General features: G+C 38.8%; 44 protein-coding genes and 1 pseudogene (2 of these 45 cut by a window edge). 11 read left to right on the top strand and 34 right to left on the bottom strand.

Annotation, left to right across the window (positions count from 1 at the left end; translation table 11 throughout):
* A protein-coding gene (locus tag R3F25_10720; GenBank protein ID MEZ5497277.1) for a cytochrome c crosses the window boundary here: on the bottom strand, positions 1-187 show its 5' portion. 125 nt of this gene lie to the left of the window's left edge; only the first 187 of its 312 coding nucleotides appear in the window; the start codon lies at positions 185-187; the stop codon falls past the left edge of the window.
* Positions 188-362: 175 nt separating this feature from the next.
* Between R3F25_10720 and R3F25_10715 the strand changes: the two genes are divergently transcribed.
* Both R3F25_10715 and R3F25_10710 read left to right on the top strand, forming a co-directional pair.
* Complete coding sequence (locus R3F25_10715) at positions 363-1268, top strand: hypothetical protein (protein MEZ5497276.1); 906 nt, start codon at positions 363-365, stop codon at positions 1266-1268.
* A 4-nt stretch (positions 1269-1272) separates the two neighbouring features.
* Complete coding sequence (locus R3F25_10710; GenBank protein ID MEZ5497275.1) at positions 1273-2103, top strand: ABC transporter substrate-binding protein; 831 nt, start codon at positions 1273-1275, stop codon at positions 2101-2103.
* Positions 2104-2193: 90 nt separating this feature from the next.
* Here R3F25_10710 and R3F25_10705 read toward each other — a convergent pair whose 3' ends face one another.
* The 3 genes from R3F25_10705 to R3F25_10695 form a co-directional block, all read right to left on the bottom strand.
* Positions 2194-4029 (bottom strand): SpoIID/LytB domain-containing protein, encoded by a 1836-nt coding sequence (locus tag R3F25_10705; protein ID MEZ5497274.1) that lies wholly within the window; start codon positions 4027-4029, stop codon positions 2194-2196.
* 284 nt (positions 4030-4313) lie between these two features.
* Positions 4314-6029 carry a hypothetical protein gene (locus tag R3F25_10700; GenBank protein ID MEZ5497273.1) on the bottom strand — a complete coding sequence of 572 codons (1716 nt, stop codon included), beginning with the start codon at positions 6027-6029 and terminating at the stop codon, positions 4314-4316.
* A 27-nt stretch (positions 6030-6056) separates the two neighbouring features.
* Positions 6057-6821, bottom strand: a complete 765-nt coding sequence (locus tag R3F25_10695) for an isoprenylcysteine carboxylmethyltransferase family protein (protein MEZ5497272.1) — start codon at positions 6819-6821, stop codon at positions 6057-6059.
* Positions 6822-6976: 155 nt separating this feature from the next.
* Between R3F25_10695 and R3F25_10690 the strand changes: the two genes are divergently transcribed.
* Positions 6977-9310, top strand: coding sequence for a tetratricopeptide repeat protein (locus R3F25_10690; GenBank protein MEZ5497271.1), 2334 nt, complete (start codon positions 6977-6979; stop codon positions 9308-9310).
* Between the two features lie 2 nt (positions 9311-9312).
* On the opposite strand, the gene msrA is transcribed toward R3F25_10690, so the two are convergent.
* From msrA to R3F25_10675, 3 genes are all read right to left on the bottom strand, one after another.
* On the bottom strand, positions 9313-9819 hold the full coding sequence (gene msrA, locus R3F25_10685; GenBank protein ID MEZ5497270.1) for a peptide-methionine (S)-S-oxide reductase MsrA: 507 nt from the start codon (positions 9817-9819) through the stop codon (positions 9313-9315).
* A complete protein-coding gene (gene msrB, locus R3F25_10680; GenBank protein ID MEZ5497269.1) occupies positions 9816-10262 on the bottom strand; it encodes a peptide-methionine (R)-S-oxide reductase MsrB in 447 nt (148 codons plus the stop codon). Before msrB ends, msrA begins: the two co-directional genes overlap by 4 nt.
* A 62-nt stretch (positions 10263-10324) precedes the next feature.
* Positions 10325-13042, bottom strand: coding sequence for an Rne/Rng family ribonuclease (locus tag R3F25_10675; protein ID MEZ5497268.1), 2718 nt, complete (start codon positions 13040-13042; stop codon positions 10325-10327).
* Positions 13043-13575: 533 nt separating this feature from the next.
* Between R3F25_10675 and R3F25_10670 the strand changes: the two genes are divergently transcribed.
* Positions 13576-14505 carry an RluA family pseudouridine synthase gene (locus tag R3F25_10670; GenBank protein ID MEZ5497267.1) on the top strand — a complete coding sequence of 310 codons (930 nt, stop codon included), beginning with the start codon at positions 13576-13578 and terminating at the stop codon, positions 14503-14505.
* Here R3F25_10670 and R3F25_10665 read toward each other — a convergent pair whose 3' ends face one another.
* Positions 14506-15627: a DUF1887 family CARF protein gene (locus R3F25_10665; GenBank protein MEZ5497266.1), complete on the bottom strand. Its 1122-nt coding sequence runs from the start codon at positions 15625-15627 to the stop codon at positions 14506-14508.
* Complete coding sequence (proC, locus tag R3F25_10660) at positions 15627-16457, bottom strand: pyrroline-5-carboxylate reductase (protein ID MEZ5497265.1); 831 nt, start codon at positions 16455-16457, stop codon at positions 15627-15629. The genes R3F25_10665 and proC overlap by 1 nt, the downstream gene beginning before the upstream one ends.
* Before the next feature lie 437 nt (positions 16458-16894).
* Here proC and R3F25_10655 point away from each other — a divergent pair, with 437 nt between their 5' ends.
* Positions 16895-18607 (top strand): AIPR family protein, encoded by a 1713-nt coding sequence (locus R3F25_10655; GenBank protein MEZ5497264.1) that lies wholly within the window; start codon positions 16895-16897, stop codon positions 18605-18607.
* A 592-nt stretch (positions 18608-19199) separates the two neighbouring features.
* On the opposite strand, the gene R3F25_10650 is transcribed toward R3F25_10655, so the two are convergent.
* The 13 genes from R3F25_10650 to R3F25_10590 all read right to left on the bottom strand — a co-directional run bounded on the left by R3F25_10650 (position 19200) and on the right by R3F25_10590 (position 31678).
* Positions 19200-20114, bottom strand: a complete 915-nt coding sequence (locus R3F25_10650) for a prohibitin family protein (GenBank protein ID MEZ5497263.1) — start codon at positions 20112-20114, stop codon at positions 19200-19202.
* Positions 20115-20148: 34 nt separating this feature from the next.
* The gene (gene thrC, locus R3F25_10645; GenBank protein ID MEZ5497262.1) at positions 20149-21417 is read right to left on the bottom strand and encodes a threonine synthase; all 1269 of its coding nucleotides are present in this window, start codon (positions 21415-21417) and stop codon (positions 20149-20151) included.
* Positions 21418-21494: 77 nt separating this feature from the next.
* Positions 21495-22451: a homoserine kinase gene (gene thrB, locus R3F25_10640; GenBank protein MEZ5497261.1), complete on the bottom strand. Its 957-nt coding sequence runs from the start codon at positions 22449-22451 to the stop codon at positions 21495-21497.
* Positions 22452-22465: 14 nt separating this feature from the next.
* The gene (locus R3F25_10635; protein MEZ5497260.1) at positions 22466-23275 is read right to left on the bottom strand and encodes a symmetrical bis(5'-nucleosyl)-tetraphosphatase; all 810 of its coding nucleotides are present in this window, start codon (positions 23273-23275) and stop codon (positions 22466-22468) included.
* Positions 23275-24030 carry a helix-turn-helix transcriptional regulator gene (locus R3F25_10630; protein MEZ5497259.1) on the bottom strand — a complete coding sequence of 252 codons (756 nt, stop codon included), beginning with the start codon at positions 24028-24030 and terminating at the stop codon, positions 23275-23277. The genes R3F25_10635 and R3F25_10630 overlap by 1 nt, the downstream gene beginning before the upstream one ends.
* A gap of 20 nt (positions 24031-24050) precedes the next feature.
* Positions 24051-25142, bottom strand: a complete 1092-nt coding sequence (locus R3F25_10625) for a primosomal protein N' (replication factor Y) - superfamily II helicase (protein ID MEZ5497258.1) — start codon at positions 25140-25142, stop codon at positions 24051-24053.
* A 3-nt stretch (positions 25143-25145) separates the two neighbouring features.
* The gene (locus R3F25_10620) at positions 25146-26252 is read right to left on the bottom strand and encodes an SPFH domain-containing protein (GenBank protein ID MEZ5497257.1); all 1107 of its coding nucleotides are present in this window, start codon (positions 26250-26252) and stop codon (positions 25146-25148) included.
* 102 nt (positions 26253-26354) lie between these two features.
* Positions 26355-28235, bottom strand: a complete 1881-nt coding sequence (locus R3F25_10615; protein MEZ5497256.1) for an ATP-binding protein — start codon at positions 28233-28235, stop codon at positions 26355-26357.
* Between the two features lie 8 nt (positions 28236-28243).
* Positions 28244-28933: a proteobacterial dedicated sortase system response regulator gene (gene pdsR / locus R3F25_10610; GenBank protein ID MEZ5497255.1), complete on the bottom strand. Its 690-nt coding sequence runs from the start codon at positions 28931-28933 to the stop codon at positions 28244-28246.
* 2 nt (positions 28934-28935) lie between these two features.
* Positions 28936-29985, bottom strand: a complete 1050-nt coding sequence (locus R3F25_10605) for an FG-GAP repeat protein (protein ID MEZ5497254.1) — start codon at positions 29983-29985, stop codon at positions 28936-28938.
* 5 nt (positions 29986-29990) lie between these two features.
* Positions 29991-30326 (bottom strand): hypothetical protein, encoded by a 336-nt coding sequence (locus R3F25_10600; GenBank protein ID MEZ5497253.1) that lies wholly within the window; start codon positions 30324-30326, stop codon positions 29991-29993.
* Positions 30287-30613: an FG-GAP repeat protein gene (locus R3F25_10595; GenBank protein MEZ5497252.1), complete on the bottom strand. Its 327-nt coding sequence runs from the start codon at positions 30611-30613 to the stop codon at positions 30287-30289. The genes R3F25_10600 and R3F25_10595 overlap by 40 nt, the downstream gene beginning before the upstream one ends.
* A gap of 21 nt (positions 30614-30634) precedes the next feature.
* Positions 30635-31678: an alkene reductase gene (locus tag R3F25_10590; protein MEZ5497251.1), complete on the bottom strand. Its 1044-nt coding sequence runs from the start codon at positions 31676-31678 to the stop codon at positions 30635-30637.
* Positions 31679-31873: 195 nt separating this feature from the next.
* Between R3F25_10590 and R3F25_10585 the strand changes: the two genes are divergently transcribed.
* Both R3F25_10585 and R3F25_10580 read left to right on the top strand, forming a co-directional pair.
* Positions 31874-32989, top strand: coding sequence for a hypothetical protein (locus R3F25_10585; protein MEZ5497250.1), 1116 nt, complete (start codon positions 31874-31876; stop codon positions 32987-32989).
* A 12-nt stretch (positions 32990-33001) separates the two neighbouring features.
* Complete coding sequence (locus R3F25_10580; GenBank protein MEZ5497249.1) at positions 33002-34177, top strand: hypothetical protein; 1176 nt, start codon at positions 33002-33004, stop codon at positions 34175-34177.
* 28 nt (positions 34178-34205) lie between these two features.
* Here R3F25_10580 and R3F25_10575 read toward each other — a convergent pair whose 3' ends face one another.
* From R3F25_10575 to R3F25_10555, 5 genes and pseudogenes are all read right to left on the bottom strand, one after another.
* Positions 34206-35141 (bottom strand): hypothetical protein, encoded by a 936-nt coding sequence (locus tag R3F25_10575; GenBank protein MEZ5497248.1) that lies wholly within the window; start codon positions 35139-35141, stop codon positions 34206-34208.
* 100 nt (positions 35142-35241) lie between these two features.
* Entirely contained in the window at positions 35242-36996 is a 1755-nt protein-coding gene (lpdA, locus tag R3F25_10570; protein ID MEZ5497247.1) for a dihydrolipoyl dehydrogenase, read from the bottom strand.
* A gap of 10 nt (positions 36997-37006) precedes the next feature.
* On the bottom strand, positions 37007-38308 hold the full coding sequence (locus tag R3F25_10565; GenBank protein ID MEZ5497246.1) for a 2-oxo acid dehydrogenase subunit E2: 1302 nt from the start codon (positions 38306-38308) through the stop codon (positions 37007-37009).
* Positions 38295-40962: pseudogene (aceE, locus tag R3F25_10560) on the bottom strand (pyruvate dehydrogenase (acetyl-transferring), homodimeric type). The gene R3F25_10565 and the pseudogene aceE overlap by 14 nt, the downstream one beginning before the upstream one ends.
* Positions 40963-40968: 6 nt before the next feature.
* On the bottom strand, positions 40969-43251 hold the full coding sequence (locus tag R3F25_10555; protein ID MEZ5497245.1) for an NADP-dependent malic enzyme: 2283 nt from the start codon (positions 43249-43251) through the stop codon (positions 40969-40971).
* Between the two features lie 286 nt (positions 43252-43537).
* On the opposite strand from R3F25_10555, the gene R3F25_10550 reads away from it, so the two are divergent.
* On the top strand, positions 43538-44317 hold the full coding sequence (locus R3F25_10550; protein MEZ5497244.1) for a hypothetical protein: 780 nt from the start codon (positions 43538-43540) through the stop codon (positions 44315-44317).
* 253 nt (positions 44318-44570) lie between these two features.
* The gene (locus R3F25_10545) at positions 44571-46808 is read left to right on the top strand and encodes a zinc-dependent metalloprotease (GenBank protein MEZ5497243.1); all 2238 of its coding nucleotides are present in this window, start codon (positions 44571-44573) and stop codon (positions 46806-46808) included.
* A gap of 634 nt (positions 46809-47442) precedes the next feature.
* Here R3F25_10545 and R3F25_10540 read toward each other — a convergent pair.
* The 3 genes from R3F25_10540 to R3F25_10530 all read right to left on the bottom strand — a co-directional run bounded on the left by R3F25_10540 (position 47443) and on the right by R3F25_10530 (position 48940).
* Complete coding sequence (locus tag R3F25_10540) at positions 47443-47712, bottom strand: hypothetical protein (GenBank protein MEZ5497242.1); 270 nt, start codon at positions 47710-47712, stop codon at positions 47443-47445.
* A 271-nt stretch (positions 47713-47983) separates the two neighbouring features.
* Positions 47984-48220 (bottom strand): hypothetical protein, encoded by a 237-nt coding sequence (locus R3F25_10535; protein ID MEZ5497241.1) that lies wholly within the window; start codon positions 48218-48220, stop codon positions 47984-47986.
* Between the two features lie 486 nt (positions 48221-48706).
* Entirely contained in the window at positions 48707-48940 is a 234-nt protein-coding gene (locus tag R3F25_10530) for a sulfurtransferase TusA family protein (GenBank protein ID MEZ5497240.1), read from the bottom strand.
* Between R3F25_10530 and mpl the strand changes: the two genes are divergently transcribed.
* Complete coding sequence (mpl, locus tag R3F25_10525; GenBank protein MEZ5497239.1) at positions 48939-50345, top strand: UDP-N-acetylmuramate:L-alanyl-gamma-D-glutamyl-meso-diaminopimelate ligase; 1407 nt, start codon at positions 48939-48941, stop codon at positions 50343-50345. The genes R3F25_10530 and mpl overlap by 2 nt on opposite strands.
* A 140-nt stretch (positions 50346-50485) precedes the next feature.
* Here the strand turns inward: mpl and R3F25_10520 are convergent, their stop codons facing one another.
* The 3 genes from R3F25_10520 to R3F25_10510 form a co-directional block, all read right to left on the bottom strand.
* Entirely contained in the window at positions 50486-51508 is a 1023-nt protein-coding gene (locus R3F25_10520; GenBank protein MEZ5497238.1) for an efflux RND transporter periplasmic adaptor subunit, read from the bottom strand.
* Positions 51501-54581, bottom strand: coding sequence for an efflux RND transporter permease subunit (locus tag R3F25_10515; protein MEZ5497237.1), 3081 nt, complete (start codon positions 54579-54581; stop codon positions 51501-51503). Before R3F25_10515 ends, R3F25_10520 begins: the two co-directional genes overlap by 8 nt.
* 62 nt (positions 54582-54643) lie before the next feature.
* Entirely contained in the window at positions 54644-55474 is an 831-nt protein-coding gene (locus R3F25_10510) for a DUF2189 domain-containing protein (protein MEZ5497236.1), read from the bottom strand.
* Between the two features lie 117 nt (positions 55475-55591).
* On the opposite strand from R3F25_10510, the gene R3F25_10505 reads away from it, so the two are divergent.
* On the top strand, positions 55592-56110 hold the full coding sequence (locus R3F25_10505; protein MEZ5497235.1) for a DUF4252 domain-containing protein: 519 nt from the start codon (positions 55592-55594) through the stop codon (positions 56108-56110).
* A 76-nt stretch (positions 56111-56186) separates the two neighbouring features.
* On the opposite strand, the gene R3F25_10500 is transcribed toward R3F25_10505, so the two are convergent.
* Positions 56187-57671, bottom strand: the 3' portion of a protein-coding gene (locus R3F25_10500) for a hypothetical protein (GenBank protein MEZ5497234.1). Its footprint extends 405 nt past the window's final position; the window shows 1485 of its 1890 coding nt (coding positions 406-1890); its start codon lies beyond the right edge, outside the window; its stop codon occupies positions 56187-56189.

The raw sequence follows: 57671 nt of genomic DNA, 5'->3' as shown, positions 1-57671 counted from the left end.
CAATATATCCCTCGTTTTGTCCGCCCAATTTAGGAACATGATAGACAGGATATGCATTCATATAATTTTTGATTCCATGACATCCTGTGCAAGTATAAGACAAAGCTTTCCCATTGACTGCATCTCCAGCAGCAAAAACCTGTCCTGCACACATCATTAAAAATGATACTAATAGTAATCTTTTCATTCTACCCTCAGATTTTTAGTTTTGCAGGATTATACATTGATAAAATCAAATTTTCACGATTGAATAACATTTTCTGAACAATTGTATTTATATTAGAAAACATTAATATAATGAAAAAATAGACATTTACCAGCGCTTAAATATAGAATGTCGAAAACCATATTGAGAAATTTTAATGAAATTATTATCAAAACTAATGTTATTGGCTGTTCTTATAGCAACAACAGCTCAGGCTGAACAAACATTCAAACCTTTTGTGTTGGCATCAACTGAACCTGCTGATTTCACAGAAACATTAGAAAAGACCCGCAGCAATCTTGAAAATGCCGGTTTTACTGTGATTGGAGAATATTCTCCATTTGCCGATCATACATTGCTGATTGTCACTAATGATGAAGCTCTCAAAGTCGCATCCATGTCAAAAAGAGGAGCCTACGGAGCTCCGCAAAGAATCTCTGTAAGCAAACACGGAGAAGAAGTTGAAGTTAGTTATGCCAATCCGCTGTATTTTGAAAAAGCCTATTGGTTAAAAGGCTCGCTAGCCGAAGTTGACAACAAACTCAGGGAAACCTTAGGATATATTAAAGAATTTGGTTCAGAAGAAGGATTGACCGCTAAAAAACTGAAAAAATATCATTATATGTTTTCTATGCCCTACTTCGATGACCCTTATGAATATGATGAGTATGATTCGTATGAACAAGCTGTCAGCGAAGTGGAGAAACGTCTGAATACAGAAGGTGATCCATTGTCTTTAGTTTATAAACTGGAAATTCCGGGAACTAATATGACATTGTTTGGCGTGCAGATGAAAGCTACCGGAAAAGACGAAGATGAAGAAGATCTGGATGAAAAATACCAAATGAGCATTGTTGATTTTGAACGTCCGGCTAAAACTGCTTACTTTCCGTATGAAATACTTGTTAACAACAACGAAGTCGAAGCATTGCACATGAAATTCAGAATGGCGCTTTACTTCCCTGACCTACCAATGACAGGAGCACACGGGTTCACTAAATTAATGTCTTCACCCGGTGAAATTGATGATGCTTTTGAAGAATTAATCGAAGATTATCGCTAAACTCATGTTGAAAAACAAAAAATCAAAGCCGGTTCTGTACCGGCTTTCTTTATTACTGTTCATCAGTTTTATGGCATCCTGTTCTGAAACAAGTGATGTTATTGACACTCGATCCAACGTCCGAATGATTGCTCTGGCTCCACACCTTGCGGAACTTGCCGAATCTGCCGGTGCACTCGATTCACTTGTAGGAATCGTGTCATATACTCAACTTGAGTCTGAAAAAATAATCGAAGGTGTCGGCGATGCTTTTAAAGTTGATTACGAAAAAATAATTTCACTCAAACCTGATTATGTATTCGTCTGGAAGGATGGAAATCCTGCCAGTGTGATTCACAAACTAAAATCTCTGGGTTTAAATGTGTTAGAGATAGAAATCCAAAAGTTAGCAGATATACCGCGAACCATTGAGCAAATTGCCAAAATTGCAGGTACTGAATCTATAGCTCAGCAAAATATCAATCTTTTTCATTCAGTCATCAACAAGCACAAAAACCAATTCAAGCCCCAAAGAAATATCTTTATCGAAACTTATCACCAACCTCTTTACACTGTTTCAGGCACTCACTGGTTGAGTGAAGCAGCAATGATATGCGGATATGAAAATACTTTTAGTGAAATGCAACCGTTATCAGCTCCAATTAACATTGAATCAGTCATCGACAAAAATCCGGATGTAATTCTCAATATAGCATTAAAAAAAGATAATCAATGGCAGAAATGGAAAGATATTAATGCCGTTAAAAACAATCGAATTCTGACGATTTCACCTAACTTGATGTCACATCCGAATATGAGGTTACTGGAAGGAATAGAGAAATTGTGTGAGTTTTAATAATTATTTTGAAACATACAATTTCTGCCACAATTTGATTACCTCCGTGATTCTCCGTGTCTCCTCCGCGAAACTCTGTGTTCCTTAAATTCATAACTCGAACCCATCTCTAAAAATCAAATCACCTTCTTCCAAAACTTCCAGAGCACCAGTTTGAGTATATACTTGCAACAACCAATCGGCAGATGAGATTTGATTATTGCCATCAACATCCAAGTAGAGAGCCGTTATTAAATCATATATTCCAGGTAACACGCTCGCATCTAACTGAAAAGGTCTGTCCAGAACCGAAACACCTGCTTGATTAACAGTAGTACTGACATCATTGGCGAGATCTGAAAAATATGCAACGCCGTCATATAGACTAGCACCAAGCAAAACCGGACCGAAAGGTTGGTTGGTATCACTTGAGTTAAAAATATTAAAATAAATCGTCAAGAGTTCATTTTGATTGATAACAGAACCACTGATTGCAATGGAGTTCAGTCGAATCGGGGTGCTGGCGAATTGACTCCGCATGCCTGAGGGATTGTTATTGGCATTATAGTAAAAATCAACAATATCCGCAAAACTGCTACCGTTTAAAGCCTGATATTGAGTTCCCCATTGCGACATTCCCCGACCATGTCCAAAACAACCATGATTGCTGGATAAAGAATCGGATAAACAAGGCCATCCGGCAGATGGAGAACCAACATATCCGTTACCACAAGATAAATCCACATTCGTGCAACTTAATCCGTCATTGGGGTCATCCCAACTGTTATTTTGGGCTGAATATTCAGACCGAGCCAATTCTCCGTTTAAATCGAGCATTATCCCATTGGTAGCAGCAGCTGCATTCATAGTGGACGAATATCCGGTATATCCGAATGCCTGACAACAAGGTCCGGCACAAATATCATATCCGGGATAAGTGCCATTGATGACATGCCATGCACCGTAAGAACGATATGGAATACTGCCAGCCTTTAAACTGTCGGAATCCCACGATGAAATCCACTCATTATCCAGACCTCGCTGAACATAAGTTTCCAGCGAGTAAACCTGACTGGTTGAGCAATTGGAACCGCAACAAGTTCCGCCTGTACTGCTAAAGCCCACCCGAATACTGGCCGGAGGTTCAAGATAAACCGCACCGGATGATCTTTCAAGAATAACGGGTAAGTTATATTCACTTGGTTGATGAGAAAGCTTTGCTCTAACCCATTGAGAGTTTCTATCTTTAAATCCACCTTTTTTCAGAGGGTGTGTCATATCTATTTTTTTAATGCCACTTCCAGCATCGAGTTCAATCACCATTTGCAATGATGAACCCGTACCAACCTCTGTCAATAATTGAGATTGATAACCTTGCTGTTGTATTAAAATCTCAATAGTTTCCGGTAATTTTTCACTAAAATAAAACAAACCATAATCATCTGTATAAGTTTCCGTTTTATCTGAATCATTATTAACACTAATAGCCACATTGCGCAGAGGCATACCGGAATTTTTATCATAAATATAACCACAGAGAGTTGAATCTTCACAGAGATTTCTAGATTTCGGCTCATATACTGATTGATCAAGCATTATTTGCTCAAGCACAACATTCGAGTTTGCATTTATGTAAGTTTGTAAAGTTTTATAACCATCAGCTGAGACTGTAAGCAGACGAAAATCAGAACCGGGTGATAATTGAACGGCAGTTTTTTGTGTATAGATAACTTCTGAATTGAGTATTAAAATATCAGCCAATGGCTTTTTACCAAGTTTGATATTCCTTAAATCTTCAGTAGTTAAATCATTGGCATCAATTGATTGAATCAGAATTTCAGCATCAATCAATGCACCAGTTTGGCTGTCACGGACTTTAAGTGAATCTGCTTGCACTATTGATATTGATAAATATCCAAATAACAGAACCTTTATTACTTTACACATTGATAATCATCTAAATAACACAGATAGTTATCGAATCATTCTAAGCTAAAATTTGAGAGCGTCAATCTATTGCTTGTTATATTGAGGATTGTACAAACAAAAACCCACCAACCTGAAAAAGAGAAAACAGATTAGTGGGTCAAATGCTTTTGTTAAAACCACAAAGTTAGATTTCACCATAAAGTACATGAAGTACATAAAGTTTTTATAAACTGAGATTTTTGTAATTTGTATGATTAATATCCTTCAATAACTTCATGCTCTTCATGGTTAACAATCATTTATCAATCAAACCCGCTTGCAAAGATAGTATCTGAAAGATAGGTTTCATCGGCTCCGGCATCTCTGAAGCCGAATATGTTAACCTGACTCGGATCATCCCATATATTCTGCCCTTCAAAATCCTGATCCAATGAGTTTACTGTACTTGGGCACAAATCAGCTGCTTCTGAATGTCCACGCACATGGTAGTCACGGTTGACAACATCAATAAAGTTAGGAAAAGCAACTAATGATTGAGTAAATTGATTCAAACCGTCGCTTGAATTTACAACCAGACAGTTTTCAATCCCAGTGACGCCAGTCATTGAAGCCGTAACGCCCGGATCAGGATCATAGATAATTGAATTTTCCAAAGTATAGCTACCACCATCAATTCGAAGCGAAGACCCTATTACATCGTTGTAAGCAGAGGTCACATGATTCATAATGAAATCGCTATTGTGAATACTAAAGTTGTAGATATCTTCCCAACCGTCTGCATTTCCTGCACCATTATCATGTACCATTGATGCTCTCACTTTGATGTCTGCACCAAAATCAGCATATAAAACCACTCCATTATCAGCACGGTTGTCTGAAATATCCGTGTAAGAAATATCAATATTTCCGCCTATAGAGTAAATTGCTCCACCAAATCCACCATTTGTAGTTGCCTCATTGGCTACAATCTGATTGCAGTTTTTTTGATTCCAGCAACTTCCGTTGAACTTGCCTACAATTAGTTCTGCTGCATTATTAACAGATATTCCACCACCATGAACCGCTGAATTCTCTTTTATCAAACCACCATAAACTTCCAGCTTTGTTCCAGCACCAGTTAGATACGCGGCCCCACCTTCACCACTCCCATTAAAGTTGGAATCTGCAAAGTTTTCTGTAATGTTAATAAATTCATCTATTAAGTAGCTTTGTAGTTTAACAACAGATCCGCCTTGAGCATAGATTCCACCTCCATGATTACTGGATGAGTTTCCTGCAATGCCTTTGAAATTGAACAAAGAACCACTGGTGCCTGATCGAATTTCCACTTCGCAACCTGATCCGGCATACAATCCACCACCTAGACCGTATGAATTTGATGAATTATATGCACTATTTAATATGATTCCACTATCCTTGCTAAGTCTTACAAATCCTTGATGACAATAGATACCACCACCATTGTAAACTGCTTCATTAGACAAAATCTTTGATTCTTCGAGACTTAGAGAAACACTGGGACCATAGAGAAAAACTCCACCTCCAAAATTTCCATTATTATTACTCACAATACTTCTTCTGAGAACAATTTTTATACCATTATTGTTAGTTTCTCTAACCGAAATACCTCCACCTTGTTGACTACCAAGTCCAACACCATTTTTTAACTTCAAGCTGTCAATAATAACTGTTATAAGGTCATTCCCATCAGAAATACTTATTACCGGAGCCTGATTGTTGCCGTTAATTGTTGTAACACCATTTTTAATACCTAACTGAGCATCATTACAATTTTCATATCCTCCTTGAATAAGAATGCTCCTGTCAATCTGAATATTCTCAACAATTTCAATCTGTTTGGTTACACGAATTTCACCGGCAAAACCATCAACCAAATTTTGAATGCTAGTATTTGCGATGTTGTAAGTGCAATTTGCGTCGTTTCCTAAAGTAACCGGAACAGCCAAACTATGAACAGATGCCAACATTAAACCGATAAATGTAAATACTTTTTTCATGTTATTCTCCTTTTAGAATTTTGATATTTAAGATTTTGAAACCAATTCTTTTTCAGTGAGCTTCCTTGCTTTTAAAGCAGGAATAATCATTGGCACAGCCTCTTTGTACTGTCTGTATTTTTCGCCAAATTCAGCTTCCAAATCTTTTTCTTCAAATTGCACTGCAACCAAAATATAAGCCGTACACATCAATGCAAATACCAGATGAGAAACTGTCATAATCGGAGTCGCCCAGAACACAATCAACCAACCAACATACAATGGATGTCTGACTCTTTTGTACAGCGAAGGCATTACAAATTTTGCAGGAGGAAGTTTTTGACCTTTTAGCTCACACCAAATTTGTTTCAAGCCAAAAAGATGAAAGTGGTCGATTAAGAATGTCGCGATAACAACTAAAGCCCAACCGAACATATAGAATGTCAAAACACTGTTTTTGATAAACTCACTTTCTGTGCTCCAAATCACTCCGCCCATAGGCTCCCAAAACCAGAAAATAGCGACCATCGCCACATTCGACAAAAATACATAAGTTGGTCTTTCAGCAGCATTTGGAATATATTTAGTGAACCACTTTTTGAAAGCAGGTCTTGCCATTACACTATGTTGAATGGCGAATAATGCCAACAATCCCAGATTGATCATCAAAGCCTGACTAAAAGGAATGTTTGGAAGTGCATCCAGTGAGTTACTGACTTTTATATTACCGATAAAACCGATTCCCCAGACACACACGCCTAAGAACATGACATAAGATAAGATACCGTATATAAATATTGTTAATTTTTTCATTTTATTTACCCCTTGTTGTGATAAGATTTATTTCTCAGCGATACTTTTTCGCTGAACCTGGGGACACATTTTCCAGTTTCGCCAAATGAATACTTGACGATTGACTGACGATTTTGTGACGGTTTTATGACGAAGAATAATAACATTTAAAATCAATGAGTTATAAAATTGACAATTTTCAAATAAATACAACTTTACGCGAAATTTATCTCAATAAAGAGCTTTTAGTCATAGAACCTAAGGTCTATGAGGTCATAATTTTCTTCATTGAGAATGCCAATAAGGCTATCAGCAAGGATGAACTTCAGGATGCCATCTGGCCTAATGTGGAGGTTTCAGAAACCGCGATCACAAGAGCGGTGATGAAAGCCCGCAAAGCACTCAATGATGAATCGAACCCACAGAACTACATTCAAACAATCCACGGACATGGATATAAGTTTATCGCTGACATAACAGTCATCGAAAAAGAACCTGAATCTAAAACAACTTCAAAAACAAATATTGATGAAGTTCAAACATCTTTGTTCAGGAGTATTTCTGTTAAAACCACACTATTAATTCTGACATTATTGTCGTTTATCGGAATCGGGCTTGTTTATCTGAATCAGGAAACCCCTGAAGAAATATCTCATCATAGACTTATGGTTCTTCCGGTTTCCAATAAAATTGAAGATGAGTCTTATTCTTGGGTCTCTCTAGGTCTTATGTCTTTGGCAAGCAAAGTTATTGAGTCAGGCACTCATATCAGTCTTCTGGCGGATTCGGAAAGTGCAAAATCTACAGAAATTCTGGAATCCGATACATTCCCAATTTCTCAAGAGCAATTATTAAAACTGAAACAACGATTTAATGCAGATTACATCATCAGTTCTGTACTGACTCAACATAATGAAAAACTTTATGTACTCAGATACAGCGTTTATCATCCAAAAGGGGTTTACTCCGAAGTCAAAATAGAAGGCGATAATCCCAGCGGTTTAGCACAAAAAATGGCGAAACAAATCACTCAATTATTACCCGGTCAAGTCACCACCGCTATTGAAAATGTCGTTTCAGAAGACGATTTTACCAATGAGCTTTATTCACGAGGAATGTCTTACCAAATTCAGGGATATGCTGATAAAGCCGAAAAATACTTTGAGCTCGCAATCGAACAAGACCCGACTCTGATTGCAGCGAAAATTGAATTAGCTATTGTCAAACGCAAACTCAGCAATTATCAGGGCTCGATTGACGATTTGCAGAACTTATTACAAAACTTGGACCAGTTTCCTCAAGATCCTACAAATGAACTTGAAATCAATAACTCTCTGGGTGTTGCCTATTTCCGTCAGAGAGAGTTCAATGAAGCCACTCATTACTATTTGAAAAGTTATGAGCTTGCTAAAAAATTGAACAACCATAAGTTTCTAATTAAAACATCTCTTAATATGGGAATCGTTGAAAAAAACCTAGGTCATTATGATAATGCGCGCAAGTGGGTAACCGAGGCATTAACTATATCCAGAAAACATAATAACACTGATGACCCAACTGCAATCTATCTTCTTGGACAAATTGAAAGAGGGTTACAAAATACCGATAAAGCGATTAGTCTGTTTAGTCAGGCTTATGAACAATTCAATAAAAATCAAGAATACAGAGAAGCCACAAGTGTTATGAATGCACATGCCATGTTACTGGCAAAAAAAGGACGTTATTCTGAAGCTCTTGAGAGACTCAATGAATCACTGGAGTTCAAACTAAAGCTCAATGATGGTATCGGAATTATTGATAGCAAATTAAGCATGACTGACGTCTATTTGGAGACTGAAGATATCCCGGCTCTGGAACGCGTATATGGTGAGTTACAACAATATATTGCCGAAACAAAAATCAATTCCAGAAATTTTGAAATGACCAAACTGGGAATTTATATTGATTTCCTAAAGAATGATTATCAAACAACTTTTGATAAAATTGCAAAACTTCCCGATGATTTTAACAGTCGCAGTATAGATATGGTGCAGATGAAATGTAAACAAAAGCTAGGAGATAAAGATATTATCAAAGTTTGGCTTGATGAATTTTCCTACCTTAAGTCCGGTGAAGACAGCCGTATGCGTATGTACTGGCTGGATTTAGAGAATTTTTATCTGGAGTCTTATGGATCAACACTGGAATTACAAGAATCCTACAAACAAAGGTTAAGATTATCCAGAGCGATGGGGAATGATGCTGCTTCGGCAAATATTTTACTAAAGATTGGACAACAACATATACAAAACGATCAACTCTCGGAAGCCTCTGACACTCTAAATGAATTAAAAATTATGAATCTGGATTGGTGGCAGATTGATTTATTCGAGGCCGAAATCATGAACGCTAATGGGCAAGTCAATCAATCAATTGAACTCGCAAAGTCGGCAAAACAAAAAGCTTCTTCTATCTGGGGAGACAAAGAAGAAGCTCGTTTGCAAAAACTGCTTTCAAATAGTTTAAACTAAAACTAGTCTTGATTGCGTTTGGGCAACACCCAATCCGGTCGGATAAAGTGGCATGTATAACCCTCAGGGAATCTTTGTAAATAATCCTGATGTTCCGGTTCTGCTTCCCAGAAATCACCAACAGATTCAACTTCTGTGACAACTTTTCCAGGCCAGAGACCACTGGCATCTACATCGGCTATGGTGTCCAATGCAATTGATTTTTGTTCATCGTTTTCGTAAAAAATCGCTGAACGATAAGAGCTTCCAAGATCATTTCCCTGACGATCGGATGTTGTCGGATCATGAATTTGGAAGAAAAACTCGAGTATCTTGCGATAGCTGATGACATCAGCATCAAATAATATTTCGATACTCTCTGCATGGCTTCCATGGTTTTTATATGTCGCGTTAACAACATCACCTCCGGAATATCCGACTCTGGTTGATAAAACACCCGGAAAACTTCTAATGAGTTCCTGCATTCCCCAAAAACAACCACCTGCTAAAACTGCTCTTTGCTGATTCATTTTGATTCCTCAATCAAATCTAAAAATTCACCATAACCCTCAGCTTCCATTTCATCCTTTGGGATAAAACGCAATGAAGCCGAATTGATACAATACCTCAAGCCACCGAGTTCTTCCGGTCCATCGTCAAAAACATGTCCCAAATGACTGTCTGCATATTGACTTCTGACCTCAGTCCGAATCATTCCGTGACTGGAGTCCTTTTTCTCAATCACATTATCAGTGATAATTGGCCGACTGAAACTCGGCCAGCCACAACCGGATTCAAATTTATCTGCTGAAGCAAATAAAGGCTCACCGGAAACAATATCGACATAAATCCCAACTTCTTTGTTTGAAACATACTCCCCTGTCCAAGGATGTTCGGTTGCGTCTTCCTGAGTGACACGATATTGTACAGGAGAAAGTTTTGCTAAAGCCTCTTTTGTTTTCTGATAGCGCATAAAAAACCCCAACTTGAATTGAAATAATTAAGTTGGGGTCGTGCGAATAAATTCAAGTGCTTCTATATATCGAAATTAATCCCGCTGGTTGGGTCAGCAACTTTCTTCACAGGTTTTGGTTTTTTGATTTCCTGAGTTTGCTTTTCCTCTTTGGAAGTATTGGGCTTTGCAGTTGTTTCATTTTTTTCTACGGGTTTGCTTTCGTCCTTCTTAACTTCAGTCGAGGACTTCGTGTTTTCAGCTTTTTTATTGGAAACCTTTTTACTGGTTTTCTTCTTTGCTGTTTTCTTTGTCGTTTTCTTAGTTGTTTTTTCGACTGGTTGCTGATTATTTACTTCTAAAGTTTTTTCAGGACCGACTTTTTGATTATCACTCGCTTTTTGACCAGAGTTATCAGTCATTGGCTTATCAGTAGTATTGCTTTGCTCATTATTTTGTTTTGGCATTGCTTTTTCTGAATTTACAACCTTGGTCTCCTCTGTCTGAGTTTTTGGTGCTGCCGACTGATTATCTGTTTTGCCAGCTTGAGTATTAGTCGGTTTATTTCTTCTATTTGGTTTTGTGGACTTTTGTTTTTGATCTTTAGATTGACTCGTTTGTTGTGAACTTTGATCGATTTTGTCAGTAGTTTTTACGGAAGGATTTGTATTCTCCACATCCACTTTATTCGCATTTTGAGAATTTGAACTTTGAGTCTCTTGTTGTTTTTGAGCTGCATAGGATGCCACGCTACCAAGAGGTCTTTTCATGATTTGCTCAGTCGCTTTTGTGGATACTGCTGGCTCAGAAGTTTGTTGCTGAACATCTTGCTGTTTCACATTGGGTTTTTGAGCCGGTTTTGGTTTCCTCTTGTTAGCAGGTGACTTGTTATTCTCAGCCTTATTCTGAGCATCTGCTTGTGTATTTGGCTTATTGGTTTTTGTATCCTTACGATTTCCATTGTTGTAAGGAGTTCTTCTTCCACCTTTAGGTTTATTGTTTTGATGAGTGTTTTGATTGTTATTTGGAGTGGTAGCCGGTTTACGATTCTGGGGAGCTTTTCTATTTTTCGGCTTGGAATTCCTGTTTTTATTATCTTTTTGATATGGTTTTTTCTTTTTGTTTTTTGAGTTATCTTTTGAAAATAAAGATTTCAACCACTTTACAAAGCCATTTTTTGGTTTAGGAGCTTGGGCTTCAGGAATTAAAACGCCGACAGCCGCTTTAGAGACCACTTTGTCAACAGCTTGCATTGATTTGCTTTCAGCACCCTCTTCATTCTCAGGCTTGTTCAACTTAAGATTATTAATATCCACTTTTCCGGCTTCGGATTTTTTCAATCGTGTCACATCAAAATGTGGGGTTTGGTAATATTCGTTTGCAACAATCAATAAAGGAACTTTGTGTCTTTTCTCTAACTCAAAAAGTTCTGTGCGTTTTTCGTTGATGATAAAGTTTGCAACCTTGGAAGGTACTTGTGCAATGACTTTTCCAGTTTCCGGTTTTTGAGCTTCTTCTTCTACAATTCTTAGAATTGAAACTGACAGCGACTCAATATTACGAATGAAACCATGTCCTGAACATCTCGGGCAAACAAATTGACTGGACTCATTAATGGATGACCTCAATCGTTGACGTGACATTTCCAAAAGTCCGAATCGGGAAATTTTACCAACTTGAACTCTTGCACGATCATTTTCAACCGCTTCGTTCAGTTTTTCCTCAACCAAACGCTGGTTTTTGTGATCTCTCATGTCAATGAAGTCAATAACAACCAAACCGCCAAGGTCTCGAATTCGCAATTGTCTGGCAATTTCATCCGCAGCTTCCAGATTTGTCATTGTTGCTGTTTCTTCAATATCCGCTCCACGAGTGGCTTTTGCAGAGTTGATATCAATAGAAATCATTGCTTCGGTGTGATCAATCACAAGTGAGCCACCGGATGGCAATCTCACCTCACGAGCAAAGGCAGACTGAATTTGACCTTCAATCTGATAACGTGAGAATAACGGTGTTGTGTCATTATAATACGATAACTTTTTCAAGTTATGAGGCATAACTTGTTGCATAAAATCTCTGGCTTTTTCATAGATTTCTTTATCGTCAATCAGAATTTCACCCACATCCGGACGCAGATAATCACGCAATGCGCGAATAAAAATATCACTTTCCTGATAAATAAAGAATGGTGCCGGACGACTGGCAGCCATTGTTTTAATTGCTGTCCACACCTGATCCAGATAATTCAAATCCCAATCCAACTCTTCAACAGATCTGCCAATCCCAGCTGTACGAACAATCACTCCGGAGTTTTTTGGCTGGTTAATTTGACTGAGAGTACTCTTTAAATCGGCTCGGGATTTACCTTCAATTCTTCGGGAAATTCCGCCGGATTTTGGATTCTCCGGCATATAAACAAGATAACGACCGGCAAGGCTGATATAGGTACTTAAAGCAGCTCCTTTGTTTCCACGTTCTTCCTTATTAACCTGAATAATGACTTCAGTGCCTTCTTTGACGGCATCTGCAATCGAAGGTCTGTCTTTTGAGTTTTTAGTTTCTGCAGTATAGTAATTACGGCTGATTTCTTTGAATGGTAAAAAACCGTGTCTTTCAGAACCATAATTAACAAAGGCGGCTTCAAGGCTGGGTTCAACCCGAGTGATGATTCCTTTATAAATATTTCCTTTCTTTCTGTCCTGACCGGGGATGTCTATGTCAAGATTGAAGAGTTTTTGTCCATCGGCAAGGGCAACACGAATCTCTTCCGAGTGTGTTGCATTGATAAGCATTCTTTTCATTGTAAATTCCTGTAATTAAGCAACACACAGGAACTTGGAACTTCTCAATATTTTCTTTTATTTTGGTTATTTAAATACGTCCATTCTAATGCCACCACAAATTCCAAAATCCAGTTATATTTAAGATTTATGAGGCTTTTTAAATTTTTCCAGCATTTCCAAAATAGCTTTTTATATTCTTTTTTTCCAATGACCAACAGCATCTATTCTATCTGTTTGGTATTATTTTGTGTGTTTGCAATTTTAAAAAACCGGATTCCAAAGTGTTTCCGTATTTTAAAACACATAAACTTTCTCACTTTGCACTGCATGGGGTTTTATCCTGCCAACCTGTGTCTTTGGGTTGATGACATCCTGTCTTGAAAGTTTAAATATTTTATCGAAATCACTCATCCGGAGTGTTTGGAACTCTCGAACTTGTTGTGAAAATTCCCGTATAATTCTTTTTTAATCTTTTGCTGATATTTCTATTCATCAAGCGCTTGGAATGATAACATTTCTCAACATTTCATTACAAATTAAATATTGCTTTTATGCAACATAAAACGGAAAACAATATCTTTGAAATCAATTCAGACACAGATGGTCAGCGGATTGATAATTTTTTATTAAAAACTTTAAAAGATTTAAGCAAATCAAATATTTACAAATTACTTCGTAAAGGTCAAATCAGAATCAACGGCAAACGCAGCAAACCAACAACCAGATTAACAGTCGGTGATTTGGTGCGAGTACCACCATTCGTTTTAGGAGAAAATCAGGAACTTTTCATCAGTGAAAATCTGCTTAAAGCTGTCAGAGACTCCATCATTTTTTCCAACAATAATTTTCTTGTTGTCAACAAGCCCAGCGGCCTTGCTGTGCATTCCGGAACCGGTGTCAAAGTGGGGCTGATTGAAGTTTGCAAAGAGCTTTTTCCTGAGACTGAAATTCAACTGGCTCACCGTTTGGATCGTGAAACTTCGGGATGTGTGGTGCTGGCAAAAAATCGTCAGGCGTTAAATGATTTTAATCAGCAATCTAAGGATAACAATATTACAAAAAAATATCTGGCATTGGTTAAAGGTGTGATTAAAAACAACTTTGAAGTGGAATTGCCCTTGGATGTCACTACTCGCTCCGGCGGTGAAAGAACCGTAACTGTCAGTGAAGATGGAAAATATGCCAAAACTCTTTTCAGAGTTTCTGAATTTTATCAAAGACAAATTAAATCCACATTGCTGGAGTGTCAATTAGTCACCGGGCGCACTCATCAAATTCGTGTTCACGCTGCGGCAATGGAACATCCATTGGCCGGAGATATCCGCTATGGCGATGAAAAATTCAATCAAAAACTAAGAAAGCTGGGTTTAAAAAGATTATTCCTGCATGCATCCAGCATTGAATTTACAGATAATGATGAAAAAATTATCGTTTCCGCAGAGCTACCGGAAAAATTGCATAAAATTCTGTCTGAATTGTAATCAGTCCTCGGAGTCAATAAAACGATAAAGGTGTTCTTTCAAGTTTTTCAGCTGATTGTGTGAACAGCAATAAACACCCATATCCTGAGCTCGCTCCAAAGTATAGCGACTGAGTTTCTGGTAACTGACAAGCATCGCTTTGCCCGAACTACCACCCAACGATTCTTTCAGAGAATCAAGTCGGTAAACGGCTTCAGAACCCGGAGTGTTGTCATTGTTGCGTTTGGTAAAACGACGGGTTTTACATTCGATAATATGCAAACGATTGTTTGCCATTGCAATCACATCGATTTCATTCTTAACCGTTCCTTTGGCGCGCACCACTTCCAATCCTTTGGCGATATCACTGATGTTGCTTCTGTTCTTTTGAATTTCATGGAGCAACATAAAAACATGGTCCTCCAACCATCCGCCATTGGCATAAAAACGACTGGCTTCATCCTTAAACACAACCTTGTTATGAAACACTTTCAATAAATCCTGTTCCTGAAACCGAGAGAGCATTTCCATTAAATTCGACTTACGGGAATAACCCTTATCAAAGTGAAACTCAAGACTGAGGTCAGCACGCATGGCGATATGGTTTAACGATGCTAAAGCAGAGCCAAAATGATCAATCTTTTCAATCAGCCAGTGTGTCAGTTCCTGCCTGCCATGATTTTCAACAAAATTAGAACCTTTGGATAAAATCTGTGTGGAAAATAATTTCAGAAATTCACTGATTTTTAATCGACTCCCCAAGCCAATTGCATCTCGGTCATTTGGAGAAAGCCAGTGCAAAGTGTTGGTGAATTTATCCACCACAAATGATTCCATGCCATTGTCCATAAACATCTGCAACGCCACCAGAACCATAATTCGGTAACCACAACTGGCGTTAAAAACCAGATTGCTGTCCTTGTTTTCATCAAAAATATGCTGAATAACCGTACGAATTTGCTCCGGTTCAAATGAAACCATGTGGCTTCTGCAAACAATTCCACGAGAGTTTAGAACCGACTTAATACCTTCCACATCATGTCTCTTACCGTGAAGCAAGATAACCTTTTCGGGTTTCAACTCCAATGCTGCGCTGGCAATTCCGGAGCTTTTGGTATCATAAATCGCCAAATGGACATTCATCAGCAAAAATCCTCCGATAACTCTTGTGATCTGTGATTGGCAGCTTTAACTGCCTGATTGATGATTTTTGCAAAATCATTGGCTTGAAAAGATTTCAAAGCTGCCTCAGTTGTACCATTGGGTGAAGTGACTTTCTGACGTAAAACCGTAATATCATCCTGCGATCTCTGCGCCAGTATCGCAGAACCCAGAGCCGTTTGTTCGGTGAGTTTGGCAGCGACTTCTTCACTCAAACCCAACTCAACTGCGGTTTTCTGCAAGTACTCCATAAACAAAAAGAAGTAAGCCGGACCGCTTCCCGATAACGCAGTGACCACATCAATTTTGTACTCTTCATCGACCCAATGCGAAATCCCAACCGAGTCCAGAATCGCTTCAGTGAGATGTTTTTGCTCACGATTAACATTCGCATTCGCAAAAAGTCCGGTGGCTCCCTCTCCAATCAAAGCCGGAGTATTCGGCATGGATCGAACAATTGGAATATCTTTTGAAATCCATTGCTCCAGATGCTCGACTTTAATTCCGGCAGCAATCGAAATCACCAAAGCACCGGTTTCAATCACGCTTTCAGCGACATCCAATGCCACCTGTTTCATAATTTGTGGTTTAACCGCCAAAACCACCACATCCGGAATGCCAAAATGTTCGTTATTATCACTAAAAGTCTTCACTCCGAATTTTTCAGTCACAACCTGCCGTTGATGCCCACCCGAATCACTGGCAGTAATTTGGCTCGGCAAAAACCCACGATTGATTAAACCACCAATCAAACTGGTCGCCATATTCCCTGCCCCGACAAAACGGACTTTTAAATTAGAGAGTTTTTTCATGTGTTTATTTTACCTGAAAGACTTAACAGATATGTTACAGGAAGTTAAAAGAAAAAACCATGAAGGGCATAAAGGTCTTGAAGGAAAATAGTTTAACATATTTTATTGACTCCTTTTGTTCGTGCAAAAGGAGCGTAAAAATTCTTCTGGAAAGGATTGTCATTTCCAACTTGATTGGAAATCCGGTAAAACCTCATCATATTAAACGAAGTGTACATAGCAAGAATAAAATTTCTATAGCCTTTTTCTCAAACTCATACTAAAATAAAGATAAATCCCAACCACGCTTTCAAATTTCAATTCACAAAGTCTGGTTAGGGAAACACGGCGTATATTCTTCTAAATTTCGCAATATATGCATATTTATAAATCCTGATATACGGAGTTACGTATATTTCGGTTTATGGCAAATTTTAAAACGAAAAACAACACAACAAATGAGTAATAATAGAATTATACTAGAAGGCTGTTTAACCCAATTCCAAACTGCTAATGAAATTGATTTAAAAGATAGCGAAATATTTGAATTATTTAGTTTGACTCAAACGACAAAAGTTTACGACTTGAGTTATGAAAACATATTAAACTCAATTGTTGACGGTGGAAATGATGGAGGAATTGATTCAATACTTGTCCTAATCGATGATGAAGTAATTGAGTCAATTGATGAATTGTCTGAATACACATTTTCAAATAAAACCAACAGTCGATTTATTATCTCGCAATGTAAAAAGGAGAACTCCTTTAAGGAAGCTCCATTAGACAAGTTAATTACAACTTTACCGGAATTGTTCGATTTAGAAAAAAATGAAACAGCCTTGTTGACAAGATTTAATGCAGATTTGGTAACACTGGCTTTATTAGTCAACCAGGTTTGGCAAAAAACTGCAATAAGTGGTGGTAAAATTTATATTGACTTCATTTATGCATGCAATGCAACTGAAATTGAAGTTAATGGAGCTTTTAGCAGTAAAGTTGATCAGTTAAAAACACTAACAAAGAGAATTTTTTCTAATGAGAATATAACATATTCAAATTATAGCTGTTCAGAATTACTAAAATTATATCAAGCACATAAGACGAATAGATTGACTTTAGATTTTAAAGAACAGCCACTTTCGACAAGTTATAAGGAGTTCGGAATTGGTTATGTTGGAATGGTGAAACTAGCAGATTATAAAAGTTTCCTAACGTCTGAAAATTTAGAGATTCGTGACGACTTATTCGAAAGCAACATACGACACTTTCAAGGGGAAGTAGATGTAAATAAAAAAATTAAATCTACAATTGAAACTATAGAAGAAAAAGATTTCTGGTGGTTAAATAATGGAATTACAATAATTGCAGAATCACCAAACCAAGTTGGAAAAAAATTAGCAATTGAAAATGTTCAAATAGTTAATGGGCTTCAAACGTCATATTCAATTTTCAATAGTCACAATGGTGACACAACGGACGAAAGATCGGTTTTAGTCAAAGTGATAATTAATAATAATAAAGAAACGATAGACAATATAATTGCATCAACAAATAGTCAAAACCCAGTATCTGCAACTTTATTGCGTGCAACAGAATCAACACAAAGGAACTTAGAAATATTCTTCTATAACAAAGGCTACTTTTATGACAGAAGGAAAAATTATTATAAGAACCAAGGTAAGCCATCATCAAAAATATTTAGCATACAATATACTGCACAAGCAATTCGAGCAATTGTATTCAATGATCCACATTCCGCCAGAGCGAAGCCTACTTCACTTTTAAAAGATGATAAAACATACAATCAAATTTTTGATCCTTCAAAAAATTATGAAGGTTATCTAAATTGTTGTTTAATAAATAAAAAATCAAATGACTATTGGTTGAACATTTCAGATCAAACCAAAAAAGGAATGACATCAAATTTCAAATTACACTTAGCTTGGATAAGTTCAAAATTATCTTTAAGCATAAACAATATAACTTTTGATGAACTGGCAACTTTTAACTTGACAGCATTTGACCAGTCTAAATTCAATGAAAGCCTTGATTTTTTAACACATACAATTAATGAGTTTCAAACAGTAAATACATCTGCGAACTTAATAAATATGGCTAAATCGGGCGACTTTACAAAATATATAATTGAGAAACTTGAAACCAAATATTAAAAAAACTGGCTATAAAGGGCTTTTGCGTCAGGCGCGGTGATGTGCAAACTTGGAGCTTTGTCCTTCTAATGAACTTTAGTAATCAACTGAAACTTTGCATTCCGAAACCCGCCCGAACGCAAAGCCCGAAAACATTACAAATTCCCCAAACGAAGCAATAATTCCCCTTTACTCTCACCGAGATATTTTTGAGAATTTGGAAATACGTTTGCAAGTGTCTGAGCATTGCTTGCAATGTGAGTTTTTGCAAACGCCAAATTTGAATAAATATGGAGGGAAACCGTAGGTTGAGAGTTTGGGGTGTGTTTTGTGTTACTTTTCGCACAAGCAAAAGTAACGAAAAGAAGGGTGCTGAAATAACGGCATGACGAATTTTTGAGATACATTCGACTTCGTGTGCTGTGCACACTTCGCTCAGTATGACAGAGTTCCCCAACGGTTGAGAGTTTGGGGCATGTTTTGAGTTATTTTGAGACGAAAGATTTTGTTAAAGACAAGGCATTATCCCCCGCAGAATGTGAGCATATATCACATATGCGACCATTCGAGGAGGATAATAACGCCGTATTTATCAAAATATATCTCTCAAAGTTTATTTATCAGACAAATGCATCAACGGCAACGGCTGCGACGAATTACTGTCGATAAAATAAACTTTCGATGCCGGATCTTTGGAGATGCTCTTCAGAGCTTCCAAAGATTGCAACTTGATATAACTTGGGTTACTACCAATGGCCTGATTGATTTTTTCAATCTCATAGGCTTGGGCATCTGCCAAAACTCTTTTCTGTTGTGCCAACTCTTCGGCAGCCCGGCGTTGAGCTTCGGCTTGTGCGACCACTTGTTGTTGTTCAGTTTTAAATCTTTCCAATTCCGCTTTTTGTTTTTCAACGGCTTGTTCCCGTTCTTTTTTCGCTTCAATGGCTTTAGAAATAAACGCCGGCAATGTGATGTCTCGAATCAAAACAGCAGAAACCTTTACACCTTTCGGCTCGAGATACTCCTGTAAACCGGATAGAATTGTGGTTTGCAATTTATCCTGAGTTTCTTCCAAAAAGAAATCTTCTGCTCTTTTGATAGTTTTACCCTGTTCTCTCAATAAAGAACGTAATTTCGGAATTAATTGTACATCCAATAACTGCTGCATGCCACCAGTGGATTGTAACATATGAGCCGCTTCAGCACCATTTAGTCTGTATTGAATACTGACATCAATGTTTGTTTGTAATTGGTCCTGCGAGGGGACCTGAGCTTTCTCCAAATGAGTCTTTTCCCTAACATCAAATTCATGCCACTCGAAAAGTGGATTGACTGGAAAATGCAATCCTTCTGGATAGCTTTCATCAACTATTTTTCCGAACAGTGTAGCAACTGCAACATGACCTACAGGAACAGTTTTGTAAAGTTTTGTTCCGAACATTAATAACAACAGTACAATAACAACTAATATCGTTGTCTTGACCGGAAACCCGCCATTGTGAGTTTGAATTTGTCTGACATTATTCATAATTTTCCTCTAATAATTTTAAAAAATAACTTATTTATTCTAACAACATTTGATTGAATTTACCTGTATCATTGGTCATGGTTACTGATAAATTCTGTAAATTTCGTACCTTTTCAAGAGCTTCAGGAACCGGCAATTTGATACTCAAAACCTCTTCCACTGTTTCAATAAATTTTGCCGGATGCGCAGTTGAAACAAACACGCCGTATTCGCCATCTTTTAAAGTATCAACAAGTCCTGCATAGGCAATCGCCGTGTGTGGTTCGGCAATATAATTCAGCTGTTGCAATTGTCTCATCGCTTGGAAAGTTTGTTCATCAGTTTTGATAGAAGCGGTAATCACTGACTTCAAATCTTCCAAGTTGTCATTAAACAATGATATAATTCGTGGCCAATTGCTCGGGTCACTGACATCCATGGCATTAGATGCGGTTTCGACTGTTTTATTCGGTTGCCAGACTTTATTGATTAAAAATCGCGGAACGGTGTCATTGGAATTGGTCGCAGCCACAAAGCGTTTGATTGGTGCTCCAATTGTTTTCGCAATCAATCCGGCGGTGAGATTCCCAAAGTTACCGCTGGGAACGGAAACCACCAGTTCTTTGTCTTTGCATTGGGATGCAATTTCAAAATAGTAACAAACCTGAGCTAACAAACGACTGATGTTGATTGAGTTAGCCGAAGTCAGATTGTGTTTCTGGCGAATTTCATCCGAATCAAAAGCGGCTTTGACCATTCTCTGACAATCATCGAAATCTCCTTCAATAGCATAGGTTTCGATATTCTTTCCCAAAGTACAAAATAATTTTTCCTGTAAGTTTGAAATTTTGCCTTTGGGATAAAGAATTTTAACCTTGATTCCGTCAATGTTATAAAAAGCATGAGCGACTGCTGCTCCGGTATCCCCGGATGTCGCTGTTAGAATGGTGACATGATTTTTATCATTAAATGCAGCGATGCATTGAGCCATAAACCTTGCGCCAAAATCCTTAAACGCTAGAGTTTGTCCGTGAAACAATTCCAGTCCTGCCACATTATTTTCAACTTTGACAATCGGAACTTCAAAATTAAATGCACGCTCAACCATTTGCGAAACTTGCTCCAATGGCAATTCCCCATCAATTAAATGATGAAGAATATGGCTGCTACGAGTGACAAAATCCATCTCCAGCAATTCATCAATATTTGACATTGGTTTGAAATTATCGACAAAAAACAAACCCCTGTCTTTGCCAATTCCTTCAATAACAGCTTGCTTAAAATTAACTTTTTGCTCTGGGTGTTTTAAATTGTGTAATTTCATAATTTTTTTATTTACCATGAAATGCATCGCTAGCTTGAGAATTATTCTTTACTTTCATGTCCTTTATGGTGAATTATTCATTCCTCTGCCATTACATCATCAACAACTCGTACACCGAAGTCATCCACTTTGCAGATATGGCTGAATCCGCCTTTTTGGCAGAAGTGACTTTCAGCGTAATTTTGAACTCTTTTGGAAACAATGCGATTGTCGCAAACTACAAAAACGGTTGAACCGGAACCCGATATTCCGAAACCCAAAGCTCCAACGCTTTTGGCAAAGTCTTTATAATTATCAAATCCGGGAATCAATGATTTCCGATGCGGTTCGGCTATCACATCATACAACATAGCTGCGGCTAATTTGTCGTCCTCATTATTTAAAGCATGAACAAAAACTGATAAATTCTGAGCAAAACGAATCGCGGTTTGCATATCAACCTGTTTAGGCAATATGTCTCTGGCTTTTTCCGTTGAAACTTTAATTCCGGGATAACTAACCACCAGTTCCCAATGCTCGGGAAATGGAACAGAAACACAAGGCAGGATTTCGTTACTTGTCATGAGCTGCAAGCCACCCAAAAAACAAGGAGCCACATTATCATAATGAACCGAACCACTGACTTTTCCTTCCAGTTCGCCTGCCATTTCCAGAAGAAAATCAACCGAAAACTCTTTATCGTAAAACAAATTTAGAGCAAAAAGTGTGGCAACGATTGAAGATGCACTTGAACCCAAACCACTCCCAACTGGCAAGCGTTTTTCCAGATTCAAACGAACCGGTTTGAGTTTTTTTGGTGCAGCCTCTTTAAGTTTGGCGTTAAATAATTCCAAGGCAAAAGAGACCAAATTATCTTGCGGATTTTCCGGCAGGACATTGGCGTAAGGACCACTACAAAGAACTTCATCATGCTCAGCCGCTTCGATACCAACAATATCTCCCAACAACTCTCCATCAACCGGCGTGATTGCAAGACCTAATAAATCAAAGCCAACTGAAAAATTTCCAATTGAAACGGGGGCAAAAACTTTCATAAATCTATCTTAAGCTAAACTTGATAAATATGCTTGGACTTTTTAACCGATTTTGCCAATTTCAAAGCTGTGAGCTTTCCGCCCCAAACCTTACCCGAATCAAGGCATATAAAATCCTTGTCAATATGTAATCCCAGAGCCGACCAATGACCAAAAACGATTTGTGATTTAATTTTCACCCTTTGTCTGTATAGAAACCAGGGAACCAGTTTTTCATGGGTTTTTATTCCGCCTTTGGCACGAAAATTCAGACCACTGTTTTTGAATAAATATCGCATGCGTGTAAAGCTGTTGACAATAAAACGGGCTCGATCCATCCCTTGCAATGATTTTTTCCAATGGTTTGGTTTGGAACCGTACATGTTTTTGAAGAAGTGTAACGGACTGTTCTTTAAAATAGACTCCACATACTTCGCTTCTCTTTTAGCTGTTTTTAAATTCCACTTTGGATAAATCCCCGCATGGACAATGACTTTTTTGAATTTTTTCTTATGAATCAATAATTTTTGATGGGTTAACCAATCCAGTAGTTCTTCACAATCAGTCGCTTTGAAAATTTTATTAAACTCTTTATGTCGTTTATTACGCAATTCAGGAACATAGTACTGCGCCAACAACGCCAAATCGTGATTGCCAAGAACCACCTTGCAACTCTCGCGATGGGCATAAACCCAGCGTAAAACTTCCAGAGATTTTCCCCCGCGATTGACCAAATCACCGCAAAAATACAACTTATCTTTCTCAGGGTCGAAGTTGATTTTTTTGATGAGTTTCAACAAGGACTCGTAACACCCTTGAACATCTCCGATTGCATAAGATGCCATTAACGAAACACCTTGTTGTTTTTTTCACGCCTGAATTTGGCAAACTCCGGCAACTCCCATGGTCTTATCGCCATCACCAATGTGCTGCCGAATCGTTGTTGCAATGGCAGATTCTGATCTTTATAGGCAAAATCACTGAAATTTTTAGAGAGTTGCTGTATTTTTTTATGAATCGAAGCCACAGAATTTCTCGACAACATGCCATTGATAACAATTCGTAATTCTCCGGGCGAAGTGAATTTGCAATCAAAAAAATCATCCTGAATATGAACCTCAAAATAGCTTTGTATCGGTCCGTTTTTTTGCCACTCAAAGGTACGACTGATTAAAGGTTTAATTTTATTCCCCGGACGCAATTCAATCAATCTCAGCTTTTCCAATTCTAGGAGAATTTTTATCAGTTCCGCTTCTTCAAAATTGTAAATGGCATAAATTTCTTCAAATGTCAGATTATTCAAAACCAGAACCGTAACCAGCATTAATTTGGGGTTGGAGATTATTTTCTTTTCTTGCTGTATGGTTAATTGCTCGAGTTTTGTACCTTCCATTTGTACCAATTCGAGTAAATCAGCAATATCAAGCCCTGCAAAGTCACAAATCTTTTCCAATCGATTCAGAGAAATATCTCCTTGTGTGAATTGTCTTTTTACACTCGACTCTGAAACACACAAATGATTGGCAACATCAGCATATTTAATGCCTTTGGCTTTCAGTGTTTTCTTCAACATCAAGATGATTTGTAATGACTGACTCATACGAATTGAACGGATTGAATTTATTTCTGATTGAAATAATAAATAGTCCCACCAATAACAGTCAACAATGTTACGACAAAAGCGGTAATTTTTATCCAGCTATAAGGTCTTTCACCTTTTACCTGACCGGTTTGTCCATTGATAATGAATTGATAGGTTTTTCTATTGTATAAAAAAGCCGAAGCCCACAACGGCATCAACATCAGTTTAAAACCGACATCACTGTAACGCGTGCTCACTGTGCTGATTCTTTGATGATCACCGCCGATATCTCTGCGAATCAGACTGCGAATCACTTGTTCCATGATTTGTTTGGCCTTGCCAAATCCTCGGGGTAAGCCCACCTGATAAAGCTCGGAACGATAGCCACTGAGATATTTGGGGTTATAAACTTTGGATTTTTCCAGATTCCATTTTTTCATTGAAGCCGATAATTTGTTGGAAATCACTTCGCTGGCAGGGACTAACACATTGCTGAAATCATTACTCACTGCACCACTCACAAATCTCCAGCGAATTTTTGTCACTGTTCTGGTTTCCGTTTTACCATTAACAACCACGGTTTGCGTGGTGCGATAATTGTCACCTCTTTGTCCAGTGTAGGTGCTGTAAGTATCCGCATCGAACCCCCAATAAGGAATAAATGTCCCCTGAATCGGATGTTTCTTTATCGCCAGACGTTTTAATGAATTGGGAGCAAACCACAATCCATGCAACCAATCTTTAAAAGATTTATTGGCTTGTTCTTCTTTGATATCAAACGGTAAAACAGCATCAGGTGTTAATTGTCTTTGTAATCCCACCGGAACAATGACATTACTACCACAGAAAGGACATTCATCGGCATGAACATTCTCCGGCAAATCGAATCCCGCTCCACAGGTGTCGCACTGAACGTGGTGATGAACATCAGTGGGTTCATCACCAACAAGCTCCATAACTGTTGATTCATACGGCTTTGAGTGAAACACATTGAATGTTTTTACTTCAATCGGTTCAACCGCTCCGCAGGATTTGCAAACCAGCGAATTTTGACCAATTTCATGATCCAGTTCATAACCACATTGCTTACAGCCGAACTGAAAATGTTCAACAGCCTTTTGTTCAGTCATAATTTACGATTTTGGAATCGGTGGCGGCTCAGAATTTAGCATTGAAGCAATCGAACGAACTTCAGAGGCAGCCTGCCAATCAGCCATTCCTGATTTCCACACCAAAGTATCCGCTGTAATGTTGCCTTTTTTGATGTATTCCGCAATCGCTGCCAAATTAAACGGCCCTGCTCTTTGGCCATCTGAAACAATATAAAAATGCTCAATTTCAGGAACCGGTGGCGGCACATCCTGATTTTGTTTTTGTTTGTTTTGATTGGATAAGGCTTCACCAAATGATTGAGCCATGGCAAATCCCATACCCATTCCAATCCCGGCTCCGGCTCCGCCACCAGGGTTTTGTGCCGCATCACGCATGGATTGAGCTGCTTGAAACTTGGTAAATTTATCCAAATCACCAACCGCACCCATCGAAGAACGCTCGTCTAAGGCTTTCTCCACTGCTTCAGGCAGAGAGATATTTTCAATCAGAAATTTTGTCAGTGTTAATCCAAAACTATTAAATTCGGGATCAAGGTATTCAGTCATAATACCACCGAGTTTATCGTAATTCCCGGCTAAATCCAGAATCGAGATTTTTGATTCTGCAACAATATTCGCAAAACCCGAAACCATTAGGTTACGCAACTGGTCGGAAATTTCTTCCACAGTGAAGTGTCCGTCCGTTCCCACAATTTCAGTTAAAAGCGTTTTTACGTCCGAAATTTTGAAAGCATAAGTCCCGAAAGCACGAAGTCTCACCACTCCAAACTCAGAATCACGCATGATTAAAGGATTTCTTAATCCCCATCTCATATCCGTAAATTGTGTGGTATTGAAGAAATAAACTTCCGCTTTGAAAGGGCTTTCAAAACCATACTTCCAGCCTTGTAATGTGGAAAGTATCGGCATATTGGCAGTTTCCAGTTTATACAAACCGGGTTCATACACATCAGCAACTTCACCTTCATTGACCAGAACCGCAATCTGACCTTCACGCACGGTGAGCATTGCTCCGTTTTTAATTTCATTGCCATAGCGGGGAAAACGATACACTAACGTGTTTGAGGTATCGTCAGTCCATTCAATGATGTCAATTAATTCGGCAAATAGTTTGTCAAAAATTCCCATAGAAAACTCCAATAAATATCTTTCTCAGTATTATACAATGAATTAAAACGATTGAAATAGGCGGTTAGTAATAATTGTCAGAATCGAAAAACGATGCGAAAGCTAGTCTGGTTGATTGACAATGTCCAAACTCAGGCTGAATTTGACCTTGTTTTCATCATCCAAATTTTCAGCAATGATTTTACTATTATGGTATCTGGCAATCAGTTGGGAAATATACAATCCCAAACCCAGATGTGATTTTTTACTTTTCTTGTCTCTATTGCTCACTAATGAATCAAAAATGTTCACCTGACCCTCCGGAAGCTGCGAACCGGAGTTAATAACACTCAAAGTGACTGTCCTATTTTCTCTCTTCAGATTCAATTCAATCGCGCCGTCTTTCGGTGTGAAATCAACAGCATTTTCAATAATTTTATCAATCATTTGTGCTATTAAATCACCAGAACCATCGACGAAAACATCTTCCCGGCAAATATTTAATTGCAGTTGTGGTATAAAACTTTTGTATGATTCTCCAAGCTGATTGCATAGTGAACTGATATTAAAACGCTCTTTCGGTGTGTTTTCCAATGTATATTTCAATTTGCTCAGTTCACTCAATTGATTGAGGATGAATTTCAGACGGTGTGTTCCTGATTTCGCTCTGGCGAGGAAGTCCTCGTTGTACTCCAACTCCAAATTATCCAAAGAGGATTGTACAATCGCCAATGGAGTTTTCATTTCATGAGAAAGCCTTGAACCCAATTCTTTGAGGTATTGAGTGTATTCCCGCATTTCTGAAAGCATGGACTCAATTCCGCGTGACAACTGTCCAATTTCATCGCCGGATTTGTTGGAAGGCATCAAAATATTCAACCTGCCGGAATCATCAAGTACCGTTTGTAAAGCCCGATTCAGTCGTTTAATTCTCCATGCCAAAACTAATGAATAAATCAAATAGGCAATCATTATCACAAATACAACCAGAATCATCAATATAGCCGCTTTCAACAGCGTTTGAATCATATTCTGTTGTCCCTGAGGAAGCATACTCTGTAATTCATAAGTGATTCCATTCTCACTAATACTGTATTTCACTCCCGCCATACCGTCTTCCTGACGATAAAACCAATTGTTCTGACCATTATCTTCTACTATTCCAAACAACCATTGATAAATTGGAGTAATCAACCATTGCCATGCCGAAACTGTGGGATTATCGGGAAGTTTATTGCTTTGATAAATGACGCGGTTTTCTGAATCTTTGATTACAAACATATTGTTATCAGAAGTAATATTATGAATCGTCTCTGCCAGCTCCTGATTAAGAGAAACTAAAGGAATTAGTTTTAAATTTTCACCTGAGGACTCTAGTGTCCCTGCTAAATGTTTTTGCTGTTTATTACGATTCACTGTCACAAAACCCAAGTGATGATAATCAGTTCCTGCCAATTCCATTTCCAAAGCATATCCGTCGGATTTTTCATGCCAATAGGCTTTATAATCGGGACGCTCATTTGAACCTGATGCGGAAAGAACCCAGCCTTCAGCCTGCCTGAAAAAACTGTACTTGTACAAACCTCGATTATTGGCAACGGCAATTATGAGTTCATCGTTATTTGAGTTATCAAGAGAGTGAATATCAACTGTCTTATCATGGCTTTCAAGGTACAAATATAATTTTCCTCCAGAGACAGCAAGTTTTGCTGAGAGTTTGTCAGTTTGTCCATACAAATAAGCCTTGTTATCCAACCAATCGCTATCATCACCGTCAAGGATAATTTTTTCAGCATCGACCGGAATTAAGCCGTGCAGTTCATAATCCTGGTTGTTTTTAATAATTTGCTGAACAGATGCTTTCAGCGATAGCAATGAATTCTTTGCGGTTTGTTCCAATGCCTGGCGAAATTGTGTGTCAACGCTTTTAAGAGCAATCCAACCGCTAAAAGGGAACACCAAACTCAATAAGGCAAGAAGCAAGAGTTGATATTTTAATTTCACCCGAGTCCCTAATTTTTCCAGCGATAACCCATGCCATGCACGGTGTCGATGCAATCAAATTCGGAATCAACAACTATAAATTTCTTACGAATTCGTTTGATGTGTGATGTCACCGTCGAAGTATCAACATAAACATTGGCGTCATTCATCAGCTGATCACGGGTTTTGACATGCCCTTTATGTCTGGCTAAAGAAACAACCATCCAGAATTCGGTCACCGTTAAATCAATAGGTTCATTTTTCCAGAAAATCTGCAAGTTATCCGTCAGAATTCGTAAGTCACCTTGCACAATCACATCATTTTCTTCTTTGTTTTGCACCAAATCCTGACGGCGGAATAATGCTGCAATTCTGGCGAGCAGGTGCGGTAAAGATATATCTTTGGAGAGATAATCATCCGCTCCCAAACGCAAGCCGGAAACCATATCGATTTCATCATCTCTGGCAGTCAGAAACATCAGCGGAATGCTTTCAGATTGAGAGCGAATAAAACGACAAAGTTCAAAGCCGCCATCCGGTTCATCACCCAAACCGATGTCAATAATCACCATTTCGGGCAAATTCTGTGACAAGGCGTTTTTTGCCTGATTGAGCTCCATGTAACCGCTCACATGATAGCCCTGACGGGTTAAAGCCGCTTGGTAGTTAGCCAATATGCTCGGCTCATCTTCAACAATTACGATGTGTTTTTTTGACATAGTTATTTACTCATTATGAGGTTTCTCTCATCATTTTTTTTATCAATATTACTCAAATCAAAAATGTAAGCTGATCCTGAGTCATTCCCATTATCATTATTTCCATATGCACCTATAATCACTTTATCACCAAAAACATCAACTGAGTTGCCAAAAAAATCGAGTCCTCCACCATCACCCGGAAGAAACTTTTTCATCAATTTCCACTCAGAATCAACCAAATTGTAATAATAAACGGCTCCAGAATTGACTCCAAACTCATCTCTCAATCTCGAACCAATTATTACGTTATCATTGATAATCTTGACAGAACTCCCAAAATTATCATTGTTGTGTGGGTCTTGAGCATTTAATACTTTACTCTCTATCCAACTGCTGCCGTTATATTCAAAAATATATGCTGATCCGGCACCATAATACTCAGATACTGTTTTATTTTCAGATCCGATAATTAATTGATTTCCTGATATGTGAACCGAATTTCCAAATTTTCCTCTGGTTTCACCTTTTGATGGTAATAATTTCTTGGATTGAATCCATTGATTTCCATTATATTCAAAAATATATGCCGAACCTGAATTAAACCCTAAATCATCATCTAAATCGTCACCAATCAGTATTCGGTTGTCACTAATGCTTACTGAAACCCCGAAATTCTCGCCACCGGTTCCATCCTGGGCGTACAATTTCTGAACTTGTTGCCACTCACTACCATTAAATTTAAAAACATATACAGCGCCATCCCCATAGACCTCTGTTCTATTAGCACCAACTACAATCGTATCAGCATCAATACCTACGGATATACCAAAATTATCATATTCGTAGTATTCATCCGGAATCAGTTTCTGTATGAAATGCCATTTATAATTTTTCAGTTCATAAACATAAACCGAACCAGAATTACCTCCTTGATTATCGGTAAAGGGATCTCCTACCACAATATAGTTCCCTTGCAAGCTGACTGAATATCCAAACTCATCATACTCTTCCGAATCCGGTGCTGACAGTCTTTGTACATTTCTCCAACCGGTCTCGTCGAAATCAAAAATATTTACTACTCCTGTTCTTTTTTTACTCCATCACTATTCGGAGCACCTACAACCACTCTGTCTTCATCCATACTCACTGCATAACCAAAATAATCGAAAGCTGCACCATCTTCTTGAATACTGTAACGGCAATTTTCTCTCCAATTATTTCCTTCAAGCTTATACATTATTACTGCACCTGATTTATTGGAGCAAGTATCAACAGCACTAATTGCACCAACCAGCAGAAAATCCTCACTTAAATGAACCGTCCAACCAAACTGGGAGTTTTCACCCAGGTCTTCCCTAACTATTCTTTCTGTTAAGCTCCATTCGCCATTGTTGAGGATGTCTGATTCCAATTGCTTCCATCAAACTCAAAGACAAATACACTACCACTACTCTCCAGATTAGGAGCTCCCACAAGAGCACGGTTACCATCAATGCTGATACTATAGCCTAAGCTCACTCCATTACCTCCTGAACCCGATGGGTCTGGCAATAGTTTAGCATCATGTACAAGAGATTTTACCGATTTCTGTTCATTAACGGATTCTAATCGATTAGAAAAATTAATACTTTCAATTGATTGCACCAAAGGTATTACAAGCATCAGTAAAATAAAAGTCAAATAGTGAGTTTGTTTCATAAATTTTTCTCTATAATTAAGTTAAACCAACTCCCTTAACATCTGCATATCATAAGGAACCATCTCCTCACCAGATTTTGCTTTTTTTATAAAATCTGGATTAGCAATAATCGGTCTGCCAATAGCAACCAAGTCCGCTTTATTTTGCTCAATAGCTTGTTTAGCAATTTCCAAAGTGTAACTTCCACAAGCTATAAATGTGCCTTTATAAAACCGGCGGATAAACTCGCTGGCTTTTCTGTTACCCAAGTAATCATAAATTGGGGTATCATCAAAAGCTCCCAAATGCACATAGCAAATATTTCTTTTGTTCAGTCTTTTTAGCAGTCTGCGATAGGTTTTTTCATCACCTTTGGTGTATTGCAAGTGAACATAAGCCTGCGGAGAAAGCCTGATAGCCGTTTTCTCAGCACCGATTGCATTGACAACTCCATCAACAACTCTTAATGCAAATCGGGTTCTTTTTTTGGTGCTCCCACCAAATCGATCATCCCTTTTGTTGGTATCCTGACGTAAAAACTGATCAATCAAATAACCATTGGCTCCGTGAATTTCCACTCCGTCAAATCCGGCTTTCATCGCATTCTTTGCAGCTTTGATATATTTTTTGATAGTTCGTTTCACTTCTTTTGTCGTCAAAGAACGAGGCATTTCGTATTCCAAGTCTTTGCTGCGAGGAACTTTTCCATGCCATGCACAAGCAGAAGGTGCTACCGGTTGTTTACCGGAATAATAAGAATGAGCCGTTCGACCACAATGCCATAACTGACAAAACATCTTGCCTCCACGTTCATGTACCGCTTTTGTCACCTTTCTCCAACCTTTGACTTGAGCTTTAGAAAAAATCCCGGGAGTATTTGGATAACCTTGAGCAATCGGGTCAATAATAGTGGCTTCAGAAACAATCAAACCCACATCGGCTCGTCTGGCATAATAATCAACCATTTGTTGTGTTGGCACTAGTTTTTCATCAGCAAAACATCTGGTCAAAGGTGCCATTACGATTCGGTTTGTTAAAGTCAATTCCGAGTTCAGTTTGTATTCCTGAAATATTTTTTCTGTCATATTTATTAAATCCAAGTTAATCCGGTTAATTATAGCATTTGTTGACTTGAGGTTAGAGGCTCTTCATATTATTCCGTTAAAATTTTCATGAATGATAGTCTAAGATATTCTTGCTCGGCAATTCCATGACTGATGTCCTATTGTTGTTAAATCCTGCAAATGGTAAAATGATACAAAATTGACTTGGAGATACCCATGAAAAAAATTTTATTGTTAATTACTTTATTAATAACGAATTTGACTCTTGCTTATGAAAACAATAGCAGTCCGGAATATCAGGCATTCATGAAAGATTATGAAAATGGCTTAACTGATTTCTTATTGCAACATGAAAGTCCGGATGTCAATATCGAAGCGATTAATAAAGAACTCACTTCATTGGGTATTGCCCCTGAAGAAGAAACGAACTTGCTCGATTATCAAGAACTGGGAGAAATGATTGATTATATTGTTGAAAACAATCAACTTTCTACAAGAAGTTTGATGATTGTTGCAAAGATTTGCGGATTCAATCAAGAAATGTTCAACTACTGCAATTTCAAGGCAATCAATAAGAAGCTCATACAATCCGAACCCAAAAATCTTGCGGTTTATCTTATCTCTCTTAGTAAGTCATTTGACAATAGTGATGAAGAAAAAATAATTGAAATCATCAAAAAAATGTCAAAATCAGAATATACAGACACACATTTTATTTCCTCTCAGGAACTAGAAAAAGCTATCGAACAGTACATTAAAAGCAATCCGATACCGACAAAATTCATTGATGAAGATATCAAACAAATTACAAATTTGACGACCGCGGTATCAAAGGATGTCATAAAATCCATTGGTGACAACTATGATAACTATTTTATTGCTACTAATAATATGATGTTTAGTTTAATAGGACCTTTTCCAAGCCTAAGAGCCATAACACAAATCTGTAAACATTATGAGCAGCTTGCTCCCGAATGTGAAAAAATTGCAAATGTGATGATTAACCAATCAAAAACCATGATTTTCCCAATGCTTGGCCATGCCATTAAATCGGAGATGCTGACACATTACTACTCTCCTGAACAAATTGAGAAAAACACCTCAGCATATCAAAAGCTCAAGTCTCAATCTTCTTGCATGACGGAAATTAGAATGAAAAAAGAGCATTTGTTAGATGAATACCTAGATCCGCAATATTATAACCAATGGAAGAAGTTTGTTCTTGCTGAAGGCGAATTTGAAGCAATGAAGAAAATGGCAAAAATCAATTATCAAAAACAACTCGATATGGGTAATGAAAATGCCATCAACCCACAAACCTGCTTTGAATAATTGGAGAAAATCATGAAAAGTTTAATTCTGGTAATCACTCTTATTTTCACCAATCTTGTCAGTGCTGAAGAAGACAAATCGAATGAAAAAGAAGCCGCTAAGACAATACTTAAAATGTTTGAAGTTATCAATAACATGCCTGACAAAGAAGAAATTGAAGAGCTCAGCAAACAATGGAAAAGTGATTTTGTCGAATATTTGTTAAGCCATAAAGATGCAGACATCAATATTTATGGTTTGCAAAGCCTGTCAGAGCAATACTCTACACATAAAATTCAGTATGATGCCAATCCCGGTGACATGAGTGAAATTGCTAACTTTCTCATGGAGTTAGTCAAATCGAATCGACTCTCCACCCGAAGTCTTTTTATCGCCTCGCATATTTGTTCAGGTGTCAATATAAGAGCTTATTGTGATTCAACTCAAATACATAAAAAACTAATTCATTCAGAGCCTAATAATGTACTTGTTTATATACCCTCTCTTAAAGAAGCTGTTTCAAATAATTCAACCAATGAAATAGTAACTATCCTCGACCAAATGGCTCAATCAGAATTTGCCAACAACTACTCCGCAATTCCTGAGCCCCTCGAATATTTAATTGATGAATACACTCAAAATCACCCTTATCATGAAAAAATGATTAATTCTGAGCTGACTGTCATTGAATCCCTAAAGAAAATATCACCGGAAAAAATTCAGGAGATTAGAGAGAACTTTTTTTATTATCAATCTTATTTTAACAAAATCCACTTCAAACTCATTTCTCCAATCCCTTATATGCGTTCTTTAATGGATGTCTGTAAATCAGATGTAAATTTGGCTCAAACCTGTTTGAAAATTTCCGACATCTTAATTAACAAGAACAAATCAATCATAAGCCCAATGGTTGGTTATACCGTAAAAATTGATACTTTAAAACTTTTAGGTGAAGAAATACTTGCCTCCGAAACTGAAAGCATCAAGGAAAAACTTAAAAAACAATATGAATGTCTGATGCGAATAAAAAGCTCAAACAACGATCAAATTGATTTGTATCTGAGTCCTGAAGACTTCAAAAAACTCGCAACCATTGAACGTAATCACGGAGAATTGGTATTATTCAAAACTATGGCTGAGACCAGTTATCAAAAGCGACTGGAATCCGGAAATACAGATGCGGTGAGTCCCGAGGTTTGTTTGAATTAACTGTAATAGCTTCAGCTTTATTTAGCTGTTACCAATTTTTTCTAAATACACCTTTTGACTGTTCAATAACCAAACCAGAATTAGTTAGTAACCACTTAATTGAAGTTACATTACATGGTTTTGCTTTTGTTGCAATATCTCGTATATCAGAATTAGTAATATCTCTTTTTGTCAAAATTTCAAAAACTTTAATTAATTCACTTTTTGTAACAGCTTTTCTATTTTTTTTACCTATACGGTAATATATATGTCCACTTTCTGTAATATCTAAAATTTCAGTCACTTTAGTAGGTTTTTGAATAAAATCACCAACCTTGATTGAACTGTAAATCGTCTCTAAAAATATTATTTTATTCATGTTCACTACTTCTCCGATTCGAGTTATACCAGCCTCTTCGTAACGTGCATATAAATTAACATTATCATTTCTCCAGTTCCAGTTTTCGGGCATTGAGCTATTTAGGTCGAGTGATTTCAATAAATCGTTTTGTTTCTTTGTAATTCCAATCTGCCCTGCTCTTTCATAAAGTCTTAATAGCATTTCCAAATCAGTAATACTTCTCTTTGCCACCATTGTTATAATTTCATCAACAATGACTTTCACAGGAATTACATGATCCCAAATTTCTTTTCTTGTACCTACTCTTGGAGCAATTTTTCTTAAAGTTTGTGATTGGTTTCTACTTAGAGACCTAATGAGTTGTGTAATAAACTGCTCATCATCACTTTTAAAAAAAATTTTAGTATAAGCAATAAACATTTCTACAAGGGACAATGAAACATTAATCACTTTTGGTCTATCTTTATAAAAAGGCATATTCGTCATTGTGGCTAAGTCCTTTCTTATAGAATATGATACTTGAGGACTGGCAAACTTTAAAAGATCAATAATTTTTCTTTTAAACTCTTGTATTCTGGAGCTTTTTCTTTCTGCTTCCCTTCTTAAACTTGCTTTACTCCTCAATCTATATCTCCTTTATAAAACTCTGTGTTACATTTAAGTATAAATAAAATCACGACTCTCCAGGAGATCCCCGGGTCAAGCCCGAAGATGATTGTATTCTTTATTTCTTCTTCGGAATATACAAATCCGTAATTGTTCCTTCAAACACTTCGGCACTCATGGCAACTGATTCAGCCAGAGTCGGATGCGGATGAATAGTTAATCCAATGTCAGCGGCTTCACAGCCCATTTCGATAGCTAATGCCAGTTCCGAAATCAGTTCTCCGGCGTTTGGGCCGGTGATTCCTGCACCAATGATACGGTCTGTTTCATTGTCGAATAATAACTTGGTGAAACCTTCGGTTCGGTCCAATCCTAAAGCTCGACCACTGGCGGCCCACGGGAATTTGCCGATTCCATAATCAATGCCTTTTTGTTTCGCAGTGATTTCCGTTTCACCCACCCAAGCTACTTCGGGATCGGTGTAAGCAACGGATGGAATCACCATGGCATCGAAGAATACTTTTTCACCAAGTGCGACTTCGGCTGCAATTTTCGCCTCGTGTGTCGCTTTGTGAGCCAACATTGGCTGCCCGACAATATCACCAATAGCAAAAATGTGCCCAACATTGGTCCGCATTTGCTTATCGACTTCGATAAATCCGCGTTCTGTGACATTCACGCCGGCATTTTCCGCTCCAATCTTATTACCATTTGGAACACGACCAACAGCAACTAAAACCTTATCGAATGTTTGTTTGTCTTTGCCGTCAAATTCAACTACCAAACCATCTTTTTTGGCAGTTACATTGGTCACGGCCGTTTTCAGCATAATTTCTTTGTAGCGTTTTTTGCTAATCGTGGTTAATGGTCTTACCAAGTCCTTATCAGCACCCGGAATGATTTGATCCATCATTTCAACGATGGTAATTTCTGTTCCCAATGCCGAATAAACCGTCGCCATTTCCAGTCCGATGATGCCGCCACCAATGATTAACATAGACTTTGGAATATCATCCATGCGTAAGGCATCGGTCGAATCCATCACTCGTTTGTCATCCCATGGAATGTTTGGCAGTTTAAAAACCTGTGAGCCGGCAGCAATAATACATTGAGCAAATGTGATGTTTTTACCATCAACCGACAAAGTGTGACTATCTACAAATTGACCGACTCCATTGACAACTTTGACTTTGCGTTGTTTTGCCATTTGTCCGAGACCGCCTGTGAGTTTTTGCACGACTGAATCTTTCCAGCCCAACAATTTATCTTTATCAATTTTAGGTTTGCCAAAATCCAAACCATGTTGCTGCATGTGTTCGGCTTCACGAATCACTAATGCTGAATGCAACAATGCCTTGGATGGAATACACCCGACATTCAGACACACACCACCTAAAGAATCATATCTTTCCACCAAAGTGACCTGCATTCCCAAGTCTGCTGCTCGGAAAGCTGCTGTATAGCCACCGGGACCACCGCCGAGAACTAATAATTCGGTGTCGTAATCATTTTTGTCAACAGCAGGTGAAACATCTTGAGATTCCTGCCTACGCAGGAATGACGAGTTATTTTTGGAAGGTGATGAAACATCTTTTTTAATTTCAGTTTTTTCTTCACTTTTATCAACAACCGCAGAAATTTCCATTCTGGCAATTACCATGCCTTGATTGACATGCTGACCTTCTTCAACCAGAATCTGAGTGATTTTGCCGGAATGAGGACTGGGGATTTCCATAGTTGCTTTTTCACTTTCCAAAGTGATTAAAGAATCATCAGCTGCAACTTCATCACCTTCGCTGACCAGAATTTCAATAACAGGAACATTATCAAAATCGCCCATATCAGGGACTTTAATTTCAATTTCTTTTGTCATTTCATTCTCCTTACAGCAGCATTTTTTTCAGGTCGGAAAGAACCGTGGACAGATAAACGATAAATCTGGCCGCATCCGCACCATCAATCACCCTATGATCATAGGAAAGTGACAATGGCAGCATCAAACGGGGCTTCACTTCGCCTTTATCATTGAAAACCGGCTTGATCTGTGAGCGACTGACTCCCAGAATGGCGACCTCTGGTGAATTGATAATCGGAGTGAACGCTGTTCCGCCAATTCCACCTAATGATGAAACTGAAAAACAACCGCCTTTCATGTCAGAAGGAGCCAGTTTTCCATCCCTTGCCTTCACCGATAATTCAGACATTTCACGGGCAATTTCCATCACCGTTTTACCCAAAACATCCCTTATCACCGGAACCACCAAACCATTGGGTGTATCGACGGCAATTCCGATGTGGTAATATTTTTTCATTATCAGGTTTTCTTCAGCAGCATCCAGCGATGAATTGAATTTTGGAAACTTCTTCAATGCGACTGCCACTGCTTTCACAATAAATGCTAAAGGTGACAAACCAAATCCCTGAGCTTTTGCCTCATCCTTACTGTCTTGTCTGAATTGCTCTAATTCGGTAATATCAGCTTCATCAAATTGAGTGACATGCGGAATTCGCACCCAATTGCGGTGTAAATATTTACCGGAAATCTTCTGGATTCGTGAAAGAGAAACACTTTCAATATCGCCATATTTTGAGAAATCCTCATTAACGGGTGGCAACACATCAAAATTGGATGCACCGGATTGAACAGTTCCACCGGATTGCATGGCTTGTTTGATGAAAGATTTAACATCATTTTTGGTAATGCGACCTTTTCTGCCTGTTCCGGGAATTAAGTTGATATCTGCACCCAATTCACGAGCAAATTTACGGATTGCCGGTGAGGCATTTTTTCCGCCGATTATTTGCCGGCAAAGGACCGGAGGAGGTTTACGTGTAACCTCTTTGGGCATTTTCTGTTTCTGTTTTTGTCGGTTTTCTACTTTCGCTTGCTCGGTTTTTTCGACTTTGGCCGTCTCATCCACAGCTTTTGGCTCTTTGTCGGTACTTTCGCTAATCTCCAACTCCAACATATCTGTTCCTTGCGAAACACTATCTCCGAGTTTAACCAAGACTTTCTTAATCACACCGGATGCCGGGCTTGGCATCCAAAGTCGCTTTTTCGCTTTCAAAGTGATAATGACATCATCGACGTTGATGCTATCGCCCTCGGCAACAAGAACTTCGATAATTTCAACACTGTCAAAATCACCAATATCAGGAACTTTTATTATTTCAATCTGGCTCATGACTAAACCTCCACCGGATGAGTCGGCTGGTATCAATTTCATAAAGTTTTGGGCTTTAGCAAGTGCAGTTTTTGGTAAATCACCGGATTTGACTAATGCTGTTACTGTTGTATAAGCAATATGATTTCTATCCACTTCAAAGAAAGAACGCAACTCTTCACGAGTGTCCGAGCGACCAAATCCATCAGTTCCCAAAGTGGTATAATCCGCTTTAATCCAAGGTCTGATTTGTTCAACAAAATCGTGAACGTAATCGCTGGCAGCAATCACAGGTCCTTGCGCTTTGTCCAGGCATTTTTCAACGTGAGAAACTTTGGCTTTTTTATCCGGATTTAAGCGATTGTAACGATTGGACTTTTTGCCCATCACGTTTCAATTCGGTAAAGCTGGTACAACTCCAAATATCACAAGCGACTTGTAAAACTTTTGCAACATTTCAGAGGCTGCAATGACTTCACGAAGAATTGCACCACTCCCAAGTAATTGAGCTTTGATTTTTCCTTTGCCGGATTTGAGTTTATACATTCCTTTGAGGATGTCACTTTCTGCTCCTTTAGGCATTTCAGAATGATGATAGTTTTCATTCATCAAGGTGATATAAAAATAAATATCTTCATCATCAGCATACATTCTTTGCAAACCGTTTTGCATGATGACCGCCAGCTCATAAGCATAAGTCGGGTCATAGGAAACGCAATTAGGTACAGTTGATGAAATCAAATGGGAGTGACCGTCTTGATGTTGTAGTCCTTCGCCATTCAATGTGGTTCTCCCTGAAGTCCCGCCGAGTAAAAAGCCTTTGGCACGCATATCACCGGCGGCATAACACAAGTCGGCAATGCGTTGAAAACCAAACATTGAATAGTAAATAAAACGGAATCATTGCTGTTCCATAATTGGCATGCTGTCGCTGCTGCAATCCATGAAGAAACCGCACCGGCTTCGGTGATGCCTTCCTGTAACACCTGACCATTCGTGCTTTTATAAAACATCAATTGATCAGCATCTTCCGGTGTGTATTTCTGTCCTTGGTAAGAATAAATCCCCAACTGACGGAACAGACCTTCCATTCCAAAAGTACGAGCTTCATCAGCAACAATTGGTACAATTCGATCTTTAATATTTTTGTCACGCAATAAAATAGCAAGAATTCTCACAAATGCCATTGTTGTTGAAAATTCTCTGTCACCGGAATCTCCCATGATAGAAGCAAATTTATCCAATGTTGGTATTTCCAGTTTTTGATAATCCACCACTCGTCTAGGGAGTGAACCGCCTAATTCCGCGCGGCGTTGCTTCATGTATTTGATTTCATCGGAATCTTCAGGTGGCTTGTAATAGGGAACATCATCCAAATCTTTATCTGCAATTGGAACATTGAATTGATCCCTGAAATGCCTCACAGCTGAAGTTTTCATTTTTTTCTGTTGATGAGTGATATTCAAGCCCTGACCGGCGTTACCCATACCATAACCTTTAACCGTTTTGGCTAAAATAACCGTCGGTTGCCCTTTATGTTCATTGGCAGCCGCATAAGCAGCATACATTTTATGAGGGTCGTGTCCGCCACGGTTTAATCTCCAAATATCATTGTCGGACATATTGGAAACCATTTCTTTCAGTTCCGGATATTTTCCGAAAAAATGCTCACGAACATAAGCACCGTCTTTGGATTTATAATTTTGATAATCACCGTCAACCGCTTCTTCCATACGTTTGCGGAGTAAACCTTTGTGATCTTTTGCCAGCAATGGGTCCCAATACGAACCCCAAATGACCTTAATCACATTCCAGCCCGCTCCGCGGAACACTCCTTCCAGCTCCTGAATGATTTTACTGTTGCCACGAACAGGACCGTCAAGTCTTTGCAGATTACAATTCACCACAAAAACCAAGTTATCCAGTTTTTCACGCCCTGCCATGGAAATAGCGCCGAGTGATTCCGGCTCATCGGTTTCGCCATCGCCTAAAAAGCAATAGACTTTTTTGTCAGTGACTGGAATCAACCCGCGATTCTGCATGTACTTCATGAATCGTGCCTGATAAATTGCCTGCAAAGGCCCTAAGCCCATTGAAACCGTAGCAAACTGCCAGTAATCGGGCATCAACCATGAGTGTGGGTAGGATGATAGCCCTTTGCCACCAACTTCACGTCGGAAATTATCCAAATCTTCTTCGCTAAATCGCCCTTCCAAAAAAGAACGGGCATAAAAACCCGGTGCACTATGACCTTGAACATAAAGCAAGTCACCGCCGCATTCGTGATCATGACCACGGAAGAAGTGATTGAAGCCGACATCATAAATGGTCGCTGCTGATGCGAAACTGGCAATATGACCGCCAAGTGAACCCGGACGACGATTCGCCCGAACCACCATTGCCATTGCATTCCAGCGAATGATTGCCCGAATTTTCCATTCCAAATCCGCATTGCCCGGTGATTTCTTTTCATTCTCCGGTGGAATGGTATTCAGATAAGCCGTCGTTGCTTCATAAGGTAAATGTCCGCCGGAACGACGATTCAAATCAATCAATTGTTCAATTAAAAAGTGAGCTCGTTCGGGGCCTTCTTCGTTAATGACTGCAGTTAAGGCATCCAGCCATTCCTGTGTTTCCTGAGCATCAATATCAATTTTGTTGGTAATATCTGTCATTTGTCTTTACTTCTCGTTTTTCTGTGCATCAATAACTGCCATCGCAGTCATGTTTATGATTCGGCGGACGGATGATGTGGGAACTAATACATGAGCGGCTTGTTTGCTTCCCAATAGAATGGGACCAATGGTCACTCCTTTGGTGAAACATTTAAGCATATTTATCACTGCATTCGCTGTATCAAGGTTTGGCATTATGAATAAATTAGCTCGACCACTTAGTTTTGAATTCGGGAATACAGCTTCTCTCAATTCTGGCATCAAAGCGATATCCGCTTCCATTTCTCCTTCAATTTCAAGCTCTGGAGCTTTCTTTCTCAAAATCTCCAAAACTTCACGCATTTTTTTCGGGCTTCTACCACCACGGGAACCAAAGCTGGAATAAGATAACAATGCCAATCGTGGAATTTTACCAAAATCTCTGAGCTTTTCTGCTGCCATTAACGCGGTTTCTGCAATTTCATCAGCATTCGGATCGGCATTCACATGGGTATCACAAAAGAAAAAGTTGCCATACTCGGTGGAAATTCCACTCACCGCCGAAGGTTGCTGAACATCCTCTTTGAGTCCTAAAACCTCAATAATATGTTTCAATACTTTTGAAAATCTTCCAGTAAGACCGGCCAACATGGCATCAGCTTCACCTCGTTTCACCATCAATGCAGCTATGACTGACGAACGAGTTCGCACTATGGCTTTGGCAATTTCAGGTGTAACTCCATTTCGTTGCATAATCTCAAAATAGAGATTCCAGTATTCACGAAAACGATTATCTTGTTGTGGATTAACCAACTCAAAATCTTTACCAATTACTAAATCCAAACCAATTCGATCAATTCGGCTTTGCACAACTTCAGGTCGTCCAATCAAAATTGGTTTTGCCAAATTATCATCCAGAACTGTTCTTACAGCCCGCAAAACTCTTTCATCTTCGCCTTCAGCATAGACGACTGTTTTCGGATTTTGTCTGGCTTTATCAAACACCGGCTTCATCATCAAACCGCTCTTGAAAACAAAATAACTGAGTTTATCCTTGTAATCCTGCATGTTTTCAATCGGACGAGTCGCCACTCCCGAGTCCATAGCTGCTTGTGCCACAGCCGGAGCCACATACAATAAAATTCTCGGATCAAAGGGTTGTGGAATCAAATAGTCACGCCCAAAACTTTTAGCTTCTCCACCGAAAGCCTGAGCTCCAACATCCGAGGTTTCCTTCTGAGCCAGTTCAGCCAAGGCATAAACGCAGGCTTTCTTCATTTCGTCATTGATAATGGGAGCACCCACATCGAGGGTTCCCCTAAAAATGTAAGGGAAACACAAAACATTATTCACTTGATTTGGGAAATCAGATCGTCCGGTTGCGATGATTGCATCAGGACGTGCTTCCAATGCAACATCCGGCATTATTTCAGGAACAGGATTTGCTAAAGCCAGAATAATCGGGTCTTTTGCCATTGGTATAATCATTTCAGCCGTCAATACTCCGGCAACAGAGACCCCTAAGAATATATCTGCCCCAACCAAAGCATCGGGCAAGGTGATATTTTTAACACCATGAGCATACTTTTCTTTTTTTGAACCCTTCTCAATATCACTACGCTCCTGATAAAGCACTCCTTTGGAGTCAGATACGATGATATTTTCGACTTTCATTCCTAAATCCACCAACAAATCCAGACACGCCATGCCCGCTGCCCCGGCTCCGGAAGTCACCAATTTAACTTTGGAGATATCCTTGTTGATAATTTTTAAAGCATTGATCACAGCTGTCGCAGTAATAATTGCCGTACCATGCTGATCATCATGAAAAACTGGAATCTTTAGTCGATTCTTTAATTTTTCTTCAATATAAAAACACTCCGGAGATTTAATATCCTCCAGGTTGATTCCGCCAAATGTCGGTTCAAGGGATGCAATAATATCAATGAGCTTGTCAGGGTCTTTTTCATCAATTTCGATGTCGAAAACATCAACCCCGGCAAATTTCTTGAATAGCACACCTTTTCCTTCCATCACCGGCTTGGCTGCCAAAGGGCCGATATCGCCCAAACCAAGAACAGCAGTCCCATTTGTGATAACAGCAACAAGATTTCCGCGTGCTGTGTATAGCGATGCTGTTGATGGATCTTTTTCAATTTCTTCACTAGGAGCAGCAACTCCCGGTGAATAGGCTAATGCCAAATCTTTTGCAGTTGTCAGAGCCTTGGTGGCTACCACTTTGACTTTTCCGGGAGGAAACTCTTTGTGATATTCCAAAGCCGCTTTTCTTATATCTTCACGTAAACTCATCTTGTCCCCTTTGAGTTTCGGGTCGCACCCGTGTTTTTGGACTGAGTATTTTAATGTATTTGCCAATATTTCTCTACGAGAATCCGTTATTAATCCACTGAAATATACAATCAAAAGGTAATTTCAAAAAAACTATCTACGCTAACCTTTACAAGAATTTAGACATATTAAAAGTCTTATCTTAGAATATTCAGTAACAATTTATTGTATATTAGCCAAATAAGTGGCAATATTTACTCTGGTTGTGGATAAACATCCATTCATTGAAAATTTTTAGAGGGTAATAATGAATATTCAAAATAAATATAAAATGCTATTATTGTTATTAATCAGCCTGAATGCATTTGCAGAAAACGAGAGTTACACACAATGGGTTGCTAATGGCAAACCAGAACTAAACTACGTACCAGTTGCACCAACTCAACCATCAGGTGCACTTGCCACATTTGGAGATTTAGCTTCTTTTCAAGCTGCGACACCAGGAGCAGTTCTGAATTTTGAAGATTTCGAAGGCGGAGCTACAGGACCGGGAGGAATCAATACATGCACACCTCCGGTTGATAGTAACTCAAACGACCCATGTTTCTCCCCCGGTGATCTTATTGGAGGTTTTAATTTAAACGTATCAACACCAGGAAATGACCTTGTTGCATTAGGTGATGGCTTTATCTTCCAACCTACAGTTGTTGTTGGTGCCAATACATTTACAGATTCCACTATACTCAATTTCACAAATACTGATGTAGAAGCTGTGGCGATGGAAATTACTGATAATGTTGGCGGTACAGTAACATTGACCGTATCAGGGAACTCCGGCGTACTTGGAACAGTTCCTGTTAATATAACAGGTGTTGGAGCTATGACATTTGTCGGCATTATCGCTGCAGAGCCAATCACCTCTATTGCAATTGAGCAGGATGGTGGAAACGGCGAGGTAATTGATAACTTGTATTTCGGTAGTCTTGTTCCTCCTGTTCCATTGGTTATTCCAACTTTATCGGGCTTCGGACTTGTATTATTAGGACTGGCTTTATTCTTTTTTGTTAGAAAAAGAGTTCAAGTTTAATAATACCTATTACAAGATTTTGAAACCAGAAAGGATGGTTCCCAAGCCATCCTTTTTTATTACTAATAATTAAATATTGATTATTTTTTACAAGATAACCTCACCTAAATAAAAACTCTTTATCTTTGCAACTGAATCAAGCAAAGGTCTCTAATATTCAAAAATCCAAGAATCCACTGAAACTATTGATTTCCTTGGAGAATTCCATTAGTGTTAATAGATATCAATTATTACAATTTTTTTTGGGAATCTCATGACGAAAACAATACGATTTTCTTTGGTACTGCTCTTTATAACTGTCAATTCTGCATTTTCTTCAATCTCAGAATACACCAAAAACATGGACAAGTCTTCCGGTTATTTCGACTATTATTGGGATAAAAAAACTGGTCGTCTATTGTTAGAAGTGGATAAGTTCAACCAGGATGTTTTGTATATTAACGCTCTGCAATCGGGTTTAGGTTCTAACGATATTGGTCTAGATCGAGGGCAAATTGGAGATCGTCGTGTCGTTCAGTTCCAAAGATTCGGCAATAAAATTTTAATGACTGAACGAAATCTTTATTACCGTGCTATTAGCGAAAATGAAATGGAGGTTAAGGCGGTTGAAGATGGTTTTGCTCAATCGGTCATTCTTGGAAGTGAAATTTTAGCCGAAAGCAATGACTCTACTTTGATTGATTTAACGAATTTTCTGTTACGTGATTCTCACGGAGTTTCCACACGATTGGCTGAAATGGAGCAAGGGAATTATCAAGCTGATAGTTCGCGTTCGGTGATTTATATTCAAAATTGTAAGAACTTTCCGGAAAATACCGAACTCGAAGCTTTGATTACCTTTCAAGGAAGCAATCCCGGAAACTACGTTCGATCCGTCACACCAACTGCCGAAACCATTAGTCTTCGTACACATCATTCGTTTGTAAAGTTGCCAGATGAACCTTATAAATCAAGAAAATACCACATTCGTTCCGGTGCAATTGCTCTTGAATTTAAAAATTACGCAGCTCCTTTGGGAGAAGATTTAACCACCAAACTGGTCATTCGTCACAAACTGGAAAAGAAAAACCCTGAACTTGCTGTCAGCGATCCGATTGAACCCATTGTTTATTATCTCGATCCCGGAACACCTGAACCGGTACGTTCTGCATTACTCGAAGGAGCTTCATGGTGGAAAGATGGTTTTGAAGCTGTCGGATTCAGCAATGCCTTTGAGGTAAAATTATTACCCGAAGATGCCGATTCTCTGGATATAAGATACAACACCATCCAATGGGTGCATCGGGCCACTCGCGGCTGGTCTTATGGAGATTCGATTGTTGATCCACGCAGTGGTGAAATACTCAAAGGTCATGTGTCGCTTGGTTCTTTGCGAGTTCGGCAAGATATGCTCATTGCACAAGGTTTACTCTCCCCATTCAAAAATAGTGTCAATTCCGAAGAAAGAATCGAACAAATGGCATTGGCTCGGTTAAGACAGTTATCCGCTCATGAGGTTGGTCATACCATCGGTCTGACTCACAATTTTGCTGCCAGCACCAACAATCGGGCATCGGTTATGGATTATCCCCATCCGTTGATTGAAATTGATAATGACGACAACCTGGATTTGACAAACGCCTATGCCATTGGCGTTGGTGACTGGGATAAAACCGCATTGAGTTACATTTATGGCGAATTCCAAAATGACGAAAACCAACAGTTAGCAAACATTCTGAAAAATGCTCAAATCAATGGCTTGAAATTTATCTCTGATGTGGATGCACGTGCCGCCGGCGGAAGCCATGCGGATGCTCATCTTTGGGATAATGGCGGCGATCCGATTGAAGAATTAGCAAAAGTACTCAAAGTTCGTAAAATTGCTTTGGACAATTTCGGTTTAAACACCTTGAAAGATTCCGATGAACTGTTCAAACTCGAACAATTGCTCACGCCAATTTTCCTTTTTCACCGTTATCAAACTGAAGCCGTTGTCAAACTCGTTGGCGGAGTCAACTACACCTATGCTATGAAAGGAGATCAAAACCCTGAAAGCCAATTGGTTGATGCACAAACCCAAAGAAAAGCCACAGCTATTTTGATGAAAACTCTCCAAGCTGATGAAATGTCTGTTCCGGATAGCATACTCAACCTGCTTTTACCGCCACCGGATAACAGCTCACGCAATCGGGAACATTTTAAATCCCGAACGGGGTTGCATTTTGATGCTTTAGGAGCTGCTGAAACCGCAGCAAAACAAACTTTGGAATTGCTACTTAATCCAAATCGAGCCAACCGTTTAATCGAACATCATGCCAGAAACAACTCAATACCGAGTTTGGATGAATTGATTCAAACAATTATTGAAAACACATGGCATCAAAACTGGAAGAATGATTATTTCAACGAAGTGCAAAACAGCATTAACTCGGTTGTTTTAACAGAACTCATGCGACTGGCTGCAAGTGATGTTTCATCCAAACAAACACAGCAATTGTTCATCAACAACTGAAAAAACTGGAGCAATCCCCTGAAAAAAGACAAATCCGCTTTTGCCAAGCAGGCTCGTTTGGATATTAGCAATTACTTTGAAAAAGGTTTTAATGAAATCACTCAACCGACGAAAGAAATTCCTCCGGGGTCACCTATTGGGGATGCAGTAGCGAGTTATATTTTTAGAAAAAATTAAAGAAACAGGTATAAACCACCTTCCTTGTCATTCCCGCTCAGGCGGGAATCTAGTCTTTCTTTAATGTTACTTTGTTGCCACCCAACAAAGTAACCAAAAAAAAGGTGCCCCAAACTCTCAGGCCTGCGGCTTCCTTCAATATTTTCTTAAATTTGGCGTTTGTAAAACTCATTGCAATGTTCAAACACTTGCAAACGTATTTCCAAATTTTTTCAAAAATATTTCGGTGAGAGTTAAAGGGGATTATTGCTCGTTGAGCGCTTTCTTAACTCTTTCAGGTAGTTCTAGTTCAGCGGAGTTTTTGTGGAAAATTAGAGCAATAGCGTAAGCCACAAAAGAACCCTTGAGTTACAGGTCACCTAGAGTTAATTGTTAGATTTTTTATGCCAATCAAAAAACTTTTCCCGATTGATCTTGTATATTGAGGTTGGAGTGATGAATATCAATGTTGTTTTCATCAATATATTGGGCAAGTATATAACGGTGCTACTTCTTTATCACCTGTTTCATTGTTAAATACTTGGATTTGTGTACTATCTCTGCGTATAACACGGTACTCTTTCCCATCATTTATTTTTATTACAACCTCATCGATAATTTCACCTATATCTTCTCCCGTTCTCATTGTTCTTTTACCATTCGATTCAGTTATCGATGATGAGTGGTTAACAAACGCTTTAAGTGTGTGCCTCATATACTCGTTGATAGGATTAATTGCACCTTGCATTTCGAGACTTAGAATTTCTTTTATAATTGATAGAACGCCACCACTACCATCGTTTTCACTCCAATATATCCATTTTTTGTATGTGTGTGTTTTTCTTTTAATTTTAGATTACTGTATTCATTTGATAGAAGTGTAGAGTTTGAGTTTGGTGTAAGAAATATCATATTAAATTTTTTATATTCTTTTTCCTCTTCAAGTATGGCTTGATAATATTCTTTTTAATTGTTTAGGGTTGGCGGCTCCTGTTTTTATTTTATTTTCAATAATTATTCTATGTTCTTCTTTTTTTCTTTTCATCAAGTATAATGATTTGAATATCAATGTCTTTTCTTTTGCCATCTAAACGATAAGGTTCTTCAAGAGAAACTTGGGAATTAATAAAAATCTCTTTGTAGGATCCTACTAAAAGAATAGAATTGTCCTGAAATTCTATAAACTTTCGTACGAATGCGTCACCAAGACCATGATCTTTGTTACTATCCAGAAGATAACCAAGCATCGCAGACATGCTGGTTCATGTAAACGTGATTTTCCTTGGCTTAATACATGAAAGATGTTCATTACGTTTTATTAAATCTAACAACTTATTGTATATTCATCAATGCAATATTAAATATTTTGCGTATTTTTTAATGCACTCATTTTCATAGGTTTTTATATTAACATACTGATTTTATTATGTAAATTTAATAAAATTCAGTATGGCAGTGTTTTTAACCCCATTTCGCTGAGACGCACAGAAATATTCGGGAATCAAGCTTCATGCTGTCTGAGCGCACGAGTTTATGAAGCGCCGGATATTTCGAGCATCGAAGGAAGCCGAAGGCCGGGATGTCGGGGTGTCTTTTTTTGCGTTACTTTTCTTGGACAAGCAAGAAAAGTAACAAGAAGAAATTTGTTACTTTCTACGAAAGTAAGCTAGATTCCCGATCGGGGTCGGGAATGACGAGTTTGTTTTTTAGTTGCTGATATAAATTCAGCATGACTGAAATTATCAACCCTTCCTTATCCAAAACCGAAACAAGTCGTCTTTCTCTTCGGTATGAACAATCTGATGACCAAAGCGTTCGCACCAGACTTGTAAATCCAGGTCGGTATGCGGGTCGGTCGCTTCCAATAGTAGAACACTACTTGGAAGCATTTTTTTTATCGCTTGTGATGCCAGCAATAAAGGTTGAGGGCATTGTAAACCTTTGGCATCAACAAAATTATCATATTCAATTGTCATGGCGGAATTATATCATGATAAAATTCCGCAGATGAAACAAACGAAAATACATATCCTCGGAATTTGCGGAACTTTTATGGGTGGTCTGGCCGTTTTGGCTCGATCGTTGGGTTATCAGGTCAGTGGTTCGGATAAAAATGTTTATCCGCCAATGAGCACACAACTGGAAAGTCTGGGAATCCAAATGCATCAGGGATATGACAATTCAATTGATTGTATCGACAGCGATGAGTACATTGTCGGTAATGTGATGACTCGAGGAATGCCGGTGGTTGAATCGTTATTGCAGAGTTCCAAATATTTCACTTCCGGCCCTCAATGGTTAGGCGATAACTTGTTGAGAAATAAAAAGGTTTTTGCGGTTTCAGGAACTCATGGTAAGACCACAACCACATCAATGATTGCATGGGTTTTACAGGATAATGGTAGAAATCCTGGGTTTTTAATTGGAGGTGTTCCGGCTGGTTTTGAAATTTCGGCTCGAAATACGGAGTCCAAATGTTTTGTGATTGAAGCTGATGAGTATGATTCGGCATTCTTCGATAAACGCTCCAAATTTGTTCATTATCATGCTGATGTTGCTGTTTTAAATAATTTGGAATACGATCATGCGGATATTTTTGATAATTTGGATGCCATCAAAACCCAGTTTCATCACTTTGTTCGAACCATTCCGGGCAACGGCAAAATCATTCTCAATAATGATGATAAAAACCTGAAAGATGTTTTGAAAAAAGGCTGCTGGACACCAATTATTACTTTTGGCGAGAATGATTCCGCTGATATTTGGGCAAAGCCTTTAGCTGATGATTATTCAAGTTTTGATCTGTATTTCAACAATGAAAAGCAAGCGACTTTAAATTGGAATTTGACCGGAAAGCACAATATGCTCAATGCTTTGGCAGCTATTGCTGCTGCTTTGGAAGAACAAATTGCGATTACAGACGCTGTTAATTCCTTACAAAAATTTAAAGGAATCAAGCGACGGATGGAATTGATTGGTCAATCACAAGGCATCACAATTTTTGATGATTTTGCTCATCATCCGACGGCGATTGCCACCACCATTGATGGAGTTAAAAATAATAAAAAGTGCCAACGATTGGTTGTCGTTTTTGAACCCCGAAGCAACTCGATGCGAGCCGGAGCTCATGCAGAACAGTTACCCGGTTCATTGAAGCAAGCCGATATTGCATTCGTAATGACTTATCCGCAACTCAAGTGGCAACCCGGTATCAAAGAGAAGCTCACAGAGTCCGGCGTTAACACTGTGAATTCAGTTGACGAACTGCTCGAACAACTTCAAAGTGTTTGTGAATCCGGCGATACGGTGATGTTTATGAGTAACGGCGGTTTTGAGAATGCACCAAGGCGGTTTTATCAATTACTGGAAGAAAATATATAATCCGTCATACTGAGCGGAGTGGACAATAGTCCACGAAGTCGAATGTATCTTTATATTGATGCTTAGCTATAGATAATACATAGATTTCTCCATGCGCTTCGCTTAGTCGAAATGACGAGATTTTTCAGAAATCAGAAAAATCAATTAATAACCTGCACCTCTTGCTCAGGACGAATTCTTTCATTACCACGAATAATCACTTCATCACCTTCTGACAACAAGCCCTTCACCTGAATCATTTCTCCCTGTGCCATTCCCGGAATCACGTCCACTTTATGGGCTTTTCCCTCAACAACCGTGTAAACAAAAATACCGTTGTTTCTGATCACCAGAGCATCACGTGGCACTGCAATCACTTCTTGTTTTGCTTGTGTGGGAACCAGCACATTCACTGCTTCGCCAGCCCATAAATCAGTACTGTTCAACAATAATCTGACTTCAATGGTGTGCGATGATCCAGTAGCTGCAGGAACAAACTGAATGATTTCTGCGTCATAGGTTTTATTATCCAGTGTTTCTACTTTCCAGAAAGACCCTGATTGAATCTGACTTTTAAAAGTAAACGGAACATGGACGACCACTTCCAGTTTATTTGCCTGCATAAATTCAACAACATCATTTCCGGCATTGACTAATTGCCCGGGCTGCGCCAAATGACTCATCACAACACCGTCATAGGGAGCAACAATGCGTAATTTTTGCATCTGATCCAGGTGCTGTTCCAAACGAGACTGAGATTGCTTCAAATCATTTTTTGCTGTCACTAAATCAGACTTGTTTTGTTCCAGCTCTGAACTTGAAACCATATTCTGTTTACTCAAATTGGTAAGTCTGGTGTTTTCCGATGCGGCAAAATCCAGTTTTGCCTGATTGCTTTCTACTTCTGCTTCCAGCTCTTGCTTCATGAGTTCTACCTGAGTGTCAATCAAATTGACCAGCATGTCTCCGCTTTTGACTAATGAACCAACATCCGCAATTTCTGTGATAGTTCCTTTGTATTCGCTTTTTATGGTAGCAATGTATTTGGCTTCAATTGTCGCCGGTATTTTTCTTTCCGGGGCCATCATCACCTTTTCTGTTTTGGCCGTTTTGACAGGAGACGGACCGCCTTGTTGAGCAAACGATGCCGATGAAATCAATAAAAGAATAATTAATCTAAGCATTTTCTAGTTCCTGTTTTTCAGATAAATCTATGACCGAGCTGTTGGAAAACAGTTTCAACAAACTTGGCAATAGAATTAGGGTAAATAAGGTTGATAAAAACATACCGCCAACAATTACACCCGCTAGTCCGCGATAAAGTTCAGTTCCCGATCCGGGAACGAGCAATAGTGGTAGCATTCCAAAAATACTGGTTAATGTACTCATTAATATTGGGCGAATTCTTAACAGAACTGCACTTTTCACGGCTTCATCACGACTCATGCCCTCGGCCTGACCTTTTCTGGCACGATCCACCAAAAGAATGGCGTTGTTCACAACCAGTCCTAACAAAATAATAAAGCCAATCATTGTCAGCAAGTCCATCTGCTGACCGATGGTCATATCCATCAACCGAATTGCAAAAACACCTCCTACAGTAGCCATGGGAATGGTTGCAATCACTAGCAGAGAATCTTTAAAGGATTGGAACATTGCAGAGATTAACAGATAAAGAATTACAATCGCCAGCAAAAACGAGTTGGTTAAACTTTCAAGGGCTATAGTCAGAGATTCAGCGGTTCCGCGATAGTTCACCACACTGCTTTCCGGCAACATTTCTTTCATTATCGGTGATAATTCCTGCTTCAATAAATTCATTCCCGCCTCCAGTGCCACTTCATCAGGCAGCGTTACCTGCAGTGTCAATGTTCTCAGACGATCCAACCTTTGAATTTGGCTCGGACCGGCAGTCCGGGTGATTTCTGCAAGATCTCCTAAAGCCAGAATTTCATCCGACGCGGTATATAACGGAACGCCAGCCAGCTCTTCCGGTGTCAGCCACTCATCATTTCGAAGAATAACATCATATCTCCGGCTTCCATCAAAGTATTCGCCCACGAAGTTTCCGGTTCCCAAGGCTCTGACGATTCCTGAGAGCTGAGTCCGTGTCCATCCGGCTTCAGCAATGGCTCGATCATCGGGAAAAATACGCAATTCAGGCTCACCATATTCTAATGAAGGTGAGGGTCTTATTTGTGCTCCCGGAATGAGTTGCTGAATCTTCCCGAATGCAATTTTTCCAACTTCTAGAATACGTTCAAAATCACCACCTTGAATATCCACATTGATTTGTCTCGCTCCGCCGATTCCCCTGAAAATGGAGGCACGTCTTGCAAAACCAATTGTATCCGGCAGTCCTTGTAAAATCTGTTTATTAATAATATCCAATAACTCATCTACATCATCGGGGTCTTCAGCCCTGACACCAAAAAATGCTCTATCACCAAACAAGCCCAGAAAATAATTTTTTACTTTGGGTAGTTTCTCTCCGTTAATGTAAGGCTCCATTCTGCCTTTGATGACATTAACCAGATCTTCCTGCGCCGAGGAAACCGAAAGTCCTGGTTGTGTTAAAAGAAATCCAAAGCTTTGATTCCGTTTACCAGCTGGTAAATAATCTGCAGGAGGTAAAATCGAATACGCTATCAACATCGGCAAAACAGTAAGAGCCAAAACCCATATTTGTTGTTTGAGTTTTGTATTTGTTATTCTTGCTATAAAACTTGCAATTTTCTCCCACAAGTCATAGTGATGATCATCAAAGTTTTCATCTTTAATCCATTTGGAAGCGGCAGCTGGCAATACAGTCACAGCAACTATCAGTGAAACAACGACAGAAACAGATATGGTAACTGCAAGATCCGCAAACAATTGTCCCGATTCATCTTTCAGAAATATAATCGGCAAAAAGATTGCAACAGTTGTTGCCGTTGAAGCCAGAAGTGCCGCCCAAACCTGCTGAGTTCCTATCAATGAAGCAATGGTTGGCTTCAGTCCTTTTTCACGTTGCCTGACAATATTTTCCAATACAACGATAGCCGCATCCAGAACCATCCCTGTTGCAAATGCCAAACCGGCCAGTGAAATAATATTGAGTGAACGACCCAATATCTCCATAGCAATAAAAGAAGCCAGCAGACAAATGGGAATTGCCAGTGCCACAATCAATGCTGGTACCGCACGTTTCAGAAAGAACCACAATACCGCTATAGCCAGAAACATCCCCAAAAACAGATTGTTCTTAACCATTGAGATTGAGGAGTTGGTATAAACCGTTTCATCATACAACTGCTCAATACTCAGACCATTATCCTGCAGCAATCCGGTTCGCAGTTCTTCTATCATAGCCTTGAGATCGTCCATAACATCCAGCACATTCACTCCAGCTTCCGGAATGACATTCATCATCACAGCACGAGCTCCGCTTTGAGTGATTGATCCTGTCATATCCTGCATTTGCATCTTAATATCTGCAATGTCTTTGAGGTAAATCGGTTTGCCATCACGCCATTGCAATATCATATCCTGCAGATTCGTGGCATCATATTTGCCTTCATAGCGAATTGTATATTTGCGTTTCCCAATGTCTTTGGTTCCGGCAGAAATATTATTGAATGAGTTACTAAAACCTGAGATTTGAGTGAGGTCCACTCCAAGAGTGGCTGCCTTAAAAGGATCAAAAGTAATTCTCAATTCAAACGGCCTGCCTCCAAAAGAGTTCACAGCCGTAACACCATTGATTTGTTCGACTTTGGGCACGATATTATCATTGACAAAGTCCTGATATTCAGCAATATCCCGATTATTGCCCGGCAGTGGCTTCATGGAAAACCATGCAATAGGACTGCCTCCAAACCGGCTCGCTCCCAAAATCACTCGGGGCTCGGTAGCATCAACCGGATAGGAAGGAACCTGATTTAAGCGATTAATCACCTCAACCAGTGCACGTTGCATGTCCATATCCGATGCAAATTCCAAAGTGACACTGGCGCTGCCCGCACTTGCCGTTGCAGACAATTGTTCCAATCCCGGTAAGCCTTGAAACACTTTTTCCTGAGGCTCCAGAATTTCAGATTCTATCTCTTCCGGTGCTGCTCCCCGCCAGGCCGTATTTATACCGATAGCGGGTCTTTCAACATTGGGAGCCAATTGTATCGGAAGATGTGTCAGACTGATATATCCGAAAATCGCCACCAAAAACACACCCACAGCGACGGCAACCCGGTTATTTAAGGAGCTTTTAGTTAGTTGCACTTATTTGAACTCGATTAAAGCAGTTGATTATAAATAATAACATTCAATTGTTGACTATGCCATTAGTCATTATCTTTGTTTTTTTCTTTGTCAACTTTATTCGGTTGTATCTTACCTAGTCCCGGTCCTAACTCCCATTGCTCCGCATCAATGACTTCACTATAAGCATGCCATGAGGCGTGTCCAATGACCGGTAAAAATATTGCAAAACCGATAAAAGCGGTTGCGACCCCCAACAAAATTATCATTACAATTGTCAAACCCCACACGGCCATGACAAATTTGTTTTTCAATACTGCATTAATGGAAGTTAAAATAGCAGTCACTGCATCAACATTTCTATCCATTAGCATTGGAATCGAAAAGGCTCCGATACAAAACACGACCATTGCGAAAATTGCACCCACAGCTGTTCCTATTCCCAAAAATTTGACCCAATCCATAACATCCATACTCGACATGGACGGGAAGAAAATATGAACCATGCTTGCTGCTCGCGCCCAAATTAGAAAAACAATTAAAAATATAAATGCCAAAACCATTTCGTTACCGAAATATTTTTTCCCTTCTCTCAAACAGCGTAAAAACATGGGTTTTACGTCATTGTTGAGCTGACGACTGATTGAATATAGACCAATGGCAATTGCCGGCCCCATAAAGAAAAATCCGGCAATTAAAGCAATGGCAAGGACAATAGAGTGAGCATTATAAGCAATATAAGTGATTAGCAAGCTAACCAACATCATTACAATTCCATAGGTTAGACTTAGTCTTGGTACTCTCTTAAAGTCATACCAGCCCTTTTTGAGCCATCTGGCAGGAGCGTCCATATCCACATTTCTACAAGGTGCAACCAGTGGTTTTATATACTCTTTGTTATCATTTTCAGACATTATTGAACCCTCTTTTTTCTTATAAATCTTACCAAAAAAAAAATAAATTCCAAGCAAATAGTAACTTTTACAAAGCCACACCGTTATTTAGGTAAGTTTAACCAATGAGAAATAATTATGAAAAAAATACTAGCCTTCTTTATATTGACATTATCATTCACTGCCTTGCATGCTAAATCCTTTGTGGATGATATCAGCAAAGCGATAGGAAGCGACCCCCAGGTTAACATTAATCTCGGAACAGGTATAATCAGCACAATTCTTTCATTCTCAGATGATGAAGAAGCAAAAAAAGTAAATGATTTTTTATCCGGACTGAGCAAATTGAGAGTTACAGTTTTTGAACTGGATAAATCAAAAAATACAAAAAAGCTCACCTCATTAGTGAAGTCTAAAATTGATGATTTATTGTCAAAAGGATATGAACAAATAGTTACAGTCAAAGAAAGTGATGAAATGGTTCATATTGTTGCTAAAGTCAATGGTGACAAACTGGAAGATGCAATGGTCATTGTTTTGGAAGAAAACGATGAAATGGTTGTTATTGATATGCAAGGAACTTTGGATTTAAAACAACTTTCAAAACTGAGCAAGAATTTCGATGTCAATCTGAATGGAGTTATAGCTGATAGCTAAAGATTAGTTATATACATCTTTCAAAAAAAACCAGGAAAATTCCTGGTTTTTTTTGTATTTAAAGTAACCTTTTTGGTTAGGGGATAGATGCACAGTCCACGGTGAAATTCACATCCTGATTCAGACCCGTACCTGTTATCGATTTAAAGTTTTGTTGATTAATAGTCCCTGTATCGGTTGCTACGATAATACAAGTTCCTGCACCACCACTTTCCGCTTCAATGGAAACGGTAAAATCATTGTTTTGGAGTATCTGACCAATATTATACACCCCATTTAAAGTGATTGGTTCATATGCAATACTTTGTGCATTTTCTTCCAGCCTTAGACTAAACCCCTGGAAGCTAGGAAGATTTTGAACTGTCGCATAAACTTGATATTCCGGAACCGGCACAGAAATTGTAAAGTTCTTCACAACTGACAAATCATCCCCTCCATTTGTAGTTCCTCCGTCATCTCTCAGCTGAACTGAAATCGAAGCCGTTCCGTAATGTCCTGAAACTAAACTAAATTGTAACCTATTGGACTCAGGGTCAATTGTTACACTATGACCGCCGATATCTGAATGAATAATTCCATCAGGATCATTAGCAATTGAAATCAAGAACTGGCTTGTTTTTTGATGAGTTTCGAACGAATTTCCATAATCAATGTTAGTAATGAAGTTATCCAAAGAAATGGCTTCGGGTGTATTTGAATCGTTACATGTCACTTGACCTGTAAGGCTATCAACACTATTATCGACACAGACAAAACTAAAACTTGGCTCGTCATTAATTGGGTTGATAACCAAACCAAATACATGTTGCGTAGTAGTGATTTCATCATCGGCAATAATCGTTATTGTGGCAGACTGAGTTTCAGTATTGGCATCAGGATTTGGTACAATTTGTATGGACCTGTCTGAACCACCATTGTGAGTTATGATAATATTAGAAGGCGAGTTAGGAATCACATTAGGATTAGATGAAATCGCTGTTACTTCAATATCTGCATCATTCATATTTGGATCGCTAACAGTAAAATCAACTACTGAGCTTCCAGTATCTTCATCAAAAGCATTCATAGATGAAAAATCAATAGTCGGAGCTATATTAGTCGTTGTTTGAATGATTTTGTAGGATACATTATTAAATGGAATTGTATCTGTTGCATTTTTTACAAACGCCGCAGCTAACATTTCAATAGGTTCGCCAACGGTTCCTCCTGGAATCTCTACAGTTCTTGAAACACTTATCACAAGCTCTTCGCCAGAGGCAATAAATGCATTCTGCAGACTAACCAAGTCATTTCCAAATGAAGCATCTCCACAGTTAGTAGCCCCTAATGTGGCAGCACCTGCATTACAAGTCCAATCTGCCCCTCCAACCCCAGAAAAATAGGGTGAACTTGGAACAAGATTATAAAACTCTTCAAAGTTTCCGGTTACATCTACAAAACCATTGTTTCTAACAACATACCTATAAGAGAAAACTTGTTGATTAGCGACAGAAACTATTTCAGGAAAAACAAATCCATCAGAGTCTTGTAGTTCAACTTCCAGGTCATTCAAAGCATCTTC

The organism is Gammaproteobacteria bacterium (genome assembly GCA_041395445.1).
Lineage (GTDB): Bacteria > Pseudomonadota > Gammaproteobacteria > Xanthomonadales > Marinicellaceae > NORP309.
The sequence above is the reverse complement of the archived record's forward strand: the minus strand, read 5'-3'. Positions and strand labels throughout refer to the sequence as shown.

What these genes read in the sequence shown, in the direction of transcription:
- R3F25_10715 (MEZ5497276.1), top strand. Translation starts at nt 363, where the DNA reads ATGAAATTATTATCAAAACTAATGTTATTGGCTGTTCTTATAGCAACA.
- R3F25_10710 (MEZ5497275.1), top strand. Translation starts at nt 1,273, where the DNA reads ATGTTGAAAAACAAAAAATCAAAGCCGGTTCTGTACCGGCTTTCTTTA.
- R3F25_10705 (MEZ5497274.1), bottom strand. Translation starts at nt 4,029, where the DNA reads ATGTGTAAAGTAATAAAGGTTCTGTTATTTGGATATTTATCAATATCA.
- R3F25_10700 (MEZ5497273.1), bottom strand. Translation starts at nt 6,029, where the DNA reads ATGAAAAAAGTATTTACATTTATCGGTTTAATGTTGGCATCTGTTCAT.
- R3F25_10695 (MEZ5497272.1), bottom strand. Translation starts at nt 6,821, where the DNA reads ATGAAAAAATTAACAATATTTATATACGGTATCTTATCTTATGTCATG.
- R3F25_10690 (MEZ5497271.1), top strand. Translation starts at nt 6,977, where the DNA reads ATGAGTTATAAAATTGACAATTTTCAAATAAATACAACTTTACGCGAA.
- msrA (MEZ5497270.1), bottom strand. Translation starts at nt 9,819, where the DNA reads ATGAATCAGCAAAGAGCAGTTTTAGCAGGTGGTTGTTTTTGGGGAATG.
- msrB (MEZ5497269.1), bottom strand. Translation starts at nt 10,262, where the DNA reads ATGCGCTATCAGAAAACAAAAGAGGCTTTAGCAAAACTTTCTCCTGTA.
- R3F25_10675 (MEZ5497268.1), bottom strand. Translation starts at nt 13,042, where the DNA reads ATGAAAAGAATGCTTATCAATGCAACACACTCGGAAGAGATTCGTGTT.
- R3F25_10670 (MEZ5497267.1), top strand. Translation starts at nt 13,576, where the DNA reads ATGCAACATAAAACGGAAAACAATATCTTTGAAATCAATTCAGACACA.
- R3F25_10665 (MEZ5497266.1), bottom strand. Translation starts at nt 15,627, where the DNA reads ATGAATGTCCATTTGGCGATTTATGATACCAAAAGCTCCGGAATTGCC.
- proC (MEZ5497265.1), bottom strand. Translation starts at nt 16,457, where the DNA reads ATGAAAAAACTCTCTAATTTAAAAGTCCGTTTTGTCGGGGCAGGGAAT.
- R3F25_10655 (MEZ5497264.1), top strand. Translation starts at nt 16,895, where the DNA reads ATGAGTAATAATAGAATTATACTAGAAGGCTGTTTAACCCAATTCCAA.
- R3F25_10650 (MEZ5497263.1), bottom strand. Translation starts at nt 20,114, where the DNA reads ATGAATAATGTCAGACAAATTCAAACTCACAATGGCGGGTTTCCGGTC.
- thrC (MEZ5497262.1), bottom strand. Translation starts at nt 21,417, where the DNA reads ATGAAATTACACAATTTAAAACACCCAGAGCAAAAAGTTAATTTTAAG.
- thrB (MEZ5497261.1), bottom strand. Translation starts at nt 22,451, where the DNA reads ATGAAAGTTTTTGCCCCCGTTTCAATTGGAAATTTTTCAGTTGGCTTT.
- R3F25_10635 (MEZ5497260.1), bottom strand. Translation starts at nt 23,275, where the DNA reads ATGGCATCTTATGCAATCGGAGATGTTCAAGGGTGTTACGAGTCCTTG.
- R3F25_10630 (MEZ5497259.1), bottom strand. Translation starts at nt 24,030, where the DNA reads ATGAGTCAGTCATTACAAATCATCTTGATGTTGAAGAAAACACTGAAA.
- R3F25_10625 (MEZ5497258.1), bottom strand. Translation starts at nt 25,142, where the DNA reads ATGACTGAACAAAAGGCTGTTGAACATTTTCAGTTCGGCTGTAAGCAA.
- R3F25_10620 (MEZ5497257.1), bottom strand. Translation starts at nt 26,252, where the DNA reads ATGGGAATTTTTGACAAACTATTTGCCGAATTAATTGACATCATTGAA.
- pdsR (MEZ5497255.1), bottom strand. Translation starts at nt 28,933, where the DNA reads ATGTCAAAAAAACACATCGTAATTGTTGAAGATGAGCCGAGCATATTG.
- R3F25_10595 (MEZ5497252.1), bottom strand. Translation starts at nt 30,613, where the DNA reads ATGAAACAAACTCACTATTTGACTTTTATTTTACTGATGCTTGTAATA.
- R3F25_10590 (MEZ5497251.1), bottom strand. Translation starts at nt 31,678, where the DNA reads ATGACAGAAAAAATATTTCAGGAATACAAACTGAACTCGGAATTGACT.
- R3F25_10585 (MEZ5497250.1), top strand. Translation starts at nt 31,874, where the DNA reads ATGAAAAAAATTTTATTGTTAATTACTTTATTAATAACGAATTTGACT.
- R3F25_10580 (MEZ5497249.1), top strand. Translation starts at nt 33,002, where the DNA reads ATGAAAAGTTTAATTCTGGTAATCACTCTTATTTTCACCAATCTTGTC.
- lpdA (MEZ5497247.1), bottom strand. Translation starts at nt 36,996, where the DNA reads ATGACAAAAGAAATTGAAATTAAAGTCCCTGATATGGGCGATTTTGAT.
- R3F25_10565 (MEZ5497246.1), bottom strand. Translation starts at nt 38,308, where the DNA reads ATGAGCCAGATTGAAATAATAAAAGTTCCTGATATTGGTGATTTTGAC.
- R3F25_10555 (MEZ5497245.1), bottom strand. Translation starts at nt 43,251, where the DNA reads ATGAGTTTACGTGAAGATATAAGAAAAGCGGCTTTGGAATATCACAAA.
- R3F25_10550 (MEZ5497244.1), top strand. Translation starts at nt 43,538, where the DNA reads ATGAATATTCAAAATAAATATAAAATGCTATTATTGTTATTAATCAGC.
- R3F25_10545 (MEZ5497243.1), top strand. Translation starts at nt 44,571, where the DNA reads ATGACGAAAACAATACGATTTTCTTTGGTACTGCTCTTTATAACTGTC.
- R3F25_10540 (MEZ5497242.1), bottom strand. Translation starts at nt 47,712, where the DNA reads ATGCAAGGTGCAATTAATCCTATCAACGAGTATATGAGGCACACACTT.
- R3F25_10535 (MEZ5497241.1), bottom strand. Translation starts at nt 48,220, where the DNA reads ATGTCTGCGATGCTTGGTTATCTTCTGGATAGTAACAAAGATCATGGT.
- mpl (MEZ5497239.1), top strand. Translation starts at nt 48,939, where the DNA reads ATGGCGGAATTATATCATGATAAAATTCCGCAGATGAAACAAACGAAA.
- R3F25_10530 (MEZ5497240.1), bottom strand. Translation starts at nt 48,940, where the DNA reads ATGACAATTGAATATGATAATTTTGTTGATGCCAAAGGTTTACAATGC.
- R3F25_10520 (MEZ5497238.1), bottom strand. Translation starts at nt 51,508, where the DNA reads ATGCTTAGATTAATTATTCTTTTATTGATTTCATCGGCATCGTTTGCT.
- R3F25_10510 (MEZ5497236.1), bottom strand. Translation starts at nt 55,474, where the DNA reads ATGTCTGAAAATGATAACAAAGAGTATATAAAACCACTGGTTGCACCT.
- R3F25_10505 (MEZ5497235.1), top strand. Translation starts at nt 55,592, where the DNA reads ATGAAAAAAATACTAGCCTTCTTTATATTGACATTATCATTCACTGCC.